52 protein-coding genes, 1 tRNA gene and 1 other RNA gene (1 of these 54 cut by a window edge) are annotated in these 56,812 nt (G+C 73.5%); 28 read left to right on the top strand and 26 right to left on the bottom strand.

The window, feature by feature from the left end; genetic code table 11:
- Window positions 1–99: a transfer-messenger RNA gene (gene ssrA / locus AC29IT_RS28320) on the top strand (it extends 272 nt beyond the left edge of the window).
- Between the two features lie 341 nt (window positions 100–440).
- On the opposite strand, the gene AC29IT_RS28315 is transcribed toward ssrA, so the two are convergent.
- A complete protein-coding gene (locus AC29IT_RS28315; protein ID WP_488220720.1) occupies window positions 441–1,649 on the bottom strand; it encodes an MFS transporter in 1,209 nt (402 codons plus the stop codon).
- A gap of 52 nt (window positions 1,650–1,701) precedes the next feature.
- Window positions 1,702–3,201 (bottom strand): MFS transporter, encoded by a 1,500-nt coding sequence (locus tag AC29IT_RS28310; RefSeq protein ID WP_488220719.1) that lies wholly within the window; start codon window positions 3,199–3,201, stop codon window positions 1,702–1,704.
- A gap of 77 nt (window positions 3,202–3,278) precedes the next feature.
- On the opposite strand from AC29IT_RS28310, the gene AC29IT_RS28305 reads away from it, so the two are divergent.
- Together AC29IT_RS28305 and AC29IT_RS28300 are read left to right on the top strand one after the other, a co-directional pair.
- Entirely contained in the window at window positions 3,279–3,848 is a 570-nt protein-coding gene (locus AC29IT_RS28305; RefSeq protein WP_488220718.1) for a TetR/AcrR family transcriptional regulator, read from the top strand.
- Window positions 3,849–4,031: 183 nt separating this feature from the next.
- Complete coding sequence (locus AC29IT_RS28300; protein ID WP_488220717.1) at window positions 4,032–5,345, top strand: lipase family protein; 1,314 nt, start codon at window positions 4,032–4,034, stop codon at window positions 5,343–5,345.
- A gap of 152 nt (window positions 5,346–5,497) precedes the next feature.
- Here AC29IT_RS28300 and AC29IT_RS28295 read toward each other — a convergent pair whose 3' ends face one another.
- Window positions 5,498–5,866, bottom strand: coding sequence for a hypothetical protein (locus tag AC29IT_RS28295; RefSeq protein WP_488220716.1), 369 nt, complete (start codon window positions 5,864–5,866; stop codon window positions 5,498–5,500).
- A 335-nt stretch (window positions 5,867–6,201) separates the two neighbouring features.
- Between AC29IT_RS28295 and AC29IT_RS28290 the strand changes: the two genes are divergently transcribed.
- On the top strand, window positions 6,202–8,196 hold the full coding sequence (locus AC29IT_RS28290) for a helix-turn-helix domain-containing protein (protein ID WP_488220715.1): 1,995 nt from the start codon (window positions 6,202–6,204) through the stop codon (window positions 8,194–8,196).
- Window positions 8,197–8,235: 39 nt separating this feature from the next.
- On the opposite strand, the gene AC29IT_RS28285 is transcribed toward AC29IT_RS28290, so the two are convergent.
- The 4 genes from AC29IT_RS28285 to AC29IT_RS28270 all read right to left on the bottom strand — a co-directional run bounded on the left by AC29IT_RS28285 (window position 8,236) and on the right by AC29IT_RS28270 (window position 11,509).
- A complete protein-coding gene (locus AC29IT_RS28285) occupies window positions 8,236–8,892 on the bottom strand; it encodes a response regulator transcription factor (protein WP_488220714.1) in 657 nt (218 codons plus the stop codon).
- Complete coding sequence (locus AC29IT_RS28280) at window positions 8,889–10,046, bottom strand: sensor histidine kinase (RefSeq protein WP_488220713.1); 1,158 nt, start codon at window positions 10,044–10,046, stop codon at window positions 8,889–8,891. The genes AC29IT_RS28285 and AC29IT_RS28280 overlap by 4 nt, the downstream gene beginning before the upstream one ends.
- A gap of 26 nt (window positions 10,047–10,072) precedes the next feature.
- Window positions 10,073–10,702 carry a DUF1453 domain-containing protein gene (locus AC29IT_RS28275; protein ID WP_488220712.1) on the bottom strand — a complete coding sequence of 210 codons (630 nt, stop codon included), beginning with the start codon at window positions 10,700–10,702 and terminating at the stop codon, window positions 10,073–10,075.
- 120 nt (window positions 10,703–10,822) lie between these two features.
- A complete protein-coding gene (locus AC29IT_RS28270) occupies window positions 10,823–11,509 on the bottom strand; it encodes a TetR/AcrR family transcriptional regulator (protein ID WP_488220711.1) in 687 nt (228 codons plus the stop codon).
- A 115-nt stretch (window positions 11,510–11,624) separates the two neighbouring features.
- Between AC29IT_RS28270 and AC29IT_RS28265 the strand changes: the two genes are divergently transcribed.
- Window positions 11,625–12,836, top strand: coding sequence for a cytochrome P450 (locus tag AC29IT_RS28265; protein WP_488220710.1), 1,212 nt, complete (start codon window positions 11,625–11,627; stop codon window positions 12,834–12,836).
- A 330-nt stretch (window positions 12,837–13,166) separates the two neighbouring features.
- Here the strand turns inward: AC29IT_RS28265 and AC29IT_RS28260 are convergent, their stop codons facing one another.
- On the bottom strand, window positions 13,167–14,663 hold the full coding sequence (locus tag AC29IT_RS28260; protein ID WP_488220709.1) for a carboxylesterase/lipase family protein: 1,497 nt from the start codon (window positions 14,661–14,663) through the stop codon (window positions 13,167–13,169).
- Window positions 14,624–15,538 (bottom strand): MBL fold metallo-hydrolase, encoded by a 915-nt coding sequence (locus AC29IT_RS28255; protein WP_488220723.1) that lies wholly within the window; start codon window positions 15,536–15,538, stop codon window positions 14,624–14,626. Before AC29IT_RS28255 ends, AC29IT_RS28260 begins: the two co-directional genes overlap by 40 nt.
- A 96-nt stretch (window positions 15,539–15,634) precedes the next feature.
- Here AC29IT_RS28255 and AC29IT_RS28250 point away from each other — a divergent pair, with 96 nt between their 5' ends.
- Window positions 15,635–18,289, top strand: a complete 2,655-nt coding sequence (locus tag AC29IT_RS28250) for an AAA family ATPase (protein ID WP_488220708.1) — start codon at window positions 15,635–15,637, stop codon at window positions 18,287–18,289.
- A gap of 228 nt (window positions 18,290–18,517) precedes the next feature.
- Here the strand turns inward: AC29IT_RS28250 and AC29IT_RS28245 are convergent, their stop codons facing one another.
- Complete coding sequence (locus tag AC29IT_RS28245; protein ID WP_488220707.1) at window positions 18,518–20,491, bottom strand: UvrD-helicase domain-containing protein; 1,974 nt, start codon at window positions 20,489–20,491, stop codon at window positions 18,518–18,520.
- Window positions 20,492–20,628: 137 nt separating this feature from the next.
- On the opposite strand from AC29IT_RS28245, the gene AC29IT_RS28240 reads away from it, so the two are divergent.
- The 6 genes from AC29IT_RS28240 to AC29IT_RS28215 all read left to right on the top strand — a co-directional run bounded on the left by AC29IT_RS28240 (window position 20,629) and on the right by AC29IT_RS28215 (window position 24,524).
- The gene (locus AC29IT_RS28240; RefSeq protein ID WP_488220706.1) at window positions 20,629–21,453 is read left to right on the top strand and encodes a GNAT family N-acetyltransferase; all 825 of its coding nucleotides are present in this window, start codon (window positions 20,629–20,631) and stop codon (window positions 21,451–21,453) included.
- Window positions 21,454–21,528: 75 nt separating this feature from the next.
- Window positions 21,529–21,873, top strand: coding sequence for a WhiB family transcriptional regulator (locus AC29IT_RS28235; protein ID WP_358444043.1), 345 nt, complete (start codon window positions 21,529–21,531; stop codon window positions 21,871–21,873).
- 15 nt (window positions 21,874–21,888) lie between these two features.
- Window positions 21,889–22,128, top strand: coding sequence for a DUF6158 family protein (locus AC29IT_RS28230; protein ID WP_358444046.1), 240 nt, complete (start codon window positions 21,889–21,891; stop codon window positions 22,126–22,128).
- Window positions 22,118–23,518 (top strand): NAD(P)/FAD-dependent oxidoreductase, encoded by a 1,401-nt coding sequence (locus AC29IT_RS28225; RefSeq protein WP_358444048.1) that lies wholly within the window; start codon window positions 22,118–22,120, stop codon window positions 23,516–23,518. Before AC29IT_RS28230 ends, AC29IT_RS28225 begins: the two co-directional genes overlap by 11 nt.
- 148 nt (window positions 23,519–23,666) lie before the next feature.
- A tRNA-Ala gene (locus tag AC29IT_RS28220) sits at window positions 23,667–23,739 on the top strand.
- Between the two features lie 329 nt (window positions 23,740–24,068).
- Complete coding sequence (locus tag AC29IT_RS28215; RefSeq protein WP_488220705.1) at window positions 24,069–24,524, top strand: hypothetical protein; 456 nt, start codon at window positions 24,069–24,071, stop codon at window positions 24,522–24,524.
- A gap of 101 nt (window positions 24,525–24,625) precedes the next feature.
- Here AC29IT_RS28215 and AC29IT_RS28210 read toward each other — a convergent pair whose 3' ends face one another.
- On the bottom strand, window positions 24,626–25,516 hold the full coding sequence (locus AC29IT_RS28210; RefSeq protein ID WP_488220704.1) for a helix-turn-helix transcriptional regulator: 891 nt from the start codon (window positions 25,514–25,516) through the stop codon (window positions 24,626–24,628).
- Between the two features lie 86 nt (window positions 25,517–25,602).
- A complete protein-coding gene (locus AC29IT_RS28205; RefSeq protein ID WP_488220703.1) occupies window positions 25,603–26,406 on the bottom strand; it encodes an SDR family oxidoreductase in 804 nt (267 codons plus the stop codon).
- Between AC29IT_RS28205 and AC29IT_RS28200 the strand changes: the two genes are divergently transcribed.
- From AC29IT_RS28200 to AC29IT_RS28185, 4 genes are all read left to right on the top strand, one after another.
- Window positions 26,387–26,881, top strand: a complete 495-nt coding sequence (locus AC29IT_RS28200) for a hypothetical protein (protein WP_488220702.1) — start codon at window positions 26,387–26,389, stop codon at window positions 26,879–26,881. The two genes, AC29IT_RS28205 and AC29IT_RS28200, sit on opposite strands and share 20 nt — an antisense overlap.
- 471 nt (window positions 26,882–27,352) lie before the next feature.
- A complete protein-coding gene (locus AC29IT_RS28195; protein WP_358444063.1) occupies window positions 27,353–28,651 on the top strand; it encodes an LLM class flavin-dependent oxidoreductase in 1,299 nt (432 codons plus the stop codon).
- Window positions 28,648–29,472 carry an alpha/beta fold hydrolase gene (locus tag AC29IT_RS28190; RefSeq protein ID WP_358444066.1) on the top strand — a complete coding sequence of 275 codons (825 nt, stop codon included), beginning with the start codon at window positions 28,648–28,650 and terminating at the stop codon, window positions 29,470–29,472. Before AC29IT_RS28195 ends, AC29IT_RS28190 begins: the two co-directional genes overlap by 4 nt.
- Before the next feature lie 87 nt (window positions 29,473–29,559).
- Window positions 29,560–30,129 (top strand): thymidine kinase, encoded by a 570-nt coding sequence (locus AC29IT_RS28185; RefSeq protein WP_488220701.1) that lies wholly within the window; start codon window positions 29,560–29,562, stop codon window positions 30,127–30,129.
- 697 nt (window positions 30,130–30,826) lie between these two features.
- Here AC29IT_RS28185 and AC29IT_RS28180 read toward each other — a convergent pair.
- Window positions 30,827–33,442: an AAA family ATPase gene (locus AC29IT_RS28180; RefSeq protein ID WP_488220700.1), complete on the bottom strand. Its 2,616-nt coding sequence runs from the start codon at window positions 33,440–33,442 to the stop codon at window positions 30,827–30,829.
- 225 nt (window positions 33,443–33,667) lie between these two features.
- Between AC29IT_RS28180 and AC29IT_RS28175 the strand changes: the two genes are divergently transcribed.
- Together AC29IT_RS28175 and AC29IT_RS28170 are read left to right on the top strand one after the other, a co-directional pair.
- On the top strand, window positions 33,668–35,017 hold the full coding sequence (locus AC29IT_RS28175; protein ID WP_488220699.1) for a helix-turn-helix transcriptional regulator: 1,350 nt from the start codon (window positions 33,668–33,670) through the stop codon (window positions 35,015–35,017).
- On the top strand, window positions 35,014–35,715 hold the full coding sequence (locus AC29IT_RS28170) for a response regulator transcription factor (protein ID WP_488220698.1): 702 nt from the start codon (window positions 35,014–35,016) through the stop codon (window positions 35,713–35,715). Before AC29IT_RS28175 ends, AC29IT_RS28170 begins: the two co-directional genes overlap by 4 nt.
- Before the next feature lie 21 nt (window positions 35,716–35,736).
- On the opposite strand, the gene AC29IT_RS28165 is transcribed toward AC29IT_RS28170, so the two are convergent.
- From AC29IT_RS28165 to AC29IT_RS28155, 3 genes are all read right to left on the bottom strand, one after another.
- Window positions 35,737–37,086, bottom strand: a complete 1,350-nt coding sequence (locus tag AC29IT_RS28165; RefSeq protein WP_488220722.1) for a PLL family lectin — start codon at window positions 37,084–37,086, stop codon at window positions 35,737–35,739.
- A 96-nt stretch (window positions 37,087–37,182) separates the two neighbouring features.
- On the bottom strand, window positions 37,183–38,295 hold the full coding sequence (locus AC29IT_RS28160) for a sensor histidine kinase (protein ID WP_488220697.1): 1,113 nt from the start codon (window positions 38,293–38,295) through the stop codon (window positions 37,183–37,185).
- Entirely contained in the window at window positions 38,292–39,038 is a 747-nt protein-coding gene (locus AC29IT_RS28155; protein ID WP_488220696.1) for a response regulator transcription factor, read from the bottom strand. The genes AC29IT_RS28160 and AC29IT_RS28155 overlap by 4 nt, the downstream gene beginning before the upstream one ends.
- A gap of 396 nt (window positions 39,039–39,434) precedes the next feature.
- On the opposite strand from AC29IT_RS28155, the gene AC29IT_RS28150 reads away from it, so the two are divergent.
- From AC29IT_RS28150 to AC29IT_RS28140, 3 genes are all read left to right on the top strand, one after another.
- Window positions 39,435–39,653, top strand: coding sequence for a hypothetical protein (locus AC29IT_RS28150; protein WP_488220695.1), 219 nt, complete (start codon window positions 39,435–39,437; stop codon window positions 39,651–39,653).
- A 121-nt stretch (window positions 39,654–39,774) separates the two neighbouring features.
- The gene (locus tag AC29IT_RS28145) at window positions 39,775–40,503 is read left to right on the top strand and encodes a DUF3159 domain-containing protein (RefSeq protein ID WP_488220694.1); all 729 of its coding nucleotides are present in this window, start codon (window positions 39,775–39,777) and stop codon (window positions 40,501–40,503) included.
- A 41-nt stretch (window positions 40,504–40,544) separates the two neighbouring features.
- Window positions 40,545–41,216, top strand: a complete 672-nt coding sequence (locus AC29IT_RS28140; RefSeq protein WP_488220693.1) for a TIGR02611 family protein — start codon at window positions 40,545–40,547, stop codon at window positions 41,214–41,216.
- Between the two features lie 31 nt (window positions 41,217–41,247).
- On the opposite strand, the gene AC29IT_RS28135 is transcribed toward AC29IT_RS28140, so the two are convergent.
- The gene (locus AC29IT_RS28135) at window positions 41,248–41,838 is read right to left on the bottom strand and encodes a cysteine hydrolase family protein (protein ID WP_358444081.1); all 591 of its coding nucleotides are present in this window, start codon (window positions 41,836–41,838) and stop codon (window positions 41,248–41,250) included.
- Between the two features lie 26 nt (window positions 41,839–41,864).
- Window positions 41,865–42,431, bottom strand: coding sequence for a UTRA domain-containing protein (locus tag AC29IT_RS28130; RefSeq protein ID WP_358444084.1), 567 nt, complete (start codon window positions 42,429–42,431; stop codon window positions 41,865–41,867).
- Between the two features lie 526 nt (window positions 42,432–42,957).
- On the opposite strand from AC29IT_RS28130, the gene AC29IT_RS28125 reads away from it, so the two are divergent.
- From AC29IT_RS28125 to cobF, 6 genes are read left to right on the top strand one after another with little or no spacing between them, the layout of a single operon-like run.
- A complete protein-coding gene (locus AC29IT_RS28125; RefSeq protein WP_358444087.1) occupies window positions 42,958–43,767 on the top strand; it encodes an AfsA-related hotdog domain-containing protein in 810 nt (269 codons plus the stop codon).
- Window positions 43,764–44,408 carry a methyltransferase family protein gene (locus AC29IT_RS28120; protein WP_488220692.1) on the top strand — a complete coding sequence of 215 codons (645 nt, stop codon included), beginning with the start codon at window positions 43,764–43,766 and terminating at the stop codon, window positions 44,406–44,408. The genes AC29IT_RS28125 and AC29IT_RS28120 overlap by 4 nt, the downstream gene beginning before the upstream one ends.
- Window positions 44,408–47,098: a PEP/pyruvate-binding domain-containing protein gene (locus AC29IT_RS28115; protein ID WP_488220691.1), complete on the top strand. Its 2,691-nt coding sequence runs from the start codon at window positions 44,408–44,410 to the stop codon at window positions 47,096–47,098. Before AC29IT_RS28120 ends, AC29IT_RS28115 begins: the two co-directional genes overlap by 1 nt.
- Window positions 47,095–48,003, top strand: coding sequence for a hypothetical protein (locus tag AC29IT_RS28110; protein WP_488220690.1), 909 nt, complete (start codon window positions 47,095–47,097; stop codon window positions 48,001–48,003). The genes AC29IT_RS28115 and AC29IT_RS28110 overlap by 4 nt, the downstream gene beginning before the upstream one ends.
- On the top strand, window positions 48,000–48,911 hold the full coding sequence (locus AC29IT_RS28105; RefSeq protein WP_488220689.1) for an NAD-dependent epimerase/dehydratase family protein: 912 nt from the start codon (window positions 48,000–48,002) through the stop codon (window positions 48,909–48,911). Before AC29IT_RS28110 ends, AC29IT_RS28105 begins: the two co-directional genes overlap by 4 nt.
- Window positions 48,912–48,954: 43 nt before the next feature.
- Complete coding sequence (gene cobF / locus AC29IT_RS28100) at window positions 48,955–49,734, top strand: precorrin-6A synthase (deacetylating) (protein WP_488220688.1); 780 nt, start codon at window positions 48,955–48,957, stop codon at window positions 49,732–49,734.
- 72 nt (window positions 49,735–49,806) lie between these two features.
- On the opposite strand, the gene AC29IT_RS28095 is transcribed toward cobF, so the two are convergent.
- Entirely contained in the window at window positions 49,807–50,382 is a 576-nt protein-coding gene (locus AC29IT_RS28095; RefSeq protein WP_358443984.1) for a TetR/AcrR family transcriptional regulator, read from the bottom strand.
- 76 nt (window positions 50,383–50,458) lie between these two features.
- Here AC29IT_RS28095 and AC29IT_RS28090 point away from each other — a divergent pair, with 76 nt between their 5' ends.
- Window positions 50,459–51,232 carry an oxidoreductase gene (locus tag AC29IT_RS28090; RefSeq protein ID WP_488220687.1) on the top strand — a complete coding sequence of 258 codons (774 nt, stop codon included), beginning with the start codon at window positions 50,459–50,461 and terminating at the stop codon, window positions 51,230–51,232.
- Between the two features lie 7 nt (window positions 51,233–51,239).
- Here AC29IT_RS28090 and AC29IT_RS28085 read toward each other — a convergent pair whose 3' ends face one another.
- The 7 genes from AC29IT_RS28085 to AC29IT_RS28055 all read right to left on the bottom strand — a co-directional run bounded on the left by AC29IT_RS28085 (window position 51,240) and on the right by AC29IT_RS28055 (window position 56,699).
- A complete protein-coding gene (locus tag AC29IT_RS28085; protein WP_358443980.1) occupies window positions 51,240–51,662 on the bottom strand; it encodes a pyridoxamine 5'-phosphate oxidase family protein in 423 nt (140 codons plus the stop codon).
- A 227-nt stretch (window positions 51,663–51,889) separates the two neighbouring features.
- Window positions 51,890–52,276, bottom strand: coding sequence for an ankyrin repeat domain-containing protein (locus AC29IT_RS28080; RefSeq protein WP_488220686.1), 387 nt, complete (start codon window positions 52,274–52,276; stop codon window positions 51,890–51,892).
- A gap of 77 nt (window positions 52,277–52,353) precedes the next feature.
- Window positions 52,354–53,817 (bottom strand): catalase, encoded by a 1,464-nt coding sequence (locus tag AC29IT_RS28075; RefSeq protein WP_358443974.1) that lies wholly within the window; start codon window positions 53,815–53,817, stop codon window positions 52,354–52,356.
- Window positions 53,818–53,839: 22 nt separating this feature from the next.
- Window positions 53,840–54,265 (bottom strand): Fur family transcriptional regulator, encoded by a 426-nt coding sequence (locus AC29IT_RS28070; RefSeq protein ID WP_488220685.1) that lies wholly within the window; start codon window positions 54,263–54,265, stop codon window positions 53,840–53,842.
- 324 nt (window positions 54,266–54,589) lie between these two features.
- Entirely contained in the window at window positions 54,590–55,426 is an 837-nt protein-coding gene (locus AC29IT_RS28065; protein ID WP_488220684.1) for a DNA-3-methyladenine glycosylase family protein, read from the bottom strand.
- Window positions 55,423–56,025, bottom strand: a complete 603-nt coding sequence (locus AC29IT_RS28060; RefSeq protein WP_488220683.1) for a DNA-3-methyladenine glycosylase I — start codon at window positions 56,023–56,025, stop codon at window positions 55,423–55,425. The genes AC29IT_RS28065 and AC29IT_RS28060 overlap by 4 nt, the downstream gene beginning before the upstream one ends.
- Window positions 56,007–56,699, bottom strand: a complete 693-nt coding sequence (locus AC29IT_RS28055) for an alpha-ketoglutarate-dependent dioxygenase AlkB family protein (RefSeq protein ID WP_488220682.1) — start codon at window positions 56,697–56,699, stop codon at window positions 56,007–56,009. The genes AC29IT_RS28060 and AC29IT_RS28055 overlap by 19 nt, the downstream gene beginning before the upstream one ends.
- Window positions 56,700–56,812 lie beyond the last annotated feature (113 nt).

The raw sequence follows: 56,812 nt of genomic DNA, 5'->3' as shown, positions 1-56,812 counted from the left end.
CGAGACCGAGGGAGCCAAGCAGAGGCATAGCGGACTGCGCACGGAGAAGTCTTGGTGAAGCGACGGAGGACCCGGGTTCGATTCCCGGCACCTCCACTTGGAGCCTGGTTGACGCTTTTGGCGTCTTCCCGGCTCCTTTTCATCTGTACGGGGGCCGAGCCCCCGTAGGCCCCCACGGTGCGGGGGTCGGGTGGGGCGGGCTCCTTGGGTTGCGTTCGGGTTGGGCTGGGTGGGGACCAGCTCGTTGGGGGCTCGGCCTTCGGCCATCGGGGGGGGGGGTTCGGGGGTGGCTCGGCCTTCGGCCATCGGAGGGGTGGCTCGGCCTTCGGCCTTCGGAGGGGCGGCTCGGCCTTCGGCCATCGGGGGGCGGCTCGGCCTTCGGGTTTTCGGGGGGTGGTCTTTGGCCTTTGGGTGTCGGGGGGGTGTGCTTTTCGGGGTGGTCAGCGGTGGGTCGTTCTTCTTAGGAGTAGGGCTGTCAGGGCGCTTGTTGCTCCTATGAGGGCGATCGTGTGGTTCAGGGGGAGGTGTTCGGCCAGTAGGCCGAACAGGAGCGGGCCCAGGCCTTGGACCGTCATGGTGGTGGTGTTGAGCAGGGCGAAACCTTGGCCCTGCAGGGAATCTGGGACCGCTGCCAGGTAGTGGCGCTGCAAGCCCAGCAGGTAGGCGGATCCCGTGCCGGTGAGGGCGTAGGCGGCCACCACCGCCGGGTACGGCGGGTTCAGCAGCACGGTGCTCAGCGGTGCACCCATGAGCAGGAGCAGGGGGAGCACCAGCCGTTCCCGGGTACGCGGGGAGCAGGCCCGGCCCACCACCACGTCTCCGGCGAGCATGCCCGCCGAGGTCGCCGCCAGGAGGAGCCCGGTTTCCGCCGAGGTGAAGCCGCGTTCGGCGGAGTACGGGATGACCAGGCTGCCGCCGGCGGCGAGGAAGGCGGCGGGCAGGCACTGGATCGCGATCAGCCCGGCGACCCGCGGCGCGGCCAGCAGCTCGGCGTTGCCCCGCAGCGTGTCCAGCACGATCGACCCGCGCGGCCGCGCCACCTCGGTGCGCGCCGGCTCGGTGCGCGCCAGGAACCGGGCGCTGAGCACCGCCGCCACCAGGTGCGCCGCCGCGGTGAGCAGCATCGTCCACTCGACGCCCAGCCCCGCCGCCAGCGCACCGCCCGCCGCCATGCCCACCAGCTGAGCCGCGACCGCGACCAGGTACGACAGCGAACGCCCCAGCACGTAGGAGTCCCCGGCCAGGACCGCGGCCAGCACCCGGGCCGCGGCCCCCGTGCTGACCGGCGTCAGGCAGGCGGCCGCCGCGACGAGCAGCAGGCTCACCCAGACCGGCAGGTCCCCGAACGCCAGCAGCACCCCGACCGCGCACTGCACCCCGTAGCCCGCCGCGATCACGGTGCGCGGCGCGAACCGGTCCGCCATCGCCGCCAAGAACAGGCCGCCCACCGCCTGCGGCAGGAAGCCGATCGTGAACGCCACCGCCGTCAGCAGCGGCGAACCCGTCCGACCGAACACCAGCACCGCCAGCGCCACCGACCGCACCGTGTCCGACAGGACGCCGAGCAGCCGGGCCGCGAACAGCGCGCGGAACTGCGCCACCGCGAAGACCTGGCCGTAGGTGGACTTCACCGCGAACTCGTCGCCCATGCCCGGGATGCTTCCGGAAACCTCCGCGGCAGCCCAGGCGTTTTCGCCGCGCTCAGCCCCGCGGGATCGTCCTCGCCGCCACCAGCGCCGCCGTGGAGGTGATCGCGGCCGCGGCGAGCGACGTGGTCTGCATCGCCCCGGTGAAGGCGTCGCGCGCGGCCGCGAGCAGCGGCGAATCCGGCGGCAGCACCGAAGACGCCGCCGCCAGCGAATCCGCGAACGCCGCCCGCCCCGCGGCGGAGAGCCCCTCGGCAGCCGGCAGCGCCGAGCGGTACAGCAGCGACACCAGGGACCCGAGGATCGCGATGCCCAGCGCGACGCCCAGTTCCATCGCCGTCTCGGAGATCGCCGACGCCGCTCCCGCCTTGTGCGGCGGCACCGACGACACCACCACGTCGGTCGTCAACGTCTGCGCGATCCCCACGCCCAGCCCGGTCGGCACCAGCGCCAAGCCCAGCCAGAAGTAGGAATCGGCGCCTTCCGCGGCCGCGATCGCGACCAGCCCGGCCGCCACCAGCAGCAGGCTCACCGCGATCGCCCGGCCGGCACCGAGGCGGCGCGACAGCCAGCCCACCACCGCGACGGCGGCCATCGCCGCCACCGTGCTCGGCAGCTCCCCGAGACCCGCCGCCAACGGCCCGAAACCGCGCACCAGCTGCAGGTACTGCGAGAAGAAGAACAGCAGGCCCATCAGCGCGAACACCGCCATGAAACCCGCGAACACCGACCCGCTGAACGCCGGGCGCGCGAACAGCGACACGTCGATCAGCGGCACCGGCAGCCGCCGCTGCCTGCGCACGAACGCCCAGCCGCCGGCCAGCCCCGCCAGCAGCCCCAGCCCGCCGGCGGCGTCGGCACCGGAAGCGACGGTGTGCTTGATCGCCCACACCACCGGCACGATCGCGACCATCGACAGCAGCGCCGACGGCAGGTCGAACCGGCCCGGATCCGGGTCCCGCGACTCCGGCAGCAGCCACGTCCCGCTCACCACCAGCGCCGCCATCACCGGCACGTTGATCAGGAACACCGAGCCCCAGCTGAAGTTCTCCAGCAGCACGCCGCCCACCAGCGGGCCCACCGCGGCGCCGCCGCCCGCCGCGGCCGACCACACCGCGATCGCCTTCGTCCGCTCCGCGGCGTCCGGGAAGATGTTGCGCAGCAACGACAACGTCGACGGCATCAGCGTCGCCCCCGCCACCCCCAGCAGCAGCCGGGCCGCGATCAGCATCGCCGCGCTCGTCGACAGCGCCGCCAGCAGCGACGCCGCCCCGAACGCGGCCGAACCGACCAGCAGCAGCCGTTTGCGGCCCACCCGGTCGGCCAGCGAGCCCATCACCACCAGCAGGCCCGCCAGTGCCAGCGAGTAGACGTCCCCGATCCACAGGACCTGCGCGGCCGACGGGGCGAGGTCCGCGGTCAACGCGGGCACCGCCAGGTACAGGACGGTGTTGTCGATCGCCAGCACCAGCACCGCGATCGCCAGCACCGAGAGCGCCGCCCAGCGCCTGCGCGGGGCGAGCGCCTGCGGACGCGCTTCGGAATCCAGCTGCATGAGCGATACTGTACTGACCAGTCGGTGCAGTTTCCAGGTGGTGCGGCTCGCCGGGACCGGTGAGGAAGGATGGCCGCATGGGTCGAACAAGCGGGCGCTCGCCCGAGGACACCCGCCGGATCCTGCTCGACGCGGCCAAGCGCGTGATCCGCCACCACGGGCTCGGCGCCACGCTCGACGTGATCGCCCGCGAGGCCGGGGTGTCCAAGGGCGGGCTCGTCTACCACTTCGCGAGCAAGCAGGCGCTGCTGGTGGCGATCGCCCAGGAGCAGATCGACCTGTTCCGCGGTGAGGTGCACGCGCACCTCGCCGATCCCGAAGGCGTGCCCGGCAGGCTCACCCGGGCCTACGTGCGGGCGAGCACCGCCATCGTCGACGCCGACGAGATCCGCGAGCGGTTCAGCCTGATCGCGCAGCTCTACGTGGTCCCCGAAGTGGTCGAGCTGGCCCAGGAGGACGACCTCCGCTGGCAGCGGGACCTCGACGCCGACGGCGTTCCGGAAGCGACCCAGGCGCTCGTGATCGCCGCGGCCGACGGCGTCGGCGACCGTCCGCTGTGGGCGTCCGAGCTGGAACCGCGGATCCGCGCGCGCCTCGAAGCCGACCTCATCGCGATGGTCGACGCGGCGGTGGCCGAGCACGACTGAGCTCCCGGCGGTGCACGGATCGTGATCCATCATCACTGCGGGTGCATGTTTGGTTGCGAAGAGGTTGCGAAGTTACCCCGGGGTAGCCGGAGTGATTGTCAGCACTTCGTGTCCCGGGTCACGCTCCAGTAGACCTACTGAGCAGTAGGTCGATCCGGTTCGCCACTCGACGAGGAGTAGCCCGTGAACCTCCGCCCGTTCCAGCGCGCGGCCACGACCGTGCTGACAGCCGCGGTCGGGGTGTCGTTCGCCGTCGCGACCGCCTCCGCCACGCCCGCCGAGGAACGTCCGCCGTTCTACGAGCCGCCAGCGGAACTACCGGGGACCAACGGTGACGTCATCCGTTCCGAAACGTCCGAGTACTTCCTCGACCCGCTCAAGACGATCCCGGTCGACGCCGACGTCCAGCGGATGATGTACCGCTCCAGCGATCGCGACGGGTCGGCGATCGCGGTCACCGGCACCGTCATCACGCCGAAGGACGACTGGACGGGCGACGGGGAACGGCCCGTCATCGGCTACGCGCCCGGCACCCAGGGCATGGCCGACCACTGCGCGCCGTCCCGGCAGCTCGCGAACGGCACCGAGTACGAGGGCTTCTTCATCAAGGCCATGCTCAGCAAGGGCTACGCCGTCGCGATGACCGACTACCAAGGCCTCGGCACGCCCGGTCCGCACACCTACGTCAACCGCGAAGTCACCGGGAACGCCGTGCTCGACGCGGTGCGGGCCGCGCAGCGGCTGCCCGACGCGGACGTGCCGGACGACGGGCCGGTCGCGCTCTACGGCTACTCCCAAGGCGGTGGCGGCTCGGCCTCCGCCGCCGAACTCGCCGCGAGCTACGCGCCGGAACTCGACATCAAGGGCGCCGCGGCAGGCGCCGTGCCCGCCGAACTCGGCGGCGTGGGCGAGAACCTCGACACCGGGCCCTACGCCGCGTTCCTCGGCTACGCCCTCGTCGGCATCGCCTCCGGGTACGACATCGACCTCGACCCCTACCTGAACGACACGGGCAAGCAGTTCCGCGAGGACGTCGAGAACTCCTGCACCATCGACGGCATCGCGAAGTTCGCCTTCGCCGACTCGAAGGACTACAGCGCCGACGGCAGGCCCATCACCGACTACCTGGACGAAGAACCCTTCTCCGACGTCGTCGCCGAGCAGCGGATCGGGCGCACCGCCCCCGGCTTCCCGGTGCTCGTCTCGCAGAGCCGCCTCGACGACGTGATCCCCTACGACCAGGGCGAGACGCTGGCCGGTGACTGGTGCGGCGCGGGTGCCGACGTGCAGTTCGCGCCGAACCTCGGGCCGACGCACATCGGTGGTGCAGTGGCCTCCTTCCCGCGCGCGTTCCAGTGGATCGACGACCGGCTCGCCGGGAAGGCCGCCGAATCCAACTGCGGGAACCTCGACCAGGCCCCGGCGGACCCGGAGATCCCGGTCGACGAGAACCAGCCGCTGCTGCCGCAGCTGTCCGAGCGGATGAACATCCGCTGACCAGGTGCTCCGAGCACCGCGGGTCCCGGAGCACCTGTGAGCCGGGAGCACCGGTGAGCCCGGAGTACTCGTGAGCCCGGAGCACCCGCGAGCCCGGAGCACCCGCGAACGGAGTGCCGCCCCTTCCACGCGGAAGGGGCGGCACTCGTCCGTCAGGCCGCCCGCAGGCCGATGACGAGCCTGTTGCCCTTGCCGGTCGCGGCGTACGACACGGACTTGCCCTTCGGGCAGGCCTTGCCGCTGCGGAAGGACTTGTTCCCGACCTGGCCCACCACCCACACGCACTTGCCGTCCGCCTTGGTGTCCGTGACGTACCCGCGGATGGTGAGGGTCCCCGACTTGCAGGTGACCTTGAACGTGCTCTGCCCGAAGGGCTGGCTGATGCGGTAGGTCTTCCCGCACTGGGCGGCGATCGATGCGTCACCGGCCACCGCCGGAGCGGCCACCGCCGGAGCGGTGAGCGTGCCGGCGAAACCGGCCATCATGGCCCCGGCCACGAGCAGGCGCTTCGTCTTGTTCATGGTGTTTCCCCCTGTTCCCGCGGGAATGTCCCGCCGTTCGTCCCTGCCGGGGAACGGCAGCGGATTCCGGCCGGACGATCGCGACGTGACCAGCACGTCCCGCGATCGCCCGACCTCGCCCCCAGCGGCCCCCGGTACGCGGCGTCGAACCGCGTGGACACAGGTTCCCGAGATCGTCCGCGTTGGGACAACCGGGTGGGACGTCCTTGGGACGTTGGGATGAAAGGGCCTTCGTGACCAGCCTTGATCGGGCCATCTTGGGACGAATCGGGATCACCGGGACGACGTCCCGTGGAAGACTCCGCGGCCATCGGAAGCAGAGGGGAGCCTGGGGGATGGCCGGACCTGAGCGCGGCGGCGACGTCGCGCGCCAGCTCGACGAGCTCAAGCGGCGCAGCGGACGCAGCTACGAGCAGATCGCGGTGCGCACCTTCTTGAGCAGATCCACGGTGCACCGGTATTGCAGCGGGCAGGGCACGCCGCAGAACTTCGGTGCCGTCGAAGCGATCGCAACCGCCTGCGGGGCGACCGCGGCGGAGCTCGCCCGCCTCCACCGGTGCTGGGAGCGGGCACGCCGGGCGAGAGCCGCGGAACCGGTTCCTCGGGCCGCTCGTGGCGGTGCGGAACCGGGGGCGGTGTCCACCGCCGTCGCCGAACCGCCGGAGGTCGTCGGGGCGCCGGAGATCGTCAGACCGCCGGATGTGGCCGAACCGCCGGATGTGGCCGGACCGTCGAATGTCGTCGGGCCGCCGGAGATCGTCGAACCGCTGGAGGTCGTCGGGCCGTCGGGCGGGCCGAAAGTCGTCGGGATGCCGGGCGTCGAACCGCTGGAAGTGGCCGGGCCGCTCGGTGTCGCCGGACCGCCGGGCAGTACCGGATCTCCCGGCGGCGAGCTTCCCGGCGGAGCCGGACGTCCCGGCTCCGCCGCACCGTCGACCGGTTCCGGCTCCGCCGCGCTGCTCCGTCCGCCGCCGACCGCGCCACCGCGCCGCGGCCTCGTTCCCGCGCGACCGGACCTCGCCGAACCCGCCCCGGCCCCCGCGGGCGGGTCACCGGGCCGGGGCCGCCGGTGGTGGTTGCCGGTGTCGGCGGTCGCGGCGTGCCTCGCGCTGGTGCTGCTCGCGTACTCGTTGCGCGCCGGATCGGGGCCGCGTCCGCTGAGCGGCCTCCCGCCGAACTGGACCGACGTGCCCGCGGAGATCGACCCCGACTTCGTCGGCGTCACCCTGAACAGCGCCACCGGGGACATGCCGGGGTTCCCGGTCGATTCGGTGCGGCTGTGGGATTCGGGGACGCGCTGGCAGGCCCTCGAACCGGAGCGCGGCCGCTACGACTGGCGGACCCTCGACCGGCTGCTCGACTCCGCCCGGCAGGCCGGGGTGTCGGTGGTGTTCACCTTCGGCGGGACACCGGGCTGGGCGAGCCCGCGCGGGCAGCGCTCCGCGTACCCCGATGATTCCCGGAACGGGCCGCCCGACGACCTCGCCGATTGGGAGCGGTTCGTGACCGCCGTCGTGACCCGGGCCGCGGGCCGGGTGGAGGCCTACGAGCTGTGGGACTTCGGACCGCCGAACTTCGACGGCTCGGTCGAGACCCTGGTCGAGATGACCGAGATCGGCGGCCGGGTGGTGCGGGAACTGGATCCGCGGGCGCAGGTGGTGTGCCCCGGCTTCGGCGAGCTGTGGGATCCGGTGGCCGATGCGCACCTGGAGCGGTTCGCCGTGCTGCGCGGCTACGACCACTGCGATGCGGCGCCGGTGAAGCTGCACCCCCGCCGGATGGGCGACCCGCCGGAGAGCATGGCCGAGCTCGCCACCCGGATCGAGGCGACCCTGCACCGCGGCGGCGCGAGACCGCGGATGTGGAACACCGGGGTCAGCGTCGACAACCCGTACGAGCCGGCGGTCCCCGCCGAGCTCGCCGCCGACTTCGCCGTCCGCTGGTACCTGATGGGGCTGTGGCTGGAGTACGACCGCGTCTACTTCTACAGCTGGGGCGGCGGGAAGGTGCCGATCCCGTTGCAGGTGGCCGGATTCCAGCCGACCGAGGCCGGGCGGTACGTCGGCGAGCTGCGGGAGTGGTTGCGCGGCGCGCGGATCAGCTCCTGCGGGCGCGGGGGTGAGGCGTTGCTGCCGGACAACGTCTGGCAATGCCGGTTCGACCGCGGTGGCAAGGCCTTCGTCGTCCGCTGGACGCACGAGGGGACCGCGGAGATGGCGCCGGACCCGGGCATGGCGGTCGTGCAGCGGCTGGACGGTTCCCGCGACCGGCTGCGGAGCGGGGAGCGGCTGGAGGTCACCGGCAGCCCCGTGCTGCTGCGCGCCGGATGAGCGGGCGCGACCGGCGAGGTCCTGCTCGCCGGCGGGACGTCAGCCGCGGAGGGACAGCGCGAGCCGCACCGCGTCGGCCCTGGAGTGCAGGTCGGCCTTGCCGAACAGGTTGTTGATGTGGGTCTTCACCGTCGCCTCGCTGATGTGCAGGTGCCGGGCGATCTCCCCGTTGCGCAGGCCGTGCCCGATCAGGTCCAGCACCTCGCGTTCGCGGGCGGTCAGCGCCGCGGGCGGTTCCGGCGGCGGCGCGGTCCGGCGGGTCGCGAGCTCCAGCAGCCGGGACTGCACCTGCGGGTCCAGCACCGAATGCCCGGCGTGCGCGCTGCGCACCGCTTGCACGATGGTGGCCCGGTCCGCGTCCTTGGTGAGGTAGCCCTGCGCGCCGGCCTGCAGCGCGGCGAGGATCGACTCGTCGTCCTCGAAGGTCGTCAGCACCACCACCGGCACACCGGGCCGCGTCGTGCGCAGCTTCCCGGTGGCCGCCACCCCACCCATCACCGGCATGTGCAGGTCCATCAGCACCACGTCGGGGGCGTGCTCGGCGGCGGCGGCGAGGGCGAGTTCGCCGTTCTCGGCGGTGCCGACCACGTCGATGCCCGGGTCGAGGCCGAGCATCACGGCCATCGCGTCGCGCACGGCGGCCTGGTCGTCGACGACGAGCAGCCTGATCGGGTTCACCGGGGTGGGCGAGGTCATCGGGGCAGCTCCATCCGCACGGTCCAACCGGTTTCGGGCGGGGTGCGCGGGCCCGCGCGCAGCGTGCCGCCGAGCAGCTCGGCGCGTTCCCGCATCCCCACCAGGCCCATCCCGCCGCCTTGGTCGCCGTCCGGAACCGCTCCGGTGGGGCCGTCGTCGGTGGCGGTGAAGCGGACGGACTCGGCGGTGCACTCCAGCAGCAGTTCGACCCCGGAACCCGGGGCGTGCCGCCGGGCGTTGGTGAGCGCTTCCTGCGCGGTGCGGATGACGGCCTGCCCGATCTCGACCGGCACGTCCTCGGTGTCGCCGCGGATCTCGAGCTCGGCGGCGCCGTCCTGCGCGAGCCGGGTCAGGGTGTCGGCCAGCGGCAGCGCGCCCTCGCGCAGCGCGTGCACCGCGCGCTTCGTCTCGCCGAGCCCGGTGACGGCCAGTGCCCTCGCCCGGCGCACCGCCTCGTTCGCCTCGTCGGTGCGGCCGCCCGCATGCAGCGCGTCGGCCATGTCCAGCTGCACGGCGACCCCGGACAGCGAGTGGCCGAGCACGTCGTGGATCTCGCGGGCGATCCGGCTGCGCTCCTCCAGGGCTGCTTCCCGCGCTTCGGAGGCGATGGCGCGGTGGGTCTGCTGGGCGGCCAGCAGCGACGCGGCGCGGGCGCTGATCCGCTCCCGGCGCGCCATCCCGATGTACAGCGGCAGGCTCACCGTCAGCGCCAGCCACCACGGCGGCCCGTCGGGGATCTGGAACCAGAACTCCAACGTCCAGGTGGCCGCGGCGGCGGCCGCGGTGCTCGCCCCGGCGACGGCCAGCGCGGCGCGCCTGGAGCTGAGCTTGTCCCCGGCGGTCGCGCAGGCGATGAACACGAACGCGGCACCGACGGTCCGCGGCGCGAGGGCGAACACCATCGCGCCCGCCAGCGCGTACACCGCCACCACCACGACCCGCGCCCACTCGGGTCCGCCGCGCCAGGGGATCGCGGCCACGCACGCCGCCACGACCGTCACCGCGCTCGTCACCCAGACCAGGGTGGTGAAGTGGGCGGGCGGGGCGTCCAGGAGCTGCACCACCAGCAGTGCGGCGAGGAAGCAGACGACCAGCGGGCGCAGCAGGTGGTCGGTGATCCGCAGCGCGTGCCGCCCGGTGGAGGTGGTGCTCATCGGCCGCGATGTTCCTCCGGGGCTCGTCACCGCCGGGCACCGGGGTGCGAGTTCCGCCGCTCGGCCGCCGCGTCGCGGAGCCCGTCGAGCACCGGAGCGAAGCTCCGCATCCCACGCAGTTCGCCCGCCGCGCGCGCCTTCTGCTGCACCGCGTCCAGCATCGGCGAGGTGACGGGTGCGCCGCCGCGCTTGCCGCGGGACCACGGGATGCGGCCGGTGCCGCTCGCGCTCTTCGCCAGGATCGCCACGCCCTCGGCGAGCACGGTCAGCCCGAGGCTGAACGTCACCCCGCCGCCCGCGTGCAGGCCCACGGCCCCGGCGAGCAGTCCCGAACCGAGCTTCACGGCGATGTTCACGACCCACAGCACCGCGGTCGTCCAGGTGTAGCGCATCATCGCGTGCCCGTCGCGCTCGTAGATGCGGACGCTGAACCCGCGCAGCACGCCGAGCGCGACGCTGAGCACGGCCGTGGCCGCCAGCAGCGCGATGGCCTCGGGGGCGTTCGGCACCTCCCGCAGGTTCACCGCGCCGACCACGGCGATCACCGCGGGCACCAGCAGCATCCGCTTGCCCTCGACCGGTTCTCCGGTGAACCGGCGCACCAGCACGTAGCCGATCAGCCCGATGATCAGGATGATTTCGATGGGACCGCTCACGGTTCCGCACCTCTCGTTCGGAGTTCCTCGTGTCGTCGACGACGTTAGGAATTCCGGCGGCCGGAGTCGTGGGGCGCGAACCGTATTCCGGGTGGAGATCCGTCTCCACCCGGGTGCAGGTCAGCTCTCGCGGGCGGCCCGCTTGCCGTGCGGGAGGCGGGGGATCTCCGCGACGTCGATCGGTTCGCCGGGCAGTCCGGCGCTGGGGCGTCCGGGTGCGCGGAGCCCGTCGAGCATGACCAGCAGGGCGCGTTCGGCGAGGCGCTGCGAGTCGGGGTCGTCCGGCCCGGGCCGCCGCAGCAGCATCGCGAAGATCGCGGCGATGTCGCCCGCGCCGACATCGGTCCGCAGCGAGCCTTCGGCCTGCGCGGTGGTGACCACCGAGTCCAGCGTGGCCAGCAGCGAGTTCCGCAGCCGCTGGGTGACCTCGTCGCCCTTGACGATCTCCCAGGCGCGCGGCGAGGACATGCCGAGGTGGACGCTGAGCTGCAGCTCGTCGGAGCTCTTCAGCAGCCGGACCAGCGAGTCCCAGCCGGTGGGTTCCTCCACCGCGGCTGCTTCGGCCTCCGCGAGCGTGTTCGCGAAGTTGTCCCTGGCCACCGCCCGGATCAGCGATTCGCGGTCCGGGAAGCGCCGGTAGAGGGTGCCGACTCCGACGCCCGCGCTGCGCGCGATCTCCTCCATCGGCACCTCGGGACCGTCGGAGGTGAACAGCGACTTGGCGGCGCCGATGATCTGGTCCCGGTTGCGGCGGGCGTCGGCGCGCAGCGGTGGTTCCCCTGTCGAGGCCGAGAAGTCCGTGGTCACGCGCCGTATTGTCGCATCCGCCCGTTCGGAGGTGGACGGAAATCCTCCACTTCAGTACGGTGGCGGAGTAAGCGGAAGATTTCCTTCCGCATTCTCCGCTTGGGAGGCGCACCCCATGACCGACGTCACCGAACAACCCGTGCGGGCCTTTCCGATCGCGAGGAAGTGCCCGTACGCGCCGCCCGCGGAGTACGTGCAGCTGCGCGAGGACAGCCCCATCTCCCGCGTCCGGACCCAGGCCGGTTCCGAGGCGTGGGTGCTCACCCGGCACGAGGACGTCCGCTTCGTGCTCTCCGACCCGCGGTTCAGCGCCGACCGGCGCAACCCCGCGTTCCCGTTCCTCGTCGCGGGCCAGCAGGAATCGATCAGCCGGTTCCGGCCCAACATGCTGTCCCTCGACGCGCCCGAGCACGGGCCGGTGCGGCGCTCCGTCCTCGGCGAGTTCACCGTGCGGCGGATGCAGGCGCTGCGCCCGCGCATCCAGCGGATCGTCGACGACTGCATCGACCAGCTGCTCACCGGACCGCACCCCGCCGACCTGGTGGCCACGCTGGCGCTGCCGGTGCCGTCGCTGGTGATCTGCGAACTGCTCGGGGTCCCGTACTCCGACCACGGCTTCTTCCAGACGTGCGCCACCTCGATGCTCAGCCGCAACACCCCCGCCGAAGAGCGGGTGCGCAGCGCGGCCGCGATCCGGGACTACCTGCGCGACCTGATCCTCGCCAAGCGGGAGGACCCGGGCGACGACCTGCTCGGCAGGCAGCTGGCCACCATGCCGGACGCCGGGCCGGACGAGGTCGAGGACCTCGTCGCGATGGGCACCCTGCTGCTGGTCGCCGGGCACGAGACCACCGCGAACATGATCTCGCTGGGCACGCTGACCCTGCTGGAGAACCCGGACGGCCTCGCCGCGATCAAGGCCGACCCGGAGCGCACGCCCGCGATGGTCGAAGAGCTGCTGCGGTACCTGACCATCGTCGAGACCGTCACCTCCCGGGTGGCCACCGCCGACGTCGAAGTGGGCGGCACCCTCATCCGCGCGGGCGAAGGCGTCATCGCCCTCGGCCACACCGCGAACCACGACCCGGGCGCGTTCCCCGAACCCGACGAGTTCGACATCGCCCGCGGCGCCCGCCACCACGTCGCGTTCGGCTACGGGCCGCACCAGTGCCTCGGGCAGAACCTGGCGCGGCTGGAACTGCAGATCGTGTTCGACACGCTGTTCCGCCGGATTCCGACGCTCGCGCTCGCGGGCCCGCGCGAGGAGCTGCCGTTCAAGGACGACGCGGTGATCTACGGCGTGTACGCGCTGCCGGTCACCTGGTGAGCGGGGCGGACGTGCGGATCAACGCGGACACCGAACCCGAAGTGTTCGACTCGTGTCGCTGAGGGGGCGGGTGGCGGAACCTCAGCCGCCTTCTCGCTGCGGGATCTTTTTCCCGAGTGGCCTTCGCCACGAGGGAAAAAGCTGTCCTCGCGAGAAGGCGGCTGAGAACCCGCGGGTGGTCCTGTTGCGTGCGTGGTCGGCAGCTCATCGGCTTCGCCGCTGACAGGAAACGGCCAAGACCCGCGGGGCAGGTTCAACGACCGGCGGTCGCCGGCGACGAGTGTTCTCCCGGGCGAACGGGTTGCCGGGTGCGGGCCGTCCACCCGGGCCTCACCACGCCGCCCGCTCCAGCGGGCGGGGATCGGTCACGGTGGCCGACGGGGTCGCGAAGCGGCGGACCGGGCGGTCCGGGGTGGTGTAGCGGTCCCAGCCCGGGTCGCCGGTGGTGGCGAACCGGACCCACGCCGAGTGCACCTCGCGCACCAGCTCCGGCGGAGCGCCCGCGCCCAGCAGGGCGCCGTCCCCGCGCAGCCGCGGGCCGTCCGCCGAGTCGAACGCGAACGGCAGCTTCACCCCGTGCGCCGCGCCGAGCCGCCCGCCCAGCGCGGTGGACCGCCACGCGAACTCGTAGCGGAACGTCGGCAGCCCGCGCCCCGCGTGCGCGTCGGCGAGCGCCCGGGTGCCCGCCCCGAACAGGGCGTCGCCGAGCACCGCCGACCGCAGCTCGCCCCCGGAGGCCGCCGGGCGCTGCCGCCGGTACGCCTCGACCAGCCGGTCCGGATCCGGATGTGCCTGTGCCGCGACCGAACGCGCGTCCTCCACAGTGGACGAATCGAGTTCGGCGGCCGACAGGTACAGGTTGCCCTCCTCGGCGTTGTTGCCGACCAGCAGCTCCACCTCGGCGCCGTCCCCGGCCGCCACCGACACCGCGGGCTGCCGGTCCAGCACCACGCCGAGCGGCGTCAGCCGCAGCAGCGGATCGTGGTGGCCCGGCACCCGCAGGTCGGGCTTCCCCAACCGGGACACCGCGTCGACCAGCCGCTCGTCCGGCACCTCCGGCATCTCGGCGAGCGGTACGCCCAGCACCTCGGCCAGCCGGTCCGCGACCAGCTCCGCCTGCGCGGGCACGAACGCGCCGAGCCCGTTGCCGCTCTGCACCACCGCCCGCCGGAACAGGCCCCGCGCCGCCGGATCCGCCAGCGCCGCGCCCACCAGCGTCGCCCCGGCCGACTGGCCGGCCAGCGTCACGTCGTCCGGATCGCCGCCGAACGCGCCGATCTCCGCCCGCACCCAGCGCAGCGCCGCCAGCACGTCCAGCAGCCCCCGGTTGTCCGGCGCGCCCGGCAGCGACAACCAGCCCGGCGCCCCGATCCGGTAGTCCACCGCCACCAGCACCACGCCGTCCCGGGAGAACCCGGTGCCGTCGTACAGCGACGCCTGCGCCGCACCGGACACGAAACCGCCGCCGTGCACGAACACCACCACCGGCAGCCCGCCCGTCGCCACGTCCGGCGTCCACACGTCCACCGACAGGTAGTCGTCGCCGCGGACCCAGCCCGGCCCGAAGAACGGACCCATGTCCAGCCCGCCGAAATCCCGGTGCGGCGACGGCGCCGTCGGCCCCGGCGCCGTCGCGTCCCGCACCCCGTCCCAGCCCGGCGCGGGCCGCGGCGCCGCGAACCGGGCCGGGCCCACCGGGGCCGCCGCGTACGGGATGCCGCGGAACACCAGGCCCTCGGCCGTCCGCGCACCCCGCACCCGGCCCGCGCCGGTGCGCACCACGGCGCTCACCGGTTCCGCCAGCGCGGCCGGTCGAACGCCGCCCACGCGTCGATCGCGAAGCGGTCCCCGTCGCGGCTGATCTCCGCCGCGCCGTGCCCGCCGAAGTGCGCGGGCACCACCAGCGCGGTGCGATCCGCCGCGAACTCCAGCAGCCGCCGCCGGGACGCGCGCGCCGCCGCCGGGTCCTCGTCGAAACCGCAGTTGTGCGACGGGTCCAGCAGCTGCACCGGCGTGTGCAGCAGGTCGCCGATGAACACCGCCCGGTCCGAACCCGACTCCAGGTGCAGCACCGAGGAACCCGGGGTGTGGCCCGGTGCGGGCAGCAGCCGCAGGTTCTCGTCGATGACCCGCTCGCCTTCCCACAACTCCGCCAGCCCGGCCTGGTGCACCGGAGCCACGCTGTCCTCGAACACGTTCTGGTGGCTGCGCGCGCTCTTCGGCCGGTGCTCGCCCAGCGGGTTCCAGAACTCGAAGTCCACGCGCGGCAGCAGGTAGGTGGCGTTCGGGAACGTCGGCACCCAATCCCGGTCCACCAGCCGCGTGTTCCACCCCACGTGGTCCACGTGCAGGTGCGTGTTGATCACGATGTCGACGTCCTCCGGCCGCACCCCGGCGCGCTGCAGCGCGTCCAGGTAGCCGGTGTTCAGGTGCCGCCAGTGCGGCGAGTACGGGCGCTCCTTGTGGTTGCCGACCCCGGTGTCCACCAGGATCGTGCGGCCCGCGCTGCGCAGCACCCACGTCTGCACCGCGGCCTGGAAACCGTTGTCCTCGGGCGACCAGAAGTCCGGGACCACCAGGTCCCGCTCGGCTTCGAACACCTCGGTCGGGATGTCGGGGAAGAACTCGTCCATGCCCATCGCGCGGCCGTTGATCTCCAGCACGCGCGTGACTTCGACGTCTCCCAGCATGATGCTGTCCATGCCGTCGACGATGCGCCGCGCACCAGGTCGCGGGGTATCCGTCACGTGACTGCACCTGCCCGGGCGGGGCTAGAGTCGATGACCGGGAGGCCGCGGATGCAGGAGATCATCGGCCGGGAGCGGGAGCTCGCGCAGCTGCGCCGGGCCGCGCACGGCACCGGGAACGTGCTGGTCGTCACCGGCGACCCCGGCATGGGCAAGACCACGCTGCTCGACGCCGCCGCCGGCCCGGGCGCGCTGCGCATCGCGGGCAGCGAGGGCGAAGCGAACCTGGCCTTCGCCGGGCTGCACCGGCTGCTCGCCCCGCTGCTGCGCCGAGCCCCGGACCGGCCCGAAGCGGCGCTGCTGCGCGAGGTGCTGGGAACGGGCGGGGCGCCCGGGACGGACAGGGCGCCCGGTGCGGGCGGGACCGAGCAGGAACCCGACGTGCTGCGGCTCGGCCTCGCCGCGCTGGAACTGCTCGCCGAGCACGGCGGCCCGCTCGTCGTCGACGACGCGCACTGGCTCGACCGGGCCAGCCTCGACCTGCTCGCGTTCCTCGCCCGCCGCATCGAGACCGAACCGCTGAGCCTGCTCATCGGCGCCCGCGAGGACGAACCGCTGCCCGGCATGGACGGTGTGCCGGTGCTGCGCCTGGAACCGCTCGGCGAACTCGACGCGAACCGCATCCTCAACGCGCTGCCCGAGCCCCCGGCCGGGGCGCGGCGGATGCGGGTCCTCGCCGAAGCGGGCGGCAACCCGCTGGCGCTCGCCGAACTCGCCGCCGTGCCGCAGGACACCGGGCCGGGGCCGCTGGCCACCACCGAACGGCTGGAGAAGATCTTCGCGGCGCGGGCGCAGGAACTGCCCGACCGCACCAGGGATCTGCTCCTCGAACTCGCCGCCGCCGGCACGCCCGACCCGGTGCACGCGCCCGGCGACGGGTGGGCTCCGGCCGAACGGGTCGGACTGGTGCGCTGGGACGGCACCCGGTTCCGGTTCCGGCACCCGCTGGTGCGCTCCGCGCTGTACCACTCGGCGCCGTTCGAACAGCGCCGCCGCGCCCACCTCGCCCTCGCCGCCGCCACCCGCGACGAGCCGGACCGGCACGCCTGGCACCTCGCCGCCGCCGCGACCGGACCCGACGAGGACGTCGCCGCCCGCCTGGAGGACACCGCCGAACGAGCCCGCCGCCGCGGTGGCTACGCGGCCGCCGCCACCGCCCTCGAACGCGCGGCCGAACTCAGCCCCGGCCGCGCCGACCAGGCCCGGCGGCTGGTGCTCGCCGCGAACTCCGCGCTGTTCACCGCCCGCTCCGGCTGGGTCGAGGAGCTCGCCGCCCGCGTCGTGGCGCGCACCGACGACCCCGGCCTGCTCGCCGTCGCCGCACTGCGCGCCGGGCAGGCCCTCACCGTCAGCCACCGGCACGCCGCCGCGTTCGCCCAGCTCACCCGCACCGCGGCCGAGCTCGCGCACCGTGACCCGGCGACCGCGCTGGACGCGCTCGGCACCGCCGCCGTCGTCGCCTACTACTGGGCGGAACCCGGTAGCGGCGACGACGTCCTCGCCGCCCTCCCCGAGATCGACGGTCCGCACGACCCCGTCGCCGAAGCCTGGGTGCGGACCGTCGCCGACCCGCTCGGCAGCCGAGAACGGGTGCTGCCGCTGCTGCCCGGGCTCGCCGAAGCCGACTCCGGTCCCGGCCGGGCCATCGCCGTCGCCACCCTCGCCTGGCTGCTCGACGAGGCACCGCTCGCGCTGCGGCTGTTCGAGCAGGCCTTCGACCAGTGGCGGGTCCGCGGACCGCTGCCCGAAGGACTCGGCTGCGCGCACGGGTGGGCGCTGTTCGAAACCGGCCGCTGGGCGCAGGCGCGCGCCATCGCCGCCGACTCGGTGCACAACGGTGCCCGCGCCGAACTCCCGCACGTCATCGCGGGCTCCCGCACGATGGACGCCGCGGTGCTCGCGCTGCGCGGCGAATCCGCGCAGGCGCGGGAACTCGCCACCGAAGCACTGTCCATGGTGGACCCGTCGACGAGCCGGATGGTGGCCGTCCGCGCCCGCTACGTCCTCGGCCTCGTCGCCGCCGCCGAGGGCGACCACGCCACCGCCCACGCGCAGCTACGCCGCGCGTTCACCGCGGACGGCGACTTCGCGCACTACCACCAGTCCATCGCGGTGCTGCCCGAACTCGTCGCCGCCGCGACCCGGCTCGACCCCGGGCACGGCGCGCGGCGGGACGCCGAGATCGTCGTCGACCGCGCGGCACGCGCGCTCGGCGACCGCGGCTCCGCGCGCCGGCACGCCCTGCTGCAGCACGCCCGCGCCCTGCTCGCCACCGACCCCGAACCGCACTACGCGGCCGCGCTCGCCGACCCCCGCACCGCGCACTGGCCGTTCGAACGAGCCCGCGCCCTGCTCGACCAGGCGGCCTGGCTGCGCCGGGCGCGCCGCATCAGCGAAGCACGCGCACCGCTCGCTGAAGCGCTCGACACCTTCCGCAGGCTCGGCGCCGACCCGTGGACCGCGCGCGCCGAAGCCGAACTGCGCGCCTCCGGCGGCGCCGAACCCGCGGCACCCGCCCCGGACGCGCTCGCCGGGCTCAGCCCGCAGCAGCAGGAGATCATCCGGCTCGCCGCCCGCGGCCTCACCAACCGGGAGATCGGTGATCGGCTGTACCTGTCGCCCCGGACGGTGGGATCGCACTTGTACCGGTCGTTCCCGAAGCTAGGAGTAAGCACAAGAACCCAACTCCGCGACCTGCTCGGGTGAAATGCGTTGTCGGCCCCTTTTGCGGAGGGGAGCGGGTGGCGGAACCTCAGCGGTTTCCTCGCTGCGGGATCGTTTTCACAGGTGGCTCCGCCACATGAGAAAACGCTGTCCTCGCGAGGAAGCCGCTGAGAACCCGCTGCGGTGCCGGTTGCTCAGGTGGTCGTTGGCTCAGCGGCTTCGCCGCTGACAGGCGAATGATGGCGGGGGCGGGAGTTCACCGGCCGGCCGTCACTCGTCGGATTCCTCTAGGGCTCCTAGCCAGAGGTAGTCGCGGGCTCTGGTGGTGGCGACGAGGAGTTGGCGTTGCAGGGCTTCGAGTTCGTCGCGGTAGAAGCCCATCGGCCTGCGCTCGTCCGGCAGGAACACGGCCCGGAACTCGAATCCCTTGGCCTCCAACAGGGTTCCCACCAGCACCGCCGCCGGCTCCGGCGACCACGGGGCGAGCCGGCGTGCCGGAACACCGCCGCGGCGGAGCACGTCGGTCCACTCCTCGGCGGCCGCGCGCGACCGGGTCAGCACCGCGGTGCCCGCGCCCGCGTCGAGGCCCCGCAGCGCGGCCAGCACCGCCTCCCGCTGCGCGATCCCGTTCCAGCGCACCACTTCACCGCCGCTGAGCACCGGCAGCGAGGACCGCAACGTGACCGCGGGGGCGCCGTCGATGTCGTCGAACCGGTTCACCGCGTCCAGCTCCCCGGCGGCCTCCACGATCGCCGACCGGTTCCGGTAGTTGCGCCGCAGCACCTCGCTGCGCCCGCGCAACGAGATCCCGGCCTCGGAGAGCCGCCAGCCGCCCGCGAACACCTGCTGCTGCCCGTCCCCGACCAGCAGCAACCGGTTCGGCCCGTCGCCGCTGACCGCGTGCACCAGCCGCAGCCCGACCAGCGTCAGGTCCTGCACCTCGTCCACCGCCACCACCGAGTACACCCGGCCCAGCGGTTTGCGGCCCAGCTCGTCGAGCGCGCGGATCAGCACGTCGTTGCGGTCGTAGATGCCGCGCTCGCACAGCTCCCGCTCGTACTCGCAGTAGAACTCCCAGACGTGCGCGCGGAACGCGGGGCTCAGCTGCCCGCCGCGGCCGCGCCGCGTCGCCGACCGGTACGACTCCAAGGTGCCCAGCCCGCGGCCCTTGATCACCCGGTCGATCTCGTCCTTCCAGTAGTGCCTGGATGGTCGTGCCGCCGCCAGCGGGCCGGTCCGCCCGGACCGCTCCCACACCGCGGCGAACGCGGCGTCCACCCGCTGCTCGTCCACCACCGTGTCCCGGCCGCGTTCGGCGAGCAGCTCCGCGGCCCACTCGTGCAGGTTCCGGAACTCCACCCGGTGCGCGACCTGCGGTGCCAGCGATCGGAACTGCTCCTTCGCCAGCTCCGGCAGCGACTCCAGGTGCGAGGTGAACAGCAGCCTGCCGGGGCCGCGCCGCGCCAGGTGCGCCAGCCGGTGCAGCGCCAGCGTCGACTTGCCGGTGCCCGCGGGCCCGGAGATCCGCGCCGGACCGCCGTACTGCCTGCGCACCGCGCCGAGCTGCACGTCGTCCAGGAACAGCCGCCAGTCCGGCACCGCCACGTGCGGGCCGTGCTCGGCCCGCTCGTCCCGCAACCGCCGCACCTCGAACAGCCCGGAGGACCGGTCCGACGAGCCGACCTGGCCCGCGCCGCGCGGCTGCGGGATCCGCTGCGGGTTCCAGGCGATCGGCGTCAGGTCGAACGTGCCGTTGTCCAGCTGCCGGGCCGCGGCCAGCGCATCCGCCCCGTCCAGCACCGGCTCCGCGCACACCAGCACCCGGTCCAGCTCGGATTCCGCCACCACCACCTGCTCGCCGTCCTCCGCGGTGGTGCGGACGCCCTCCGGGAACACGACGACGGTGCGCACCACGGCTTCGGTCAGCATCCCGTGCGGTGTGGCGAGACCCGCGAGCAGTTCGGCGGTCCACACGAACGCGGCCCGCGTCGCCTCCACCGGCGGTTCGTGCTCGCACAGCAGCACCACCAGCACCCCGCCCGGCCCGACCAGCACCGCGTCCGGCCGGTTGTCCGGGGTGTGCGGGGTGAACTGGTTCAGCAGCGTGTACCAGCCGGAACCGCGTTCCACGGCGAACCGCTCCACGACGCGCTTCTGCCAGCTCGGCAACGGGGGTCGGGCGCGCAGTTGCTCGTCGGCCTGGCGCCGCAGCCGCTCGCGGTGGTGATCGTAGGTCCCTGTCACGGAGACTCCCCGGTTCGCACGCAGGTGCTCTATCGACATTACGGTCTTCTGCGCGGAAAACGAGACCTGCGAGGCCGGATCACCTTAATGTCGCAGGGCGCTTCGAAACCGGGGTCCACTACCTCCACAATGGACGTGTGGACCCGCTGCACGATCCGGATGACGAAGCCCTGCTCGATCCGCGCCAAGCGCGCGAGCTCGCCGGGCTGGTCGAAACCGCTCGCCTCGCCTCCGGCGCCATCCGCTACGGCCGCATCGGCCGGGTCGGTGCCGCCACCGTGGTGCTCAACCGGGACGACCCGCTGCCCGCCGGCAACCACGCCGTGGGCCTGTGGGGCACGCTCGCCGAGGTCGCCACGACGCTGCTCACCCTGGAACAGTCCTTCGCGGACGCCGGGCGACCCGAGGCGGTCGTGTACGCCTCACCGACCACGGTCGGTGAGATCGAGGGCATCGCCGACGACTCCGGCTGGCGCGCCGTCGAGGAGCAGATGGCGCTGCTGCACCGCGAGGCCAAGACGCCCAGCCGCGACGTGCGGCCCGCAACCGACGACGACCTGCGCGGCATCGCCGAGCTCATCGGCGACGACGCCGGCCTGTCCGACGACGGGGAGCGGCGGCTGGTGCGCACCCTCGCGCACCGCGGTGACGACCCGCGCTGCGTCCTGCGCGTCGTCGACGACCCGGAGGCCGACCGGATCGCCGGGTTCGCCCAGGGCTTCGCGGAACGCGGCGTGGGCCTGGTCGAGCAGGTCGTCGTGCGGCCGGGCCGCAGGCGCCGCGGCATCGGATCGTCCCTGGTCGCCGAGGTCGTCGACGAGGTGCGGGCCCGCGGGGCGCGGCTCGTCGCCGCGCACGGCGACGAAGGGGGAGCGGCCGAGCGGTTCGCCGAGGAGTGCGGTTTCGAACCCGTGTACCCGGTGACGGCCTACGCGCGGCGGGTGGACGAACTGCTCGACTGACGCCTGGTGCGGGAGGGACCCGGGTGGCGCCCCGCGCATGTGTCCGCCGTGCGACCCGTGGGTATGACGTCTGTGGTGCTGGCGAACGCAGCGCCGTCCCGCGGCGAGGTGGTGATCACGATGACGGCGACCACGCGGCTGCCCAAACCGGTGGCCGAGACCTGGGAGTGGCAGCTGCAAGCCGCCTGCCGCGACCTGAGCACCAGCACGTTCTTCCACCCGGAGAACGAACGCGGCAGCGCCCGCAGCAACCGGGAGGAGCAGGCCAAGCAGATCTGCCACCGCTGCCCGGTGATGCTGTCCTGCCGCGAGCACGCGCTGGCCGTGCAGGAGCCGTACGGCGTGTGGGGCGGGCTCAGCGAACGGGAACGGCAGGACCTGCTGGCGAAGCGGGTGCCGAAGCCGCGCGCCGCGGCGTGACCGGCGGAGGCGGACATGACCACCACCGGAGTCCCCGGCCGCGAACTCGCCGAGCCGGACCTGCTGCGCGAGCTGGAGCGGCTGCACCGCACCCGCAACGAGACGTTCCTGCACGGAGCGCCGGACGCGCTGCGCGAGCACACCGCGCGTTCGTTCGAACTGGAACAGGAGTACCTGCGCAGGCACCCCGACCGACAGGTGGATCCGCGGCGCACCCGCGCGGGCGCGAGAGGAGACCCGGTTCATGGCAGCTGAAACGGACCAGACGGACCCGGCCCACGATCGGCGGCCGCGCCCGGACGCGCCGGGCCGGAAACCGCGGATCGTCATCGTCGGCGGCGGTCACGTCGGCCTGACCGTGGCCCTGCGCCTGCAGAAGCGGCTCGAACCGGGCGAGGCGCGGATCACCGTCATCGACCCGCAGTCGCACATGACCTACCAGCCGTTCCTGCCGGAGGCGGCCGCGGGCTCGGTCGAACCCCGGCACGTGGTGGTGCCGCTGCGGCAGGCGCTGCGGCGCAGCGAGGTCCTCACCGCCCAGGTCACCTGCATCGACCACCGCAGCCGCGAGCTGACGGCCACGCTCGCCGACGGCACCGAGGAGCACCTCACCTACGACGTGCTGGTCGTCGTGCCCGGTTCGGTGTCGCGGGCGCTGCCCATCCCGGGCCTGTCCGAGCGCGGCGTCGGCTTCAAGACCATCGGCGAGGCGATCTACCTGCGCAACCACGTGCTGTCCCGGCTGGACATCGCCGCCAGCACCTCCGACCCGCAGCTGCGGCGGCGGCTGCTCACGTTCCTGTTCATCGGCGGCGGCTACGCGGGCATCGAGGCCATCGCCGAGCTGGAGAGCATGGCCCGGGAGGCGATCCGCGCCTACCGCACCCTCGAACCCGCCGACATGCGCTGGATCATGGTGGAGGCGACCGGCCGCATCATGCCCGAGGTCAGCGCGCCGATGGGCGAGTACACCCGCCGCCGCCTGGAAGAACGCGGCATCGAGGTGAAGACCGACACCACCGCGAAGACCCTCACCGACGGGCACGTGGTCCTCTCCGACGGCGACGAGTTCGACGCCGACACCATCGCCTGGACCGCCGGGGTCAAGCCGCACCCGATGCTGGAGGACTCCGACCTGCCCCGCGACGCCAAGGGCAGGGTCGAGTGCAGCACGAAGCTGCAGGTCCGCGGCACCCAGGACGTGTTCGCCGCGGGCGACTGCGCCGCCGTCCCCGACCTGACCAGCGACAAGGCCGACGCGCTGTGCGGGCCGTCCGCGCAGCACGCGGTGCGCCAGGCGAGGGTGCTCGCCGACAACGTCGTCGCCCTGCTGCGCGGCCACGAGCAGCAGGACTACCGGCACCGCTACGCCGGATCGGTCGCCGGACTCGGCCTGTTCCAGGGCGCCGCCGAGGTGTACGGCATCAAGCTCAAGGGCCTGCCCGCGTGGCTGCTGCACCGCGCCTACCACCTGGCGAAGCTGCCGACGCTGCGGTTGAAGGCCCGCATCCTCGGCGACTGGCTGCTGGAGATCCCGCTGCGGCGGCAGACCGTCGCCCTCGGCGAACTCCACGACCCGCGGTCCGCCTTCGTCAAGGCCGCCAACACCAGAGGCCTGCCCAGCGGGCACGGCCCCGCCGGATGACCAGTTCTCGCAGCGCACAGCTCCGCGAGCGCCCCTGAAGATCGAAAGGGACCCCCCTTCGCAGGGGCTTCGCGGGCCTGTTGTACTGTATGCAGGCACGAGGCGAACGGGACCGGAAATCGGAACCGGGAACCGCACAAGTGAATCAGGGGCTGTGGCGCAGTTGGTAGCGCACTTGACTGGCAGTCAAGGGGTCAGGGGTTCGAATCCCCTCAGCTCCACATAGGAATACCAGGTCACAGGGCCGACGCTCAGCAGAGCGTCGGCCCTGTTCCTGTATCGGGTGACCAGCCGGGGACTGCCCTTCCGGCCGCCGTCGCCGGCGGGGCGGACGAGAGGTCCTTCGCCGGTCTCCACATGGCGATCTCGTCGTTGTCGATGTCGCGGCCGGGCGCCATCGGGGTGAGCCCCGTTCGAGTTCTTCCGCTGCGAGAGGTCTCTCGGGTAGTTGCCGGGTACAGCACGGCACAGGTGGAGTACGGGAAGAACGTCCGGTGGCAATGCCCAGGTGCTGATTCGACGACTCGGGCCGGAACCACGGTCGGAATCCATGTTCATGGTGGTGAGACTTTCGATGCGCGGGTTCATCAGGCGCGGACGGACGAGGCCTGCGGTGCATGAGCCGCTCGTGCGCCTGGTCTACGAGCGCACGAGCCCGCACGGTGTTGATTCCGGTGTGGAGCAGTTGATCGCGGTCTGTGCCGGGGAGGCTGAGGCTGAGCGGATCAAGGAGCAGAGCTCCGCCGGCGGTCGGTACGTCTCGTGGGAAGAGCATCCGTTGATCGGCTCTGGGCAGGGGACCGCCTCGTTGGCGGACGGCGAGGTCATCCATGTGGTGTTGCTGGGTGGTGACGACGTCGACGGGGGACCGGACGATCCGATCGGCATCGCCGTCTACGCGGACCGCGATGCAGCTGAGCGGCGTGCCGCCGAGGAGCACCGGAAAACCGGATCTCCCGGGTATCACGCGGTCTCGTTGCCCATCGGATGGCGAGTCGACGGCTGATCGGGAGAGCGGCCCCGAGGCTTCCCGCTGCTGCACCTGCGAAACGGGATCGACGTGTCCCCGCGCTCTCGCCGATCGCCCAGCGACGGCGGTGGGGAACGTCAGCCGGGCGAGGGGATCTCCGCCGGGGGTTGCTCCTGGTCGGTCGCCCACGATGCCAGCAGGGCCAGGCCGTCCGCCGTGGCCGTGCCTGCGGGTGCGGTGTAGACGTTCAGGAGCAGGCCGGGTTCCGCGGACATCTCCATCGACTCGACGTCCAGGTCGAGCCTGCCCACCACCGGATGGTGCATGCGCTTGCGGCCGGGGTGGTGGCGCCGGACGTCCTGGGACGCCCACCGCCGGCGGAACAGGCCGCTGCGCGTGGACAGTTCACCGATCAGGGCGATCAGCTCCTCGTCGTGCGGAGCGCGGCCCGCCTCCATGCGCAGCTTCGCGGCCACGTCGCAAGCGATGCGGTCGTAGTCGACGAAGAACGTCCGCGCCGATTCGGGCTCCAGGTACACGAACCGCGCGGTGTTCGCCGGCCGTCGCGCGTCGGCCAGCACCGGTGCGTACAGCGCGCGGGCGAGCCGGTTCGTGGCCAGGACGTCGTAGCGGCCGTTGCAGATCCACGCCGGTGCGTCGGTGATGGCGTCGAGCACCTGCTGGAGCGCCGGGCGCACCGGCGCGGCGGATCGCCGTCGGCGTGGACCACCGGAGGACGTGGACCGCCGCGCGAGGTGGAACAGGTGCTCGCGTTCGGCCTCGTCGAGCCGCAGCGCGGCGGCCAGCGAGTCGAGCACCCCGTCCGAGGCGCCGGTGAGGCTGCCGCGCTCCATGCGCACGTAGTAGTCGACCGACACCCCCGCCAGCAGGGCCACCTCTTCGCGGCGAAGACCGGGGACCCGGCGGTTGCCGCCGTAGGCGGGCAGTCCGGCCTGCTCGGGCGTGATCCGCGCGCGGCGCGAGCTCAGGAACTCCTTGATCTCGGTGCGCGGATCGGTCGTGGTCACCCCGCCACGGTAAGCCCCGTCCACCGGCGCGGGGAGGCACTGCCGGTACCCCGTTGACGGCCGCCGCGCCGGAGCGCACCGGCCGCCTAGACGCCCGTCGCGGTCGTGGCGGTGCCGCCGTCGACCGGGACGACGGCGCCGGTCAGGAACGACCCGGCCCGGCCGGCGAGGAACACGGCGACTCCGGCCATGTCGTCGTCGCGGCCGATCCGGCGCAGCGGGGTCTTCGCCGCGATCCGGTCGCCGATGGCGTCGATCGTGGCCGCCATCATCTGCGACGGGAACACTCCCGGGGCCACCGCGTTCACCGTGACGTGCTGCGGGCCCAGTTCCCTGGCCAGCACCCTGGTGAGCTGGTGGAGCGCGGCCTTGCTGCCCGCGTACGAGTAGTTCGGCGACTCGGCGACGTGGATGGCGGCGATGCTGCCGATGTTGATGATGCGCGCGGGATCATCGGCGGTGCCCGCCTTGCGCAGTGCGGGCAGCAGCGCCTGCACCAGCCAGAACGGCGACTTGAGGTTGACGTCGAGCACGGCGTCCCACGCCTCGGCCGGGAACGTCTCCAGCGGCTCGCGCCACATCGCTCCCGCGTTGTTGACGAGGACGTCCAGGTGCGCCGAATCGTCCTGGACCAGATCGGCGAGGCGCAGGCACTCGTCGTACCTGGACAGGTCGGCGGGGATCGCTCGCACGTCGCCGAATTCCGACAGCAGGCGCTCGGCCTCCGCGCACGCCTCCGCCGTGCGCGAGCTGACGGTGACGCGGGCGCCCGCCTGCAGCAGGCCGCGCGCGATCATCATCCCGATGCCTCTGGTACCGCCGGTGACAAGGGCGTTCTTCCCGCTCAGGTCGAAGAGGCCTGCGTGTGCGGTGAACCGGTCGTCCGCCATCGTTCGTCGTCCGTTCCTCGTGGATCCGTCGTTTCTCGTCGCGCGGCTCGAAGCCGGCTCGAACAGGTTGACCGGCGTCCCGGCTGCCCGGGAGATCCTGGCGGTGCGGGTACTGCGAGAACCTCCCTCGCCCGGCGCGCCGGACTCGCGCCGCCGCGATCTCTTCGCAGCCGTCGCGATGCCTTCCGATCCGTCGCGATCCCTTCGGGGCCGCCGCGATCCCTTCCGCGCAGCCGCTGTCCCGATCGCGCCGAGCCGCGGTGCGATCCGGCGCCGTCGTGGCGAATCGACCGGCCGAGCAGGCGGTGGCGCCGAGCGCTCGGCCACGAGCTCCGCAACCTCGGTCCCGCGCGCCGGAGGTTCCGTGCTGGGCATCCTCGCCCGGGTCGGGCGACGCGGAGTGATCGAATTCCGGATCCGCGCCGAGTTCGAATGCGGCGAACGGGCGATGCCGGGGCGGCCGCCGCACGGGTGAAAGTCCGCTTCTCCGCAGCCATCGGTAAATGACGAATGCGCACCATCGGCATCGCGAATTCCGAATGGTGCTGACGAGTTCCGGGTCGTCGTGGCGCACCCCGATCGGTGCTGTCCGAATTCGGTCTCCTTTCGGTCTTGCGCGGTCGGACGATGTTCGTGCGACAGTCGTCGCAGCGCACCGAGGGGGTGAGCGGTCCGTGTCGAATCCAGTCGGTTCCCCGGCCGAGGTCCGCCCGCCGGACGCCCTCGATTCCACGCCGTTCCGATGCCGTAGCCGGTTCGCGATCGCGGGGGTCGTGCTCCGCAGGACCGGCGGCGGAAATGCGCATCCCGGCCGCCGCAGGACCGACACCGCCCGAGGTCGAGAAAGCGCAGTTCAGGGCGGTCGTCGAAGTGTCGTTCGCGATCGGTGGCCCGGCGCGGATCCGGCCGCCGCGCAGTCCGCACCACCATTCCCGAAGGAGGATCGATGAAGATCACCCTGTTCGAGCAGGCTCCTTACCGGTACCTGCCCGACGACTTCGAGGACAACTGCAAATCCGTCTGCGACACGCCCTATTCGGTGGCCGATCGGGACGGGGTCTACTCCTCGATCCGCGACTTCATGGACGAGCTGGTGCACGGGGCCCGCGCGGGATTCGACGGCATCAGCATGACCGAGCACGCCCAGTCGAGCTACGACATGATGCCCAACCCCGACCTGGTGAGCAGCGCGCTCGCCTACCTGACCGAATCGGAAGGGCTCGACGTCGCGATCTTCCCGATGGGACGCTCATTGGGAAAGGCGCGCGAACCCCTCCGGGTCGCGGAGGAATACGCGTTCATCGACGTGCTCAGCGGCGGCCGACTCGTCGCCGGATTCCCGATCGGCCTGCACTACGACGCGGGCCTCAACAACGGCGTGCCCCCGATCGAGATCCGGCCGCGGTTCGACGAGAACCTGGAACTGGTCCTGCGCGCGTGGCGCGAGCGGGAACCGTTCGCGCACAACGGGCGGTACGGCCAGTACCCCGAGGTCAACATCTGGCCCCGCCCGCACCAGCCCGCCCCGCCGGTGTGGATCACCGGGATCGGCAATCCGCGCACGATGCAGCTGTGCCTGGAGCGGAACTTCGGCTTCAACTACCTGAGCTGGTTCGGCGCGAAGCTCACCGGGAAGCGGATCTTCGACCGGTTCTGGGAGATCGCCGACCAGGTGGGCGTGCCCCGCAACCCGCACCGGCTCGGATTCGTGCAGGCCATCGCCGTCGCCGAGACCGACGAGCGGGCGGAGGCGGACTACGCCGCGCACCTCGAGTACGCGTTCCGCAAAGGACTGGGCTGCCTGCCGCCGCACTTGCTCGGCCTGCCGGGAGGCATCGACATCCGCGGGCTCGAAGCCCTGGCGAAGGATCCCGGCGACTTCGGGCTCTACCCGCGGATGCGCACCGCGACGTTCCGCGAGCTCGTGGAGTCCGGTGCCGTCATTTGCGGCAGCCCCGCGACCGTCCGGGAGCAGGTGCGCGACTTCTGCGCGAGCTACGGGATCGGCACCCTGCACGCGATGCTCGGCTTCGGCTCGCTGCCGCGCGACCTCGCCATGAAGAACATCCGGCTGTTCGCCGACGAGGTCGCGCCCTTCCTGCGGGAGCTGTGGAACGACGGTGCGCACGCCCACCACTGGTGGCCGGCCCGGCTGGGCGGCGACCCCACCCCGGTCACGCCCGGTACCGCCGCGGCGGCGGGCATGCCCGCGACCGGCCCGACGCGGAAGGCGGCGACCAGATGACCACGCTCGACGAGACGGCCGAACCCGCCATCGCGGAACGGTCGGTGCCGGTCTGGAACGACGCGATCACCATCCGGGTCAAGGTGGCCGGTACCGGCGCCCCGCTGCTCTACCTGCACTCCGCGGGCGGGCTCGGCTGGGACCCGTTCCTGTCCGCGCTGGCGCGGGAGCGCACCGTCTTCGCCCCCGAATTCCCCGGCACCAGCGCGGGTGACCCCTACGCGGTGCACCGGGTCGACGCGCTCGCCGACGTCGTGCTGATCTACGAAGAGCTGGTGCGTGCGCTCGGCCTGCGTCGGCCCGCGATCGTCGGCCACTCCTTCGGCGGCATGCTCGCCGCCGAACTCGCCGCGGCGTTCCCCGCGCTGGCCGCCGAGGTCGTCCTGCTGGCTCCGGTGGGCTTGTGGCGGGACGACCTGCCGGTCGCGAACTGGATCGCCGCCGCACCCCAGGACCAGCCGGAACTGCTCTTCCACGATCCCGCCGGGCCTGCCGCCAGGGCCGCGCTGGCGCTGCCCGAGGATCCCGACGTCGCGGCCGCGGCGATCGCCGCGCAGGTGTGGGCGATCGGAGCGACCGGCAAGTTCGCCTGGCCCATCCCCGACCGGCGGCTGCGGGCGCGGCTGCACCGGCTCCGCGCGCCCGTGCTGCTCGTCTGGGGGCGGCAGGACCGGTTGGTCCCCGCCGGGTACGCCGACGAGTGGGAAGCGGAGTTGCCGGACAGCCGGGTCGTGCTCATCGACGACTGCGGGCACGTGCCGCAGGCCGAGCGGTTCGCGGAGACGGCCGCGGCGGTCGCCGCGTTCCTCGACGCCCGATGAACGGCCCGGCACCGGCCGGGCGCGCCGGGGACGCGTCCGGCCGGTGCCGCGATGTCGCCGCGCGGCGCTGTGGTTAGCTTCGCGGTCGTGGCGAAGCTCTACTTCCGGTACGGCGCGATGAACTCGGGCAAGTCGACGGCGCTGATCCAGGTGGCGCACAACTACCAGGAGCGCGGCCAGCGCGTGGTCGTCGTGAAGCCGAAGCTCGACACCAAGAGCCCGGTGGTGCTGTCCCGGATCATGGTGACCCGCGAGGTCGACGTGGTGCCGGGGGCGGACGACCTGCTGCGGGACGCGGTGCTCGCCGGGGGCGCGCCGGACTGCGTCCTCGTCGACGAAGCCCAGTTCCTCACCGGACCGCAGGTCGAGGACCTGTTCCGGCTCGCCGTGCTCGACGGCATCCCGGTGATCGCCTACGGGCTGCGCAGCGACTTCCGCACCCGCGGCTTCCCGGGCAGCCTCCGGCTGATGGAACTGGCGCACTCCATCGAGGAGCTCAAGACCGTCTGCCGCTGCGGGCGCAAGGCCACGTTCAACGCGCGCACCCTCGACGGCGAGTTCACCCGGGCGGGCAGCCAGGTCGCGATCGACGGCGAAGTCGGTTACGAGTCCATGTGCGGCAACTGCTACCTGCAGCACGTCGGCACCCTCGGCTGAACGACGGGTGGCGGGCCGCCGGAGCTCGGTCCGAGGTCGTGACGTTCCGGGATTCGGATCGCGCGCGGCGGGGCCGGTTCCGCGCGAGCGGCGGACCTCCACCTGTTTTGTCCATTGTGGACTTAGGGGCCGCCGGTCGAGGCGACCGTCCGCGATCAGGTCGGCGAGTTCGCGCGCCGTCCCGGACGACCGGCCGGTCCGGTCCGCGCCGGTGCACGAGCGGCGATCACCCCGCCCGGCCACCGGACGGTCCGGCGATCGCCCCGCCCGGCGATCGCCCCGCCCGGCGATCGCCCCGCCCGACGATCGCCCCGCCCGGCGCTCACCCCGCGACCGGTCCGCCTGGCGATCACTCCGCCCACCGCCCCGCCCGGTGCCCGGCCCGCGCCGCACCGACGCCGCCCGGCGCACCCGGACGAGCGCCGGATCGACCCGCGGCCCCCGGTGGCCGACGACTCCCCGAGGGGACACCTCGGTGGTGCGCCCGCGGGCACCCGGTCCAGCCGAGGGGAATCCCCGTCTCCGGCCCCGAACCGCCCTTCCGGACCGCCGCGCCGCCGCAGAATTCGCGGAACGGCGGCGCGAACCGCACCGGAAGCCGCCACCACCGCGCGTTCGGAGGGCGAGCATGGCGACCGAGGTCGAGGCGGAGCCCCGCCCCGCCGGCCGACGACGGCACCCGTGCGGCGTGGCGGGATCAGCGCGGTGCGTCGACCTCGGACGCGATCTCCCGGCCCAGGGTCGCCGCGGTCAGCTCCGCGCGGGAGCGGTAGCCGGTGCGCTGGAAGAGCCGGGTCAGCCGGGCCTCCACGCCCTTCTCGCTGGTACCGGCCACGATGGCGACCTGCGAGTTGGTGAGGCCGTTGGCGATGAGCACCGCCAGCAACCGCTCGGTCTCGGCGACGGTGGCCTTCCGGCCGGGCACGGTCACCTTGCGCGCCCGCATCAGCAGCCGCAGCCGGGCCCGGGGGATCAGCGCGTCCAGCTCGCCGTACAGCTCGTAGGCCTCGATGAGCGTCTTCTCCGAGCTCAGCCCCGCGACGGCCACCAGCGCTTCGGCGAACTCCCGGGAACGTCCGGCTGCCCTGCTCAGCGCGACCAGGCGCGCCGCGGCGTCCCGGTCCTGGTGGACCAGCACCCGGGCGAGCAGCCGGTGGCGCCGGGACCCGATCGCGGCGATCCGCTCGGCGCGCTGCCGCGCGGCGTCCAGCCGTCCGGTGGCGACCTCGACTTCGGCCAGCCACAGGTGCAGCTCGGCGGTGCCCGCGACCACGCCCTGCCGCTCGGCCGCCGCGATGCCGGCCGCGACCAGGTGCCGCGCCCGCTGGTGGTCGCCGACCGCGCTCTCCAGCTCCGCTTCGGGCAGCACCAGCAGGTGCGGCGAGAGCAGGTGCCGCGAGCGGGCGTCGGCGAGGACGGCGCGCGCCCGGTTCAGCTGCCCGCGGGCGATGAGGATCCGCGCCATCTCGCGCAGCGCCGCGGTGTCGCCGGGGGCGCCGCCGTGCACGGCGGCGGTGGCGATGCCGAGCCGGGCGTGGTGCAGCGCGCGGTCCCACCGGCCAGCGCCGCTCGCGTCGATCGCCGCCGCGGTCGCGGTCTGCGGGTGGGACCGCTCCGCGGTGGGGAGCAGCGCGCGCAGCAGCACCCGCCGCACGTCACCGTCCTCGACCGGGTCGGCCCCGGGATCGTCGATCCCCAGCCGCGACCCGGCCACCCGCCGCACCAGGCGGCCGAACCGCACCGCGTCGGACCCGCGGGCCGCGGTGAGCTCCTCGTGGGCGTCCCGCCAGCGGTCCAGCAGGCAGAGCGCGACCGCGCGGACCACGGGCCACTCCGCCGCACCGTCCCACCGGGACGGTGCCGCGAGGAAGTCCTGCAGCGCGGTGGGACCGCCGGAACCCGCCAACGCCACCACGTGCACCAGCAGCGCCTCGAACCGGACCGCGGCGGACAGCCGGTCCGGTTCGCGCAGCACCAGCTCGGTGCTCGCCGCCGCGGAGGTGAACCGCTGGAGCAGCGCGCAGGTCGTGGCGTGCCGGTGCAGCGCGGCGATCCGCTCGGCGGGATCGGTGCACAGCTCGACGGCCGTGCGCAACCACCGGTCGGCGAAGTCGGGACGCCTGCCCGCGACCTCGGTGCCGCGGGCCAGCAGCTCCGCCGCCGCGCGGTCCCGGTCGACCAGCTTGCCCGCGTCGGCCAGCAGCTCGGCCAGCCGGTCGCCGTCCGCGCAGGTCGCGGTGCCGGACCACACCGCCTGCACGGCGAGCTGCGCGGTGCGGGACCGCTCGTAGGGACCCAGGTACGCGGTGATCAGGGTGGCCAGCATCGGCACCCGCAGCCGCCAGCCGGAACCCGGCGCCAGCACGCCGTTCGCGCGCAGCTCGGCCAGCGACGCGCGCACCCGCTGCGGTTCCAGCCCGGTCGACGCGGCGATCAGCCCCGGCACGTCGCCGCGCAGCGGGTGCAGCACGGACAGGGCCTTGACCACCGACCAGCTCGGCGACTCCGCGTCGAAACCGGAGAACACCGGGTGCGCCAGCGGCACCCGGGGGATCCGCTGGTCGACGAGGTGCGCGTGGTGGTCGACGACGCGCAGGCACCCCGTCCGCGCGTACCCGTCGACGGCGGCGCGCACCACGGCGGGCAGGCCTCGGCTGCACGCGCGCAGCCGGGCGGCGGTGCCCGGTGCCGGGGCGGACCACAGCAGGTCGGCGAGCATCCGCTCCACGTCGTCGGCGCCCAACGGCCGCAGCCGCTCCTCGTGCACCAGCCCGCGCCTGCGCAGGGAATCGGCGACGGGCCCGGGGTCGGCGACCGGGGTCGGGAACGCGCAGACGAAGGTGACCCGGCTCCCCGCGAGCGCGGCGATCGGCCCGGCCAGGGCCTCCAGCACCTCGGGCGCGATGAGGTGGGCGTCGTCCACCAGCACCACCACCGGTTCGCGGCGGGCGGCGAGCGCGGCGCACAGCCGGTGCAGCGCGGGCGCGCTGCGCCCGCAGGCGTCGAGCAGGCCCACCTGGTCGGCGACCCAGGCGACCAGGTGCGCGACGGTCTTCTCCGGCCGGACGAGCGGGACCTCCGCGGTGGTCACCTGCCGCTCGGCGAGCAGGGCGCGCACCCGCGACAGCACGAGGCTCCGGCCGATGCCGGCGGGACCGGTGATCGCGACGACCGGCGTGGCCGACTCGCAGGCGTCGAGGATCCGGGCGATGACCTCGTCCCGCCCGTGCGGGTGCGGGCCGGGGAACGCCGCGGGCGACTGGTGCTCCTGCGGTGCCGACGTGCGGTGGTCTCGGTGCTTCGCATTGCTCACGGCCTCGAGTATTCCCCCGGCGACCGGCGAGATCCGGGGGCGAGTGATGAGGAATTCCTTACGCGATCCTTAACCGCGCGGCGCTCATCTCCCCAGTTCTTTCGAAGTTCTTAAATGCCTCGGGCGAAGGCCTTTCCGGGCCCGTTCTCCGCCGCGGCGCGCACTAACCTGCTCTCCGGCAGGAGGTCGGGACCGGTGGCGCCGCGCGGCGCCGGGGGAGGGCGCATGGGACGCGAACAGGGATCGGTCGAAGGCCGCGACGACGTGCTCGCCGCGCTGCGGGACGGTCCGCGCGCCGGCGCCGTCCGCGGCCGGTCGGTCGTCCTGCGCGGGCCGACCGGAATCGGCAAGACGCGGCTGATGGAAGCCGCCGCCAAGCGCTGGCGCGCCGACGGGGTCCGGGTGATCGACGTGCGGTGGGGCCTGGCAGGCGCACCGCACGGGTTCGACGCGGTCCTCGACGCGGTGCGCCGGGAGTTCTCCTCCCTGCACGGCGACCCGGGCCTGATCGATCGGATCGCCGCGCTGGACCGGTTGTGCGCGAGCCCCGCCGAGGCGCCCGGCTGGGGCGCCGCCGTCATCGCCGGGTTCGGCGAGGTCTTCGAGCGCATCGGTGCGCTCGGGCCGACCGCGGTGCTCGTCGACGACGCGGCGTCCGCCGCCGACCCGCTGATGCTGATGCTCGTCGTCCGCAGGCCCGGCTGCCTGGTGCTGTCCTCAGTGGACGCCGAGGAGGCGGCGTCCACTGAGGCGGCCGAGCTGTTCGCCCTGGCCGACGACGTGTTCGACCTGGATCCGCTGTCCGCCGCGGACATCGCCGCGGTGACGGGGGACGAACTGGCTGCCGACGTGCACCGGTCGCTGGGCGCGGCGCTCGGCCCGCTCTACGGCAATCCCGGCGCGGTGCTGGCGGTGGTGCGCCGGCTGCACGAGCGCGGTCGCCTGGTGGACGGGGGCGCCGGGCTCGTGCTCGCCGACCCGGCCCGGCCGATCGTGCTGCCCGCCGAGCACCACCTGCCGCGCCGGGTCCGCGAGCTCGGCCACCTCGGGCCGCGGATGCTCGCGACCGCCGCCGCGCTCGGCGGGCTCGACATCGAGGAGCTGCCCGCGGCCGCCGAAGCCCTGGGGGAGGAGCTCGTCGACTGCGGCCGCGTCGTGGACCGGCTCGTCGAGCTGGGCGCGCTGACCGGGGACGGCTGGGACGACGTGGCGTGCCTGTGCCCCGCGCTCGCCGCCTGGGCCGAGGCCGCCGACCCGGCCGCGGCGCGACTGCTGCGCGCCGCGGGACTGGCGGGGCGCCGCGCCGGCGCGCCCGGCCCGCGGCGACCGGCGGTCCGCACCGGGCGGGCTCCGGCGCCCGCGCTGTCGCGCACCGAACTCCGCATCGTCGAGATGGTCGGCGCCGGCCTCACCAACCGGCGGATCGGCTCGGCGCTCAACCTCAGCGAGAAGACCGTCGAGGGCTACCTGACCAGGTTGTTCGCCCGCACCGGCTGCAACTCGCGGGTCGAGCTGGTCGCCGCGAACCTGCACGGACGCCTCGAACCGGGTGCCGCGCGCGGATTCGCTGCGTGACCGCTGCCGCCCCCTTGCCGCACCAGCCCGGCGGAACGCCGCCCGAGGACAGCGCCGACGAGCGGCTCGTGCTGGTGCTGGAGGACGAGCCCACGGTCACCGAGGTGGCGGGCGACTACCTCCGCGCGGCCGGCTACCTGGTGGTCGTCGCCGACGACGCCACCTCCGGTCCGGACCTGGTCCGCAGGCTGCGACCCGACCTGGTGGTGCTCGGCACCTCGTTGCCCGGGACCGTCGTGGACCGGCTCCGCCAGGAGCTGCGGGAGAACCCGGGTCCGCTGCTGCTGCCCCTCGCCGGTGGTGCCGAGGACGACGCGCCCCGGCGGTTCAGCCCGCGCGAACTGGTATCGCGGGTGCGGCGGGCGTTGCCTGCGGAGGCGGGTCCGGCCGACGACGGTCCCGTGCCCGCCGTGGGCGATCTGGTGGCGGACCGGGACGCCCCGGTCGTGCGCAGGGCCGGGCGGGACCTGGAGCTGGCGGGCCCGGAGTACGAGCTGCTCACCTTCCTGATGCGCCACCCGGGCCGGACGTGGCGCCGCGACGAGCTGGCGCGCGAGCTGGGAACGCTCGACGGCACCGCCGCCGTGCTGTGCACCGTCCGCAGGCTGCGGGAGCTGATCGAGGACGACCCGAGCCGCCCCCGGCGACTGGTCACCGTGTGGGGCGTCGGGTACCGCCTCGAACCCGGCGAGGGGTGAATCCCCGGCCCGCCGCGCGGATCAGCCGGTGGCCAGGTCGCCCGCGAGGTCGGTCGACCACGGGGTCCACGGGCCGGCCGCCGGGCCGCTCTGCCGGATGCGGGTGAGCGAGCCGTCCGAGCCGATGCCGTACACGCACAGCCGCTTCAGGAAGTCCCGCGCCACGGAGGTGAGCTCGACGACGTCGCCACCGCGGTCCTTCCACTCCTTCCACCCGGTGCGCCCGGGCCCGGACTGGAAGCTCTCGTGGACGGCGCCGCCCGCGTCCCGGGCGAACACCACCAGCGACCCCTTGGCATCCATCGCGACCCCGGGCCGCTCGGCGAACGTCCCGGGTCCGGTGCGCCAGCTCTCCCAGCCCCGCCAGTCGGTCCACCGGTCGTCCGGGCCGAGCTCGCTGCTCTGCCGGACCTCGCCGGACGCGTCGAGCGCGAACAGCTGCAACCGCTCCTGGAAGTCGATCGCCACCGCTGGGGCGGTGCCCACGGTGCCCTGGATGCCGCGCGGCGCGGTCCACTCGTCGCCGCCGGGCTGGAGCTGGGCCTGCGTGCGCAGCACGCCGTCGGTGCCGAGGGTGAACAACTTCAACTTGTCGTCGACGTTGACGTGGACCACGGGATCGTCCTGCACCGGCGGGACACCGGTGTCCCGCAGCCCGCTCCAGGCGCCGCCGCCCGCCCGCGTCTCGTGGGTCTCCCAGACGGCGCCGTTCGCGGATCGGACGAACGCGAACATCCGGCCGCGGGAGTCCTGCGCCACCGCCGGGGTGCCGACGAGGTCGCGCCCGCCGAGTTCGAGCCACGTCCCGGGCTGCTCGGCAGCGGGGTCGATCTGCGGGTCGTAGGTCAGCGTGCCGCCGGTGGAGACCACGAATGCGGCCATCCTGCCCTGCGCGTCGGCGAGGGCGACCGGATCTCCGCCCGCGCTGCCGCCGAGGTCGACCCAGCCGGTGGTGGTGTCCTCGATCTTGCCGCTGTGGCTGGTGCGCACGACGGTGCCCGCCTTGCTCCTGGCCACGTGGGTCAACCGCCAGCCGCTGTCCGGAACCACCCGCGATGCGGGTTCCTTCGAGTAGCCGTTCATCACCCCGGCGCCGGGGGTGGCCTGCGCATCGATCTGCGGCGGTGACACGGAGCCCGGTGCCGGGACCGGCTCGCCCTCGCCGAAGAAGCCGATCAGCGCGATCGGCGCGGTGACGAGCAGGGTGCCGACCGAGCCGAGCAGCAGCAGCCGTCGCCGCTCGGCGTTGCGCCGACCGATCCGGGGGATCGGCATCGTCCGGGTCTCGTCTGGTTCGGGCAGCGCGCGCCGGGTGGGCCGGTCCTCGCCCGGGTTTCCACCGGAAAGATCGTTGACCGAGTACAGCGGCACTCGCAACCTCCACCTTGCGCAGCAAGATTTTCAAATGTGAAATTACCACTCCGGTTGATCAGGCGGGGGCGGCAGCCGACGCCCGCGGCGGACCCGTCAACCGCCCGCCAGCGGGAGCAGCACCTCGAAGCAGCACCCACCCGGCACGTTGCGCACCGACACGTGACCCCGATGGGCCTGCACGACGCCCTGCGCGATGGACAGTCCGAGTCCACCGCCCCGCTCGGCACCGGGCGTGCGCGGCGCACCCCGCCAGCCCACGTCGAACACCGCGGCCAGGTTCTCCGGCGGGATCCCGCCGCACTCGTCGGAGATCGACACCACCGCCCAGCCGCGCTGCGCCCGCACCCCGAGCACCACCGCCGTGCCGGCCGGGGCGTACTGCAGCGCGTTCGAGAGCATGTTGTTGAACACCCGGGTCATCATCCGCTCGTCCACCGCGGCGACCACCGGCTCGACGCGGTCCGGCCGCAACCGGATGCCGCGCTGCACGGCCAGGTCGGCGAAGCTCGCCACCGCATCGCTGACCAGGTCGTCGACCGCCACTTCGCGCAGGGTCAGGTGCAGCGTCCCGGCCTGGAGCCGGGACAGTTCGAAGAGGTCGTCGACCATGTCGCTCAGCCGGTCCGCGTCCGCGCGGATCTTGCGGCAGTAGTGCGGGAGATCGTCGGCGACCCCGTCCTCCAGGGACTCGGCCATCGCCCGCAACCGGGCCAGCGGGCTGCGCAGGTCGTGCGAGAGCCACGCGACGAGCTGCCGCCGCGACGCCTCGACGGCCTGCTCCCGCTTCCGGGACTCCGCGAGCTTGTCGCTGGTGGACCGCAGCTCCCGGGCCAGCTCGGTGAGATCGGCGGTCGGCAGCTCGTCGGTCAGCCGGAACCGCTGGTCCCGCCCGAAGTCGCGTGCCGCGTCCGTCAACCGCCTGCTGCCCTGCACCACCGAGCGGCCGAGCAGCAGACCGATGCCGATCGAGACCACCCCGGCCACCGCGTTCACCGCCAGGTTCGTCGACACCGGCAGCCGGTCCGCCCCGACCAGCAGCACCACGGTGAGCACGCTGACGTTCATCGCGCACACGGTGATCACGACCACGGCGACCAGCGAGACGTCCACCGAGCACCGGCGCAGCATCCGCAGCACCGCAGCCCCGAGCAGCCCCACCCCGACCGACTCGCAGGCCGCGATCAGCAGGACCGGCCACGGGCTCACCGGGCGGCTCCGGCGTTCGGCGGGTCGAAGCGGTAGCCCACGCCCCACACGGTCACCAGCGCCGTCGGCTGCGAGGGGTCGTCCTCGATCTTCGAGCGCAACCGGCGCACGTGGACGGTGACCGTGGAGGCGTCGCCGAAGTCGTAGGACCACACCTCGCGCAGCAGTTCGTCCCGGCGGAACACCCGCCCCGGGTGGTCCAGGAAGAACGCCAGCAGCTCGAACTCCTTGTTGGTCATCGGCAGCGCGCGCCCGGCCTTGGTGACCGTGTGCGCGGCCTCGTCGACCTCCAGATCGCCGATCCGGCGGACCGGGCTGCTGGGGGCGGGCGGCATCGCGGTCGTCCGGCGCAGCACCGCCTGCACCCGCATCACCAGCTCGCGGGGGCTGAACGGTTTCGTCAGGTAGTCGTCGGCGCCGACCTCCAGGCCGCGCAACCGGTCGTTCTCGCTGCCCATCGAGGTCAGCATGATCACCGGGACCTGGCTGCGCGCGCGCAGCCGGTGGCAGACCTGGATGCCGTTGAGGCTCGGCAGCATCACGTCGAGGACCACCAGGTCCGGCGCGGTCTGCTCGGCCAGTTCCAGGCCCACCGCGCCGTCCGAGACGACCACGGTGCTGTACCCGGCCCGGTGCAGGTAATCGGAGATCACCTGGGCCACTTCGTGATCGTCCTCCACGACCAGCACGCGCTGCCCCCCGGCGCGCGAGCCGCCGTCCGCGGCTGCCCCCGGCTGCGTCATCTTCCGATCCCGTCCCCGATGTCGAGTTCGCCACTCGCCGCCGCCGGGCACCGGCGCGCTGCGCAGCGGCGGAAGGTCCGCTTGGGATCTTCCTCCTGCGGTGGGCGCCGCTGCCGGTGGGGGCGGCCCGCCGGGCCCGGTTCGAGACCGCGGCGGACGGTGTCGTCGTACTCGGTCGGCAGCACCCGTCGCACTCGATCGAGCAGCGCAGCGACGCCGGGAGCGCTCGCGGCGGGCGCACCGGAGCACGCCCGGGCCGGGGAGGTGATCACTCCGCTCAGCGTCGGCTCGCCGCATCACCGCCGCGTCCGGGTGCTGTCCCGAGTTCGTCACGATCCCGCCGCCCAGGGGGAGGGGCCCGGATCAGGTGGCCGAGCGGGGGCCGGGGGTGACGGCGTGCCGCCGGGTGAGCAGGGCGACCGGCTCCCCGCCGACTGCGCTCCCGCCGAGCCGGCTGCGGTGTTCACCGGGTTCACGTGGGGCATCTCCACCGAAGCCCGCGACGGCGTCCCGTTGCGCACCGTCGACGCCGCGGTCGGCCACGTGCTGCGGATCTGGGACTCGCTGAGCACGGCCGGAGCGGCCGGCTCCGCCGGTGCGGGCGACGCGTCGTAGCGCTGGGCGGGCGCCGGTCGGGAACCTGGTTGTGAAGTGGCTCACGGTTCCTTGAGCATGACGTTGCGGCACGCCTTTTCCTTCTCCTCGTCCACGGAAGTCGATCGAGGAGTTGAGGACCATGGCGGACACGAAGCAGGAACCGCGCACCGACGACCGCACCGAGCGGATCGGGCGGCCGACCGAGCTGATCGAGCAGCCGACCGAGCGCACCGAGCAGCCGACCGAGCAGATCGAGGCGGTCGCCGCGCCGAAGCCGTCCGTCCTGGACCAGGTCGGCGGGCCGATGGGATTCCTGTACTCCACGGCGCCCGTCATCGTCTTCGCCGCGGCGAACTCGTTCCTGCCGCTGCCGGTGACCAGCGCCGTCGCCGTCGGCGCCGCGGTGCTGCTGACCGCGTTCCGGATGCTGCGCGGCGAGAAGTTCTCCTCCGCCGTCGGCGGGCTGATCGCGGTCGGCGTCGCGGTCGGGCTCGCGGTGTGGACCGGGTCGGCGAAGGACTTCTTCGCCATCGGGATCTGGGCCGCGCTGGCCGGATTCGTGCTCACCGCGGGTTCGCTGCTGGCCCGGCGGCCGGTGACCGGCGTGGTCTGGAACCTGGTGCACGGCGGGCAGCACGCGTGGCGCGCGGATCGGCCGAGCCTGCGCGCCCACGACCTCGCGACCCTCGCGGCGGCGCTCGTGTTCGGCGCCCGGTTCGCCGTGCAGCAGTGGCTCTACGTCATCGACACCACCGGTGGCCTGGCGGTCGCCCGCGTCGCGATGGGCACGCCGCTGACGGTGCTCGGCGCACTGGTCGTCGTCTGGGCGTTCCGCCGCACCAGCAAGCGCCTCCGCCGGCAGGCGTGAGCGCGGAAAGCACTGGGGCGCAACGGATCCGGAGGACGAACGTGCACGGCACCGCCACCACCGAGCCCACCACCGAGCCCACCACCGAACCTGCCGTCGAACCGACCGCCGAACCCGCCGTCGGTCCCGTCACTGAACCGGTCGCCGAATCAACCGTCGGTTCCGCCACCGAACCCGCCGTCGGTTCCGCCAGCGAACCGGTCACCGAATCAACCGTCGGCTCCGCCACCGAACCGGTTGTCGAATCCGCCGTCGGTTCCGCTACCGAACCGGTCACCGAACCCGCCACCGGCTCCACCGCTGCTACGCGCCCGAGCCTGCGCGACCGGTACCGCGCGCGGCGGGACCGGGCCCGCCGCAGCCGCGCCGCCGACCTGGCCTGGCGCGCGGGCATCGGGATCGCGGGCACCGCGGTGCTCGTCGCGGGGATCATCATGATCCCGTACCCCGGGCCCGGCTGGGTCGTGGCGTTCGCCGGGCTCGCCGTGCTCGGCACCGAGTTCGCGACCGCCCGCCGCGCGCTCGCCTTCCTGCGCCACCGCTACGACCGGTGGGACGCGTGGCAGCGCGGCAGGCACCCGGCGGTCCGGCTGCTGCTGCTCGCGGCGACGGCGGCCGTGGTGCTCGGCACGGTGTGGCTGCTCGGCGCGTTCGAGTTCGGCGCCCGCCTGCTCGGCGTGGACCTCCCGTTCCTGACGTCCCCGCTCGGATGACCGGCCTCCCCGCCGGGCCGGTCGCGGCGGCTCAGCGGCAGGCCGCGAGGGCTTCCGCCGCGGTGCGGTTCCCCGCCGTGGTCCGGGTCAGCGATGCGAGGGACGCCTCGTGCGCCGCCTCGTCGGCGGCCGCCGTGCAGTCCGTGACCACGTGCGCCCGGAATCCCAGATCGGTGGCGTGCCGCGCGGTCTGCTCGACGGTGAGATCGGTGGCGACCCCGGTGAGGAACAGCGTCTCCACGCCCCGCTCGCGCAACCGGACCGCGAGGTCGTTGCCCGCGAGCCCGGACAGCTTCTGGTTGTCCACCACCAGATCCGGCTGCCCGGCCAGCTCCGGGATCAGCGCCGCGCCCGGTGCGTCCGGCCGGAACGACTCCTGCGCCTCGGCGACCGCGCACATGAACGCGGTGTTGCGGACCAGTTCGCCCTCCCCGGCGGGCACGGTGAAGCGGGTGAACACCAGCTCGGCGCCCGCCGCGGCGGCGGCCGCGTGGAACCGCGCGGCACGCCCCACCACTCCGCTGCGCGCGACCGGACCGGCGAGCAGCTCGCCGAAGAAGCCCTCGGGCGCGATGACGTTGACCTGCCAGTGCAGCGCCAGCACGGCGCACTTCCCGCTCATCCCCCGATCCTGCCCTCCGCCGCGGGTCAGCAGGCGTCCCAGGTGTAGTGGAGTTCTGCGGCGAGGGCGGGGACCTTCACGTCGGTGAGTTCGACGACGCGGTCGCCGCTCCAGGTGGTGCGGCGCAGGTGCAGCAGCGGCGCGGGGTCGATGTCCAGCGCCCGCCGTTCCAGTTCGGTCGCCATCGCGATGGTGACGACCTCCGCGTAGCGGGTGGCGCCGTGGCCCAGCTCGTCGAGGCGGGCCGGTGCGCCGCCCGGGCCGGTGTCGGTGCACTCCAGCGCGGTGCCCGCCGTGATCGACCGCGGGTAGCGGGAGACCGCCAGCATCGCCGGGCGGCCGTCGGCGCGCAGCACCCGGTCGCGGACGCAGATCTCGTCCCCGGCGCGGATGCCGAACGGTTCGGCGAAGTCGGCGGCCGGTTCGAACCAGACCTGGGTGGCGGAGCCCGGGGTGAAGCCCTGCGCGGCCGCGTCGGCGAGGAAGGCGCCCTCGCCGCGGTCCCGGCGCGCCCGGCTCAGCCGCTCGCGGGCGTCGAGCCGCACCAGCCGCGGCGGCCCTTCGTGGTCCTGGTGCTCGGCCGCCGCGCTCATCGACGCCTCCTCGGGTTGGTTCCGTCCTCCGCGGCCATCGTCGCACCGCCGCCGATCGCGACGCCCGATCAGCCGCCCGAGTCGGCGTCGCCGATGGAGTGGTCGCGGGCCCGCCGTTCCGGCGCGCGGTACGCGGAAAGGCACCGAGTGCCTCGGACCGAGTGCCGGGCGGAAATGGTCCGCGACGTTTTCACCGGGTGCCGGGTTGTTTCCAGGATCGAGGTTCCGGTGATTTCCGCAGTGCGTGGGTGAAATGCGCGGCGCAATGCGGAAAATGGAGGAATCCGGGCTGCGTCGCGGATCACCGCGGACTCGGGACCAGCGCGGGAGCCGGATGTCGAGGACTGCTGATTTCCCTAGAAGGTCTGCCGGATGCTGCGGCGGTACCCGTTGATCTCGCCTGGTGCTGCGGGGCTCGGAGGCGTTCCTCCGGCCCAACACTGGGAAATCCACTAGATCAACTTCCGGTAGTCCTGGAATAGGTGGCCGGACAATTCGTCCGCTTCCCAGGGCCTTGAGGAGAAATATGAGCGTCACGATCGACTCCGTCGTGCACACGATGACCGGATCGATGGTCTCGGACCCGACGGACGCGTTCTTCTTCGACCACCCGCTGGACCACCTGCCCGCCATGCTGCTGCTGGACGGGCTCGCCGGGCTCGCGTCGGCGTCCCCGGGGCGCGTCGCGGAGCTGGCCGTGGAGTTCCACCACTTCTGCGAGCTCGACCAGCCGGTCGAAGTGCTGATGAGCAGCCCCGCGACCGACGGGGAGCGCTGGGACGCGTACTGCTCCTCCGGCGGGCTCGTCGTCGCCGACGGGCACGTGTCGCTGCGCGACCACCACGACCCGCCACCTCCCGGGCCGGTCGAGCCCGCGCCGAGCCCGGTCGACCGGGAGCTCGTGCACCGCCACCGCGCCGAGAACGTCGCCATCGGCGACTTCGCCGGGGACGAGTCCGGGTGCACCGCGCGGCTCCTCGACTTCGCCCCGGACCACGCGCTGCGCCGCCGCGACCCGCGGCACCGCTCCGCGCTCGAACTCGTCGAAGGCGCTCGCCAGCTGATCACGCTGGTCGGGCACCGGGTGTGGGACGTGGCGCCGGACTGGAAGTACGTGCTCAGCGGGGTGCGGCACGAGCAGCACCGCGCCGTCGCCGCCACCGAGGACGTCCGGTTCCGCACCACCACGATGACCATGCGGCGCAAGCGCGTCGAGTTCGCCGTGGACCTGCTCGCCGCGGGCGACGTGATCGGCTCCGTCCGGCTCACCGGCATGATCGTTCCCCCGCGCGTGTACGACCACCTGCGCTGGGCCAACCGGGAAGCAGCACGATGAACCGCAAGCTGGAAAGCCTCTTCCCGCCCGCGATCTTCCTGTGCGGGATGCTGGTGCTCGCCTGGGGCATCGGCAGCCGCCTGCTCGACGGCGCGACCGGGTACGGCGAAGCCGCCGTCCTGCTCGCCTACCTGGCGTGGACGCTGGTGGAATCCCGCGTCACCTTCCAGGGATCGGTGCAGGAGACCAGTTCCGCCGACCGCGGCAGCCTGCAGCTCTACGGGCTGTCCCGGCTGGCCGTCCTCGCCGCCGTGGCGCTGCCGCCGAACACCTGGGACGGCTGGGGGCTGCTGCGCACCGGTGCCGTCGCCGTGTTCTTCGGCGGAGTCGTGCTGCGGCTCACCGCCGTGCATCGGCTCGGCCGCTTCTACTCGCACCGCGTCCGCACCGTCGACGGGCACGCCATCGTCAGCACCGGGCCCTACCGGCTGGTGCGCCACCCCGCCTACACCGGCATGGTGTTCGCCCACCTCGGGCTGGTCGCCGCGTTCCTGAACCCGTACGGGGTGCTCGCGTTCGCCGCGCTCATGGTGCCCGCCGTGGTGCGCCGCATCCTCGTCGAGGAGGACACCCTGATGCGGCTGCCCGACTACCCCGACTACGCCCGCGACCGCCGCCGGCTCATCCCGGCGGTGTGGTGATGGGAACGGTGACCGCCGCGATGATCCACGACGACGCCCGCCCGTCCAGCGCGCAGGTCGGCAACAAGTTCGCCCGGCTCGCCGAGATGCGCGCCGCCGGGTTGCCGGTGCCCCGCTTCTGCTGCCTCGACGCCGCCGTCTTCCGGGACGTGGCGCGGGAGGTCGACGGCGGGATCCGCCGCGAACTGCACGCCATCGACTTCGCCGACCGCGCCTCCCTCGACGCCGCCGCGAAGGCCATCCGCGACCTGTTCCTCGACGTCCCGTTCCCCGCCGGGGTCGAGCAGGGCGTGCTCGACGCGTTCGACGCGACCTTCGCGCCCGGGACGCTGGTCGCCGTCCGCTCCTCCAGCGTGGGCCGCTCCGAGCGGGAGAGCGAGGATTCCGCCGCCGACCCGTTCGCGGGCATGGGGGAGAGCTTCCTGTACGTGGGCCGGGACCGGGTCCTGGACCGGGTCCGCGAGTGCTGGGCGTCCGGCTTCACCGCCGAAGCGCTGCTGTACCGGCACGCCCAGGGGCTCGCGCTCGACGGGTTCGCGGTGTCCGTCGGCGTGCAGGAGATGGTGCTGGGCGCCAAGTCCTTCGTGCTGTTCACCTGCGACCCGGCCACCGGCGCCGACGACGCGGTGCTCGCCGCCGGGTACGGCATCGGCGAAGGCGTCGTGCAGGAGAAGGTGGGCGTGGACCACTACTTCCTGCGCTCGGCCACCGGCCGCTGCGAGTCGCACCTCGCGCACAAGCCGGAACTCCTCGGCCTCGACCCGGACCGCCCCGACGACGGGCCCGTCCCGCTGCCGGTGCCGCCGGAACTGCGCGACGCGCCGGTGCTCGACGAGGCGCAGGTGCGGGACGTCGCCGCGCTCGGCGCCCGGGTCGCGGCGCTGTTCGGCGCCCCGCAGGACGTCGAAGGCGTGCTCACCGAGGACGGCACCGTCCGCCTCGTGCAGGCCCGGCCCATCGCGATCGACCTGTCCACCCGCAAGCAGTGGAGCAACGCGAACGTCACCGAGAGCTTCTCCGGCACCACGACCGCGCTGACCTACTCGTTCGCCCGCGGCTTCTACCGCACGATCTTCCACGACCTGTACCGCCGCTACGGCGTGGACCGGGCGCTGCTCGACGCGAGCGGGCCCGAGCTGGACCGGATGATCGGCTATCTCGGCGGCCGCGTCTACTACGACCTCGACTCGTGGCTGCACCTGCACGGTCAGGTCGCGTTCTTCCCGCTGCTGCGGGCTTCCTGGGAGCAGATGATGGGCCTGCCCGTCAGCGGCGAGGGCTCGCTGCGCTTCCTGGCGCCGACGCTGCCCGGAGTCGTCGGCAGGCTCGCCGGCCCGCTCGCCCGGCTGCTGCGGGCGCTGGCCCGGCACGACCGGGCCATGCGCGAGTTCGAGACCTGGTGGGAAGGGCTGATCGCGCCGCGCCGCGCGGTGGACTGGTCGCAACGGGACCCGCTGGCCCGGATCGCCGATTTCCGCGCCGTGTGGCGGGAGGTCGGCGCGCACTGGGGCGTCACGCTGATCAACGACTCGGTGCTGTCGGCCACCACCGGCGCCGTCCGCGGGCTGCTCGCGAAGTGGGCGCCGGGGCTGGATGAGGGCGTGCTCAACGACCTGCTGTGCGGCGGTGAGCGCAACCGCAGCGAAGCCGCCGTGCTCTCCGCCGTCGGCCTCGCCGAACTCGCCCGCGCACGACCGGAATTCCTCGCCGCGATGGACGACCGGCCCGCCGCGCACGTGTGGTCCGAAGTGGACGGTGGGCGGCACGGCGACGGGTTCCGCGCCGCCGTGCGGGAACACCTGCACCGCTACGGGGACCGCAGCGTGCAGGACCTGAAGGTCGAACAGCCCACGCTGCGCGCCCAACCCGGCGAACTGCTGCGCATGGTCGCCGACTACGCCCGCGCCGACCTGGACCGGGCCACCTTCGTCGAGCGGGAGGAGCGCATCCGCGCCGACGCCGAGCGGCAGCTCACCGCGGCCCTCGGCGCCCGCTCCCCGAAGCTCGCCGTGCTGCAGCGGCTGCTCGGGAAGCTGCGCCGCAGCGTGCGGCACCGGGAGAACTCGCGCTACTGCCGCAGCGAACTGTTCGGCCTGGCCAAGACGATCTTCCACTCGCTGGGCGCCGACCTCGCCGCGCAGGGCGTGCTGCGCTCCGCCGCCGACGTGGTGCACCTGACCGAGGACGAGGTGTTCGGCTACTTCGACGGCAGCGGCGTCACCCGCGACCTCGGCGCCGTCGCCGCCGTCCGCAAGGCCGAATTCGAGCAGGACGCGCCGGAACTGCCCGAGCGGTTCAGCACCCTCGGCGGCGTCACCACGTCCCTCGGCGCCGTGCGAGCCACCACCGACGGCGGCGGGGGAGAACTGCGCGGTCTCGGCTCCAGCAGCGGCCGCGTCGAAGGCACCGCGCGGATCGTGCTCGACCCGCGCGACCCCGTCGAGCCCGGCGAGGACATGATCCTCATCGCCCGCGAGACCGACCCCGGCTGGCTGTTCCTGATGCTCACCGCGAAGGGCATCGTCGTGGAACGCGGCACCATGCTGTCGCACACCGCGATCACCGGCCGCAAGTTCGGCATCCCCACCGTGGTGTCGCTGCGCGGCGCCACCACCGCCATCCCGGACGGGGCGCGGATCGCCCTCGACGGCGCGTCCGGGGAGGTCACCGTGCTGGAGGTGCCGTCGTGACCACGATCGCCGCCCCCGCGGCCGGTGCGCGGCTGGGCCGGTTCGTGCTGGACGTGTTCCCGCCGAAGGTGTACGGCACGTACGCGGTGCTGTGGGTGCTCGCGCTGGAGGGCTCGCTCGCCGTCGTCACCGACGGCCGGTGGACTCCTTCGGCGGGGACGGCGGTGCGGATCTGCTCGGTCGGGCTGGTACTGCTGTACCTGCGGATGGTCGACGAGCAGAAGGACCTCGACTACGACCGGGAGCACGACCCGGGCCGGCCGCTGGTGCGCGGCTCCATCACCGCGGCCGAGCTGCGGCGCTGGATGCTGCTGTTCGCCGTGCTGCTGGTGGTGGCGAACGCGCTGGTCGCGCCGGCCTCGGTGGCGGTGCTGGTGCTGGACCTGGGCTACGCGCTGCTGCTGGTGGTGCTGGAGCGCCGGTCTGCGTGGCTGCGGGACGCGCTGTTCCCGAACCTCGCGATCACCTATCCGGTGCAGGTGCTGCTGAGCGCGTACGTGTGCCTCTCGGTCACCGGCGGGCTCGGCCCGGTGGCGATCGGGCTGATCGGCTGCTTCTCCTGCGTGTTCCTGCACTTCGAGTTCGCCCGCAAGACGGCTTGGACCGCCCCGGCGCAGGCGCGGATGTACTCGAACGCGGTCGGGCCGGTCGGCGCCGCGGTGCTGGTGCTGGCGGCCCCGGCGCTGGCCGCCGCCTCCGCGGTCGTGCTGTTCCGGCCGTGGGAGTGGGGCGGTGCCGCCGACCTGGTGCGGCTGCTCCCGTACTGCGCGCTGGTGCTGCCCGGCATCGGGGCGCGGCGGTTCTTCGGCGGCGGCCGCGCCTGGCCCGCCGGGCTGGCGATGACCTTCGTCCTCGGGTGGTACGCGGCACTGGTGTGCCAGGCAGCGGTGGTGAGCTGGGCATGACGGAACTGCTGGTGACGGGCGCGACCGGGTTCGTCGGCGCGGCGACCCGCCGGGCGCTGCACGCGCGCGGGATGCGGCTGCGCACCCTGGTGCACCACCGCCGCACCGGCGGCGACGACGAGCAGGTCGCGGGCGACCTGGCCGATCCGGCTTCGCTGCGCGGGAGCTGCGACGGCGTGGACGCGGTGGTGCACCTGGCCGCCGCCGTCGGCTCCGACCCGGACACCTGCCGGGCCGTGAACGACGCGGGCGCGCGGGCGTTGCTGGCGGAAGCGCGCAGTGCGGGCGTGCACCGCTTCGTCCAGCTCGGCACCGCAGCCGTCTACGGCCGCGGCGAGCACCGCGGGCCCGCCGAGGACGAGGTGCGGCCCCGTCCCGAGTCGGTGACCAGCGAGACCCGGCTCGCCGGGGAGAACGCGGTGCTCGCCGCGGGCGGCACCGTCGTGCGTCCCTACTTCGTGTACGGCGAAGGGGACCGCTGGGTGGTGCCCGGCCTCGCCCGGCTGCTCGCCGCGACCGGCAGCACGATCGAGGGAGCCCGGCCCCGGCTCGGCATGGTGTGGGTGGACGACCTCGCCGAGCTCATCGCGACGCTCGCCGTGCGCGCCGCCCCGCCCGGCCGGGTGCTGCACGTGGACCACCCGCGGCCGGTGCCGGTCCGCGCGCTGGTCGACCGGATCGTCGCGGACCTCGGCGTTCCCGCACCGCAGCGGGACATGTCCTACCGGGAGGCGGTGCAGCGGCTGCCCGGGGCCGCCGACCAGCTGTCGCTGCTGGCCTGCGACCGGTACTTCGACTCCACCGCCGCCTGGCGCGACACCGGCCGCGAGCCGACCCCGTTCGAGGTCGGCTTCGCCCGCTCCCTCGCCTGGTACCGCGCTTACCTCGCCGAGGACCGTCCCGGCTGACCGGGGAGGATGGGGCCGGAGCACCGGACTACGGGAGGTCGTCGTGAGCGGAACGTCGGCGGGTGCCCGGCACCTCATCGCCATCGGGATCGGTGCGGGCGACCCGCGGCACCTGACCCTCGAAGCGGTCGACGCGATCGGTCGCACCGACGTGTTCTTCCTGCCGGACAAGGGGAAGCGCACCGAGCGGCTGTTGCAGGTGCGCGCCGAGATCCTGCGCGCGCACGCCGCGGACGCCGCCCGCACCGTCGCCGTGCCCGACCCGCCGCGCGACCGCACCACCACCGGCACCGACGAGTACCGCGCCCAGGTCGACGACTGGCGGCGGCGCCGCGCGGAGCGGTGGACGCGGGTCGTGCACGAGGAACTGGCGCCGGGGGAGACCGGCGCGTTCCTGGTGTGGGGCGATCCGGCGCTCTACGACAGCACCCTCGACGTCCTCGACGAGATCCGCGCCGCCGGTGCCGAGGTCACCTGCGAGGTGATCCCCGGCATCAGCAGCATCTCCGCGCTCGCCGCGCACCACGGCACCACCTGGACCCGGGTGGGCCGCCCGGTGCGGATCACCACCGGCAGGCCCGGGGTGGACCGGCCGGACCTGCCCGAGGACACCCTGGTGATGCTGGACGTGCCCGCGGCGATCGACGCGCGGCGCGGCGGCGGCTGGTGGATCCACTGGGGCGCCTACGTGGGCACGCCCGACGAGCTCTCGGTCGCCGGGCCGCTCGACGAGGTCGCCGACCGCATCGCCGAGGTGCGCGCCGACGCCCGGGAACGGCACGGCTGGATCATGGACAGCTGCCTGCTGCGCCCACCGGCCTGACCCGCTTCGCCCCCGCCCTGCCGGGGGTCGCCACCTGAGCAGCGGGCCCACTCGTCCCCGCCGCGCCAGTGGCTACCGAGCCGTGGTCGCCCCGTAGCGGAGGCCGTCGAAGAGCAGGGCGACGATCTGCGCCGCCTCGTCCCGCCAGCCCTCGGTGGCGCGCATCCCGCACACCCCGCCGAGCGCTCGCAGCACCGTCCACCCGTCCACGTCGCCGCGGATCGTCCCGGCCGCCGCACCCGCTCGGAGCAGCGCGTCGAGGCAGTCGGCCATCCGCCGCCGCGAGTCGGCGAACACGGCCGAATCGGTCGCCAGCACGCTCTCCAGCGCGAAGGACATGCCCCTGCTGGTGGCGGCGTGCTCGACGAGCAGGTCCAGGAATTCGCGCAGCGCCCGGTCCGGCGCGTGCCGTGCGAGCAGCGCGTCCGGTTCGGCGCACAGCTCGTCGAGGGCCTGCCGGTAGATCTCGGCGATCAGCTCTTCGCGGGTGTCGAAGTGGCGGTAGAGGGTGCCGACGGCGACTCCTGCCCGGCGGGCGATCTCGTCCACCCCGATGTCCTCGCCGGCCAGGAACGCCTCCCGCGCGGTCGTGAGCAGGGCTTCCCGGTTGCGGCGGGCGTCGGCGCGCAGCGGGCGTGACGTGGGCAACGGACGACCTCCGAATAAAGTGAGTCCGACTCCGGTTATATGGTGAGTCTGGTTCACTTTACTGGAGGTGCATCGCATGACGATCCCGGACGAAGGACTCGCCGGACGGCGCGTGCTCATCACCGGCGCCAGCCGCGGCCTCGGCGTCGCCATCGCCCGCCGCTTCGCCGCCGCCGGCGCCGAAGTGCTCACCGCCTCGCGCAGCGCGCCCCCGGACGACGTCCCCGGCACGTTCCTGCGGGCCGACCTCGCCACCGCCGAAGGCGTCGCCGACCTCGGCGAACGGGTGCTCGATGCGGTCGGCGGAGTGGACGTGCTGGTCTCCAACGCGGGCGCCACCAGCGGCTGGGCCACCGCGCTGGACCGCGCCGACCGGTCCTGGCGCTTCGACCTCGACATCAACCTGCTCAGCGCCGTCCGGCTCGACCGCGCCCTGGTGCCCGGCATGGTCGAACGCGGCTCCGGCGTCGTGCTGCACGTCTCCTCGATCGCGAGCAGGCTGCCGCAGCGCGGCGACCTGTCCTATGCGGCGGCGAAGGCCGCGCTCAACGCCTACAGCCGCGGCCTCGCCGAAGAAGTGGGGGAGAGCGGCGTGCGCGTGCTGCGGGTGCTGCCCGGCTTCGTCGCCACCGAAGGCGCCGTCGCGCACCACCAGGAGATGGCCGACGAACAGGGCGTCGAGCTCCGCGAGATGCAGCGGCGGATCGCGGGCCGGCTGAACATGCCGATGGGCCGCCCCGGCGACCCGGAGGACGCGGCCGAGCTGATCGCCTTCCTCGCCTCGGAGCGCGCGAAGTGGCTCACCGGCGCCGAATACCGGGTGGACGGCGGCATCATCGCCGCCGTGTGAACCCGGCTCAGGCGCCCAGGTCCGCGGACAGCCAGCGCTCGGGGCGCATCCGGATCACCACGTGCTCGCCGAGCTGCGTCCGCTCGAACTCGACGAACGCGTCGACCTTGTCCGGCGCCAGGTACCGGGCGGCCATCACCCGGGAGGACTCCGCCGACCCCGGCTCGATGGCGAGCACCGGGCCCTCCACCGAGACGTAGCGGACGGTCGGTTCGGTGCGCTGCGCCAACATGCTGAACCGACCGGCGGCCCGGATCGCGCGGGTCTTGCGGGTGTCCGCCCCGGTGTTGATCCACAGCTCGCCGCCGGGTTCGTAGTGGTACCAGATCGGCACCACCAGCGGTGCGCGGCCGGAACCCTCCACCACCGCGAGGGAACCGGTGTGCGGTTCGGCAAGGAAGTTTTCGCGTTCCTGCTGGGAAAGAGTCATGCGCCGACGCTAGCCGCGACCCCCGACCGATGCTCGACTCCTGCTGCTCGGGGGTGGGGCGGCGGAACCTCGGCGCCCTCCTCGCTTCGGGATCGTTTGCCCAGGTGGCTCCGCCACATGCGACAACGCCGTCCTCGCGAGGAGGGCGCTGAGAACCGGCGGCGGTGCCGGTTGCTCGCCGGGTCGCTGCTCATCGGCTTCGCCGCTGACAGGGAAGAGCCTTGTCGTCAGTCGGCGATGAGGTGCTGCCTTCCGAACAGCACCGCGGCGTCCCGCGCCGTCGGAGTGCCCGCGTCCAGGTCGGCACCCGCCTCGCGCAGCACCGCCACCACCTCGTCGGCGCCCTTGAACAGCGCGCCCGCGATCGGTGACTGGTCCCGCGCGTTGCGCCGGTCCGGGTCCGCACCGCGGTCCAGCAGCGCGCGGACCGTGGCGGCGTGCCCGTGGTAGGCGGCGAGCATCAGCAGCGTGTTCGCGTCCGCGTCGGCCACGTCCACCGGCAGCCCGTGCGCCACGAACTCCACCAGCTGCGCGGTGTCGCCCTCCCGGGCCAGGTCCATCGCGATCGCCACGACCCGCTCGGTCTGCTCCGGGGTGAGCTTGCCCTCGCCCATGGAAATCCTCCCCAACGGAAGAGAAACCCCGGCGCGGCACGCGGAATCGCGCGCCACGCCGGGGAATCCGGTCTGACTCAGAGGTTGCCGGCCGCCAGGGCCTCCACTGCCTTGCGGACGCCCTCGCCGTAGGCGGGGTCGGCCTGCGTGCAGTTGTGGATGTGCCGCTCGATGGTGGCCTGCGAGGCACCGTCGATGGCGCGGGCGGTGTTCTCGAACAGGACCTGCTGCTGCTCCGCGGTCATGTTCCGGAACAGGTTCCCGGGCTGCTCGAAGTAGTTGTCGTCGTCCTCGCGGTAGTTGAACCGGTCGGCGACGGCACCCACGGCCTGCTGCGGCTCGCGGTAGGCGGGCTGCTCCTGCCAGCGGCCGTACGAGTTCGGCTCGATGCCGGGGGTGGCGCCCTGGTTGCCGTCGACGCGCATCGCACCGTCGCGGTGGTACGAGTTCACCGGAATCCGCGGCGCGTTGACCGGGATCTGGTGGTGGTTCACGCCGAGGCGGTAGCGCTGCGCGTCACCGTAGGAGAACAGCCGGCCCTGCAGCATCTTGTCCGGCGAGTAGCTGATGCCGGGCACCAGGTTCGCGGGCGTGAACGCGGCCTGCTCCACGTCGGCGTGGTAGTTCTCCGGGTTGCGGTTGAGCTCCCACTCGCCGACCTCGATCAGCGGGTAGTCCTTCTTGGACCACACCTTGGTCAGGTCGAACGGGTGGAACCGGTAGCCCTCGGCGTCGGCCTCCGGCATGACCTGCACGTACAGCTTCCACTTCGGGAAGTCGCCGTTCTCGATCGAGTCGAACAGGTCGCGCTGGTGCGACTCGCGGTCCTTGCCGACGAGGGCCTCGGCCTCGGCGTCGGTGAGGTTCTTGATGCCCTGCTGGGTGCGGTGGTGGAACTTCACCCAGAACCGCTCGCCCTCGGCGTTGATCAGGCTGTAGGTGTGCGAGCCGAAGCCGTGCATGTGGCGGTACGACGCGGGGATGCCGCGCTCCGACATGACGATGGTGACCTGGTGCAGCGCCTCGGGGAGGTTGGTCCAGAAGTCCCAGTTGTTCTCGGCGTTGCGCATGTTGGTGCGCGGGTCGCGCTTCACCGCGTGGTTCAGGTCGGGGAACTTCAGCGGGTCGCGGAAGAAGAACACCGGGGTGTTGTTGCCGACGAGGTCCCAGTTGCCCTGGTCGGTGTAGAACTTCAGCGCGAAGCCGCGGATGTCGCGCTCGGCGTCGGCGGCACCGCGCTCACCGGCCACGGTGGAGAACCGGGCGAACATCTCGGTCTTCTTGCCGACCTCGGAGAAGATGCTCGCCGAGGTGTAGCGGGTGATGTCGTTCGTGACGGTGAACGTGCCGAACGCACCGGAGCCCTTGGCGTGCATGCGGCGTTCGGGGATGACCTCGCGGTCGAAGTGGGCCAGCTTCTCCAGGAACCACACGTCCTGCAGCAGCATCGGGCCGCGGGCACCGGCGGTCATGGAGTTCTGGTTGTCCGGAACCGGCGCGCCCGCGGCGGTCGTCAACGGCTTCTGGTTGTTCTCCGGCAAGATCGGCTCCTGTGTTCGGGATTCATTCGGTTCGTGCGCGGCAGGCCGGGCAGGTGCCCCAGTAGGTCACCTCGGTCCGCTCGAGGGTGAAGCCCCGCGAGTCGCGGACGTCGAGGCAGGGCGCCGCGCCGACCGCACCGCGCACGTCGGTGATGCCGCCGCAGCCGCGGCACACCAGGTGGTGGTGGTCGTCCCCCACGCGGGTCTCGAACCGGGCGGGGGAGCCCGCCGGTTCGATCCGCCGCACCAGGCCCGCGTCGGTCAACGCGCGCAGCACGTCGTAGACCGCTTGGGTGGACACCGAACCGAGTTCGCGGCGGACCGCGGTCGCGATCGCGTCGGTGTCCGAGTGGGGGTGGTTCGCGACCATCGACAGCACCGCCACTCGCGGGCGCGTCACGCGCAGCGAGGCGTCGCGCAGGAGCGCGGTGGCGTCGATGACCGGCATGACCCGAGACAACCAGCTTTTCTGGAATTAGTCAAGTTTAGCTCGGGTGTGGCGTGGCGGCAGGAAGATCACGTCTTCGCAGGTGGGGAGGGCCTGCTGCGGCATTCCGGCGCGGCTGGTTCACCCGGGCGGGTTCCGCGATCTCTCAGCCGCACGCCGCCCCGCAGCGCTCCGGTCGCCGGGCGCCCGCGGAGCGGAGCGGGGGCTCGAGCACCCGGAGGTGCGCCTCGCCGCGCTGCCGCGGAGTCCGGCTGGACGCCGGGAACTCGGAGCCGCGACCGCCGGATCGCCCGGACGCGCAGCGGCGTGCGGCCGCCGGCGAGCTCACCGGTACGCGGCCTCCGTCCACAGGTGGAACACCGCGTGCGCCCGGTGCGGTGACCACGCCCGAGCCCGCCGCACCGCGGCCGCCGCCGACTCCGCGCCCATCGCCCGCCGCAGCACCAGATCACCCGACGGGAACGCATCCCCGTCGCCGAACGCGCGCAGCGCCAGGTACTCCACCGTCCACGGCCCCACCCCCGGCAGCGCCGCCAGCTCCCGCCGCACCTCCGCGCCCGGGCCCAGCGGCAACCCGTCCGCGGCCGCCGCGGCCAGCGCCAGCACCGTGCGGGCGCGCGAGCGCGGCACGCCCACCGCCGCGCGCAGCTCCTCCAGGGGCACCGCCGCCAGCGCCTCCGGAGCCGGGAACGCGAGCAGCCCGCCCGGCCGCGGAGCGCCGTACGCGGTCAGCAGCCGGGCCGTGAACGTGCGCGCCGCGGCCAGGCTCACCTGCTGGCCCAGCACCGTCGACACCGCGCCCTCGAAGCCGTCCGGATAGCTCAGCACTCGCAACCCCGGCCGCGCCGCCACCAGCGGCCCGAGCAGCGGATCGGCCGCCAGCGCCGCGTCGATCCGCGCCACGTCCGCATCCAGGCCCAGCCAGTGCCGCACCAGCGCCGCCACCTCGTCCGCCGCGCTGCCGAACTCGCCGGACACCGCCACGTGATCCGCCGCCAACCGCACCGACACCTCGACGGGACCACCCGGCAGCGGCAGCAGGCGCACCACGCACCGCCGCGCGCGGTCCACCCGCTCCAGGCCCGGCACGGCGTGCGCGGCCAACGCCGCCAGCGCCGCGTCCACCGCGAACGGGCCGCGGACTGGGAACCGCAGCGTCACGACCCCGGCCACAACCCCGACGAACCCCGGCGGTGGCTGCCCAGCAGGTGCGTGTCCACCATGCCCACCGCCTCCATCAGCGCGAACATCGTCGTCGGGCCCACGAAGCGGAAACCCTTGCGGCGCAACGCCTTCGACAGCGCTACCGACTCCGGGGAAGTGGTCGGGACCTCGCTCATCGTGCGCGGGCGCGGCGTCCGCTCCGGGCGGAACGACCACACGAACGCGTCCAGCCCGTCCTCCGCGCGCAGTGCCACCGCGGCCTGCGCGTTCCCGATCGTCGCCCGCACCTTCGCCTGGTTGCGCACGATCCCGGTATCGGCCAGCAGCCGCGCCACGTCCTCCTCCGAGTAGGCCGCCACCCGGTCCGGGTCGAAATCGTCGAACGCCTTCCGGAACGCCGGGCGCTTGCGCAGGATCGTCGCCCACGACAGGCCCGCCTGGAACGCCTCCAGCGAGATCCGCTCGAACAGCGGCTGCTCGCCGCGCACCGGCAGGCCCCACTCGGTGTCGTAGTACTCCCGCAGCAGCGGATCGGCCGCGGCCCACGGTGGACGGGCCAACCCGTCCGCCCCGACGATCAGGTCCTGCTCGCGCACGCTCCGCCTCCGCGTTCCGGGGCCATTCCGGTGACCCGCAAGGTGATGTTGAGGCGACCCGCGCGCATACCGCACGCCGGGTCCGCCGTGCCCGGGCGCACCGCCGGAACACCGTGGTACGCCAGCCGCGACGGGCCGCCGAACACGAACAGGTCCCCCGACGACAGCTCCACGTCGGTGTAGGGGTGGCCACGGGATTCGGGATTGCCGAACCGGAACACGCAGGTGTCGCCGATGCTCAACGACACCACCGGTTCCCGGGAGAGCTCGTCCTTGTCCTGGTGCATGCCCATCTTGGCCTGCTCGTCGTAGAAGTTGATGAGCGCCGTGTCCGGGCGGTAGTCGTCGGCCGCTCCCGGGCCGTACGCCGCGGCCAGCGCCTCGCGGCCCAGCTCGCCCAGCCGGTCCGGGAACGGTGCGACCCGCGCGCCGCCGGCGTCGTCGGCGGTGCGGCTGTAGGCGTACGGGTACCAGTGCCAGCCCAGGCACACCGTGCGCACCGACATCCGGTGCCCGCTCGGCAGCCGCGCCGCCCGCATCGGCACCGGGCCGCGCGCCCACTCCCGGCACGCCACGACCAGCTCGCGCTGCCGCTCCAGCCCCAGCCAGCCCGGCACGTGCACCGCACCCGGCGCGACGACCCGCGGCGGCAGCGAGAACAGCGGTGCACCCATCGCAGCCGATCCTCCTCCCCGGCGGGCCCCCCCCCCCCCCCCCCCCCCCCCCCCCCCCCGGGGGGGGCGCCCCCCCCCCCCCCCACCCCCCCCCCAGCGCCGCGCACCCACCC

The sequence above is a fragment of the Saccharopolyspora sp. MMCC62 genome (genome assembly GCF_057736575.1).
Note: the sequence above shows the minus strand (reverse complement) of the source record. Positions and strands in the feature narration are given on the sequence as shown.

Coding starts and splice junctions, on each gene's coding strand:
- AC29IT_RS28305 (WP_488220718.1), top strand. CDS start 3,279: ATGGGTCGAACAAGCGGGCGCTCGCCCGAGGACACCCGCCGGATCCTG.
- AC29IT_RS28265 (WP_488220710.1), top strand. CDS start 11,625: ATGACCGACGTCACCGAACAACCCGTGCGGGCCTTTCCGATCGCGAGG.
- AC29IT_RS28315 (WP_488220720.1), bottom strand. CDS start 1,649: ATGGGCGACGAGTTCGCGGTGAAGTCCACCTACGGCCAGGTCTTCGCG.
- AC29IT_RS28225 (WP_358444048.1), top strand. CDS start 22,118: ATGGCAGCTGAAACGGACCAGACGGACCCGGCCCACGATCGGCGGCCG.
- AC29IT_RS28190 (WP_358444066.1), top strand. CDS start 28,648: ATGACCACGCTCGACGAGACGGCCGAACCCGCCATCGCGGAACGGTCG.
- AC29IT_RS28155 (WP_488220696.1), bottom strand. CDS start 39,038: ATGACGCAGCCGGGGGCAGCCGCGGACGGCGGCTCGCGCGCCGGGGGG.
- AC29IT_RS28175 (WP_488220699.1), top strand. CDS start 33,668: ATGGGACGCGAACAGGGATCGGTCGAAGGCCGCGACGACGTGCTCGCC.
- AC29IT_RS28115 (WP_488220691.1), top strand. CDS start 44,408: ATGGGAACGGTGACCGCCGCGATGATCCACGACGACGCCCGCCCGTCC.
- AC29IT_RS28290 (WP_488220715.1), top strand. CDS start 6,202: ATGGCCGGACCTGAGCGCGGCGGCGACGTCGCGCGCCAGCTCGACGAG.
- AC29IT_RS28090 (WP_488220687.1), top strand. CDS start 50,459: ATGACGATCCCGGACGAAGGACTCGCCGGACGGCGCGTGCTCATCACC.
- AC29IT_RS28195 (WP_358444063.1), top strand. CDS start 27,353: ATGAAGATCACCCTGTTCGAGCAGGCTCCTTACCGGTACCTGCCCGAC.
- AC29IT_RS28230 (WP_358444046.1), top strand. CDS start 21,889: ATGACCACCACCGGAGTCCCCGGCCGCGAACTCGCCGAGCCGGACCTG.
- AC29IT_RS28285 (WP_488220714.1), bottom strand. CDS start 8,892: ATGACCTCGCCCACCCCGGTGAACCCGATCAGGCTGCTCGTCGTCGAC.
- AC29IT_RS28085 (WP_358443980.1), bottom strand. CDS start 51,662: ATGACTCTTTCCCAGCAGGAACGCGAAAACTTCCTTGCCGAACCGCAC.
- AC29IT_RS28080 (WP_488220686.1), bottom strand. CDS start 52,276: ATGGGCGAGGGCAAGCTCACCCCGGAGCAGACCGAGCGGGTCGTGGCG.
- AC29IT_RS28255 (WP_488220723.1), bottom strand. CDS start 15,538: ATGGACAGCATCATGCTGGGAGACGTCGAAGTCACGCGCGTGCTGGAG.
- AC29IT_RS28295 (WP_488220716.1), bottom strand. CDS start 5,866: ATGAACAAGACGAAGCGCCTGCTCGTGGCCGGGGCCATGATGGCCGGT.
- AC29IT_RS28135 (WP_358444081.1), bottom strand. CDS start 41,838: ATGAGCGGGAAGTGCGCCGTGCTGGCGCTGCACTGGCAGGTCAACGTC.
- AC29IT_RS28250 (WP_488220708.1), top strand. CDS start 15,635: ATGCAGGAGATCATCGGCCGGGAGCGGGAGCTCGCGCAGCTGCGCCGG.
- AC29IT_RS28145 (WP_488220694.1), top strand. CDS start 39,775: ATGGCGGACACGAAGCAGGAACCGCGCACCGACGACCGCACCGAGCGG.
- AC29IT_RS28205 (WP_488220703.1), bottom strand. CDS start 26,406: ATGGCGGACGACCGGTTCACCGCACACGCAGGCCTCTTCGACCTGAGC.
- AC29IT_RS28280 (WP_488220713.1), bottom strand. CDS start 10,046: ATGAGCACCACCTCCACCGGGCGGCACGCGCTGCGGATCACCGACCAC.
- AC29IT_RS28130 (WP_358444084.1), bottom strand. CDS start 42,431: ATGAGCGCGGCGGCCGAGCACCAGGACCACGAAGGGCCGCCGCGGCTG.
- AC29IT_RS28120 (WP_488220692.1), top strand. CDS start 43,764: ATGAACCGCAAGCTGGAAAGCCTCTTCCCGCCCGCGATCTTCCTGTGC.
- AC29IT_RS28055 (WP_488220682.1), bottom strand. CDS start 56,699: ATGGGTGCACCGCTGTTCTCGCTGCCGCCGCGGGTCGTCGCGCCGGGT.
- AC29IT_RS28105 (WP_488220689.1), top strand. CDS start 48,000: ATGACGGAACTGCTGGTGACGGGCGCGACCGGGTTCGTCGGCGCGGCG.
- AC29IT_RS28070 (WP_488220685.1), bottom strand. CDS start 54,265: ATGCCGGTCATCGACGCCACCGCGCTCCTGCGCGACGCCTCGCTGCGC.
- AC29IT_RS28125 (WP_358444087.1), top strand. CDS start 42,958: ATGAGCGTCACGATCGACTCCGTCGTGCACACGATGACCGGATCGATG.
- AC29IT_RS28310 (WP_488220719.1), bottom strand. CDS start 3,201: ATGCAGCTGGATTCCGAAGCGCGTCCGCAGGCGCTCGCCCCGCGCAGG.
- AC29IT_RS28215 (WP_488220705.1), top strand. CDS start 24,069: ATGTTCATGGTGGTGAGACTTTCGATGCGCGGGTTCATCAGGCGCGGA.